Genomic DNA, 54,847 nt, shown 5'->3' on the forward strand with positions numbered 1-54,847 from the left:
ATATCGCTCTGGCTTTGGCCAAAGGCGCGCGTCAGCGCGGTGGTATCGTCAAGGAACGTGTGAAAGTCACCGACATCGTCAAGCAAGGCCGTCAGGTGACGGGCGTTGATTGGGTCGCAGATGATGGCAGCGCTTCGGGCCATATCGAGTGCGACATGGTGGTGAACTGCGCAGGGATGTGGGGCCACGAGGTTGGCAAGATGGCAGGTGTGAACGTACCGCTTCACGCTTGCGAGCATTTCTATATCGTCACCGAGGGGATCGACGGTCTGACCCAATTGCCCGTACTGCGCGTGCCGGACGAATGCGCCTACTACAAAGAGGATGCAGGGAAAATCCTGCTAGGTGCGTTTGAGCCGAATGCCAAGCCCTGGGCAATGAACGGCATCCCTGACAGCTTCGAATTTGACCAATTGCCTGAAGATTTCGACCATTTCGAACCCATCCTTGAAGCAGCCTGCAATCGGATGCCAATGCTGGCCGAGGCCGGGATTCACACGTTCTTCAATGGTCCTGAATCCTTTACCCCGGACGACGCCTATCATCTGGGCCTCGCACCCGAGATGGACAATGTCTGGGTCGCGGCCGGGTTCAACTCAATCGGTATTCAGTCGGCGGGCGGGGCTGGCATGGCACTGGCCGAATGGATGGATTCAGGTGAAAAGCCATTTGATCTGGGCGATGTGGACATCAGCCGCATGCAGCCCTTTCAGGGCAATAAACAATACCTCTTTGAGCGTTCGAAAGAAACGCTTGGCCTGCTTTACGCTGACCATTACCCCTACCGCCAAAAGGCTACCGCACGGGGCGTCCGTCGGACACCATTTCACCATCATCTGCTGGAACAGGGTGCGGTCATGGGCGAAATTGCCGGGTGGGAGCGCGCCAACTGGTTTGCCAATGACGGACAGGAACGTGAATACCAATATAGCTGGAAGCGCCAGAACTGGTTTGAAAACGCGGCCGCAGAACACCGCGCAGTGCGCGAAAATGTAGGCATGTACGACATGTCGTCCTTCGGCAAAATCCGTGTCGAAGGGCCGGATGCCGAGAAATACATGAACTATATTGGTGGCGGCGATTATTCGGTGCCCAATGGTAAGATCGTCTATACCCAGTTCCTAAACCGCGCTGGTGGTATCGAAGCCGACGTGACCGTCACGCGCCTGACCGAGACGGCTTATCTGGTCGTCACCCCAGCGGCGACCCGCCTGGCGGATCAGACCTGGATGATGCGTTATGCGGTCAATTTCAACGTCGTCGTCACGGATGTCACCTCAGGCGAAGGCGTTCTGGCTGTCATGGGGCCAAATGCCCGCGCACTTCTGGAAAAGGTTTCGCCAGCGGATTTCTCGAACGCGACCAACCCCTTTGGCACCGCGCAAGAGATTGAGATAGGTATGGGCTTCGCCCGTGCCCACCGCGTGACATATGTGGGCGAGCTTGGGTGGGAGATCTATGTTTCATCCGACATGGCGGTTCACGTGTTCGAAACGCTGCATGAGGCCGGTCAGGATATAGGCCTGAAGCTTTGTGGTATGCACATGATGGACAGCTGTCGTATCGAGAAGGGCTTCCGCCATTTTGGCCATGACATCACCTGTGAAGATCACGTGGTCGATGCAGGGTTGGGCTTTGCCGTCAAAGTGGACAAGGGCGGTGATTTCATTGGGCGTGAGGCGGTTATAGCCCGCAAAGAAAGCGGGCCTCAAAACCGTTTGGTCCAGTTCAAGCTGACCGACCCCGAGCCGCTGTTGTTCCACAATGAGCCGATCATACGCGATGGAGAATATGTGGGGTATCTCAGTTCTGGCAACTATGGGCATACACTCGGCGGCGCGATTGGTCTGGGCTATGTACCCTGCGAAAGCGAGAAAGCGGCAGATGTTCTGGCTTCGAGCTATGAAATAGACGTTTGCGGTGTGAAAGTGAAAGCTGAGGCATCGCTCAAACCGATGTACGACCCAAAGTCCGAACGCGTAAAAGTATAGCCAAACTGTCGGGGCGGTGTGGCGCCCCGAATTGTTTGTTTGGCCTGCCTGTTTCAGATGAAACATATCAGGATTCCTGATGACCGGCTTCACAGTTTTGATGGTTCCCAAGCCCGTCTGATTTGCCGTAGAGAAATACAGTATCAGTCGGAGACCCATCGTGGCAGAGACCCCTGTAACGCCAAACAACACGGATACGCCCAAAGGGCTTGTGCTGGCCGTATTGGCCTATGTCCTTTGGGGCTTCCTGCCGCTGTACATGAAGGCGATGGAACATATCGGCCCGATAGAGGTCGTTGCACATCGCGTCATCTGGTCGGTTCCGGTGGCTGGGTTGCTGTTGGTTGCGCTTGGGCGTACCGGTGATCTTAAAGCTGCACTTCGCAATCCGAAGATGTTGGGCATGGCAGCGCTGACTGCGGCTTTGATTTCGGTGAACTGGGCGATTTATGTTTGGGCGATTTCATCTGGCCACGCGCTGGATGCGGCACTTGGCTACTATATGAATCCTTTGTTCAGTATTGCGCTCGGGGCGATCCTGCTACGCGAACCCTTAACCCGTACACAATTAGTCGCAGTCGGGCTGGCCGCATCGGGCGTGTTGGTTCTAGTGTTTCAAGCCGGAAGCCTGCCTTGGGCTGCTTTGGGATTGATGGTCAGTTGGGGATTCTATGCATTCTTCAAACGCTCTCTTTCGATTGGACCCAATCAGGGATTTTTACTTGAAGTCCTGATCCTGCTTATCCCGGCTTTGGCCTATGTTACATGGTTGGGCGCAAGTGGAACGGGGCATTTTGGGGCGGCTGCGTCAGACACTTTGTTGCTGGCAGGCGCGGGTATCGTAACAGCCGTACCCTTGTTGATCTATGCAAACGGGGCAAAACTGGTGCGCCTGTCGACCATGGGCATATTGCAGTACATCGCGCCCACTATGATCTTTATTACTGCGATCACCCTGTTCGGAGAACATATTGACCAGGCAAGAATGATTGCCTTCCCTTTGATTTGGTCTGGGTTGGTCGTGTATTCGATTCCGATGATCCGGCAGATACGGTCTCAGGCCTGACGAATAAGTCGAGTGATTTCGGCAGCCCAGATCGCGTAGGTTTTAGGGCTTGGATGGTACCCATCCGGGGCGGCGAGGGACGGATCGTCGGGCAGATTCAATGACAGATGGGAAACCTGCGGGAAACCAGCAGCCACCTTTTGCAATCCTCGGTCCAGCCGCGCGGCCTGTCGCCCCAACACCCATGCCAAGGGCTGAGGCAAGGCTGGGAATCGCGCCATCTGGGGAACGGCCGTCACGATTACATTTCGGGCTCCGATTTGCCTGGTCAGCAAGGCCAGAAGGCGTGATTGCTGATCTTCAAAGCGTTGTGCGGTCACGGCACGGGTCACGTCATTCACGCCAAGGGCCGTCACCACCACATCAAATTGGTCTTTTAGTCTCTGCAATCGGTCGATTGTATCTTGCGTGGTATTTCCGGTCGTAGCTTCCAACCGCCATTCTACGGTGTGGTGTTTTGCCAGTAGGCTGACCAATTGCCCCGACAGCGCCTGTTTTTGCGTACCTGCGCCTACACCGGCAGCCGAGCTGTCCCCGGCGATCAACAAACGCAATCGCGGACCGCGCCCTTCACGCCCTTCGCGAGGACCTTCTGGTTCAGGCAGCAAGCGAGCATTACGTCGCACAGAGTGGCCCTGAACAGCCAGTACGGGCAATAACGGGACGCGGAGAATTTGGTCCGCAGCAACAGGGAAAGGCATCTTCAGTTCAGCGCATCCTTGAATTTCAGAAAACGCGCATCTTTCATGACCCGCGCCATCATGGCTTCACGCAGGGCGCCGACAGTCTTGTAGGGGCGCATGACAACTTCGAAATCTTGAATGAGGCCATCAGTGTTCAAAGTGATCAAATCAACTCCGACTGCGTCCAGATCTCCGACCTTGCATTGAAACTCTAAGGCCCAATCGTTGCCGTCACCCATGATCCGGCGATACCGAAAATCCGAGAATACCTGACCTACATGACCCAGAACCGCCGCAACCGGTTCACGCCCTGTCCAGGTGCTATAATAGGTTGGGGGCAAAAACCGCACGTCCTCTGCCAGCAATTCGCGGATCAGGCTTTCATCGCCCTTGGCGACAACGTCCTGCATTCGTTTGATCGTCGGGTGCATGCCATCTTCCTTCTTGTTGACCCGAGAGTTGCTGAACCGTTTCGTTCAAGCAAGGACGACGTTGCGGGAGGTGACGGGCTGGGATAGGCAGGCGCGCATGAGCGAGACCTATGATCCCCCGCAAACACCTCTGGACGTGCTGTATGAAGACACACAGTTGATCGTGGTGAACAAGCCATCGGGTTTGCTGTCTGTGCCCGGACGGGGGGAGCATCTGGCCGATTGCCTGCTGACCCGTGTCCAGGCCGCGTTTCCTCAGGCTCTGCTGGTGCACCGTTTGGATCGGGACACATCGGGTGTCATGGTTTTTGCCCAGACACCGCACGCGCAGCGGCATCTGGGGCTGCAGTTTGAAAACCGTCAGACCCGTAAGACCTATATCGCCCGTGTTTGGGGACAGGTCGAAGCGAAAACGGGGACTGTGGATTTGCCTTTGATCGTTGATTGGCCCAATCGCCCACGCCAGATGGTGTGCCACGAGACGGGAAAGCCAGCGATCACCGAATGGCGTGTTGTGAAATACGAAGGTCAGTCGACCCGTATCCGCCTGTTTCCCAAAACCGGGCGATCGCATCAATTGCGTGTACACATGCAGGCGCTGGGCCATCCGATCCTAGGTGATCCATTTTACACGGACGGCGCAGCGCGCGATTTTCCGAGGCTAATGCTGCATTCTGAAGAATTGCGACTGAAAAACCCCGAAGGCGGTGTCGCAATGAAATTCCGCGCCCCAGCTGAGTTCTAAATTTAGGCGGTGCTAGTCCACAGCATTTTCAGATTACCCAAAGAAAACCGCTTGGTACGCTTGATGGGTCGCGCGGCTTTGCATTCTCGGGCAGCAGCCAGTTCGCGCTCGATTTCGAAGCCGCGTAATACGTGATCCTGAGACCAGCGATCCAACTTCAGGGTCATCATGACGTGATTGTCGAGGTAAGGCATGGGCAATCTCCTGATTGGTGTTTGACCTATCTTCGCTCAACACTCCTGACAGCACCTTGTCAGTGGGGTGTGCTAAGTTGTCAGCAGATCGCAAGGAGCTTCTGATGCGTCGTTCAACCCGTCTGTTCGAAATCATTCAGATTTTGCGTGCTGCCGAGACACCTGTGACTGCCGATGCGCTGGCTGCAAAGCTCGAGGTATCGGTGCGTACTGTCTACCGTGATATTGCTGCGTTGCAGGCGCAGCGCACGCCCATCGAGGGTGAGGCGGGTGTCGGATATCTGATGCGGCGGGGATATGATTTGCCGCCACTGAATTTTGACGCAGAAGAGGTTGAGGCCCTTTGGGTCGGTCTTTCGATGTTGGCACGTACGGGCGACAGCACCTTGCAGCAAGCCGCAGACAGGGTGTGTCGCAAGATCGAAGCGTTACGGGTGCCTGCGGATTGGCTGCAGGTTGCTCCATGGGGGGCTCCTATGGATGATCCTGAAAAGGGGTGTGTGCCAGTCGTAAACTATCGAGAAGCGATCAGGGCTGAACAAAAGATCCGCATCACCTATGTGAATTCGGAAGGTGAACGCAGCGAACGAACGGTGCGACCCGTTGCCCTGATCTACCACATTGAATGCACAATGTTGGCCGCTTGGTGCGAGCTGAGAAATGGGTTCCGCCACTTCCGCACCGATCGGATTTGGGCCTGCGAATTGACGGAAGATCACTTTTGTGGGCAGGGAGAGCCATTGCGCGCGATCTGGCAGGAGCAAAATCACTGGAGCGACCCTGTCGGAGCGGACTAAATGGCGGGTATTCGCCGATCTCACCCAATTGTTGCTTGAGGCCCATTGTTCTCACCATGTTATACTCCGCGCAACGAAGCAAACCCGGTGAACGGGTACGTGAGCAGAAGGTGAATTTATGACGATTTCCAAATGTGTACTAACAGCCGGGCTGTGTTCGGCGTTTTTTTTGGCGGCGTGTACCGACCCCGCCACTCTAACCGTGCAAGAAGATCCCAATAAGAATGCGAAACAAGGCGCATTGCTTGGGGGTCTGATTGGTGCGGGTGTGGGCGCAATCGCTAATGATTCAGATCCGTTGCTGGGGGCGCTGGCCGGCGGTGCGATCGGTGCCGCAGGCGGTGGCGTGATCGGCAACCAGCTTGACCGGCAGGCGGCTGAGTTGCGGCAACAACTGGCCAATGACGGCATCACTATCGTCAACGCGGGTGACCGCCTGATCGTTACAGTACCGAATGATATCACCTTCGACACAGATAGCTCCACCGTGCGTCCGGCCCTCCGCGCTGATCTGGTGAAAGTGGGGCAGAACCTGGTCAACTACCCGAACTCGAACGTGCAGATTATCGGTCATACCGACAGTGACGGAGAGGCGTCATACAACCTGGGTCTGTCCGAGCGTCGCGCGAATGCTGTCGCCGATATTCTGCAGGCCAACGGTGTCAGCTATTCCCGCATCACGACCGTGGGGCAGGGTGAAAACAATCCGATTGCGTCGAACCTGACACCGGAAGGAAAAGTCCAGAACCGACGGGTTGAGATTGTGGTCGTTCCCAGCGGCAATACCTGACCGGATGTTTCGCGCACAGTGACTGCGCGTCACGTGGGCTTTGGTTCAGGATCATCCCGGGCTAACTAAGGGAAAACACCACAGCGGAGTTTCCCCATGTCCGAACCGATCCTTCTTGGCCTTTCCGGCTCACTGCGAAAAGAGGCGACCAATCGCAAGCTTCTTCGCGAGGCTGCCCGCTTATTTGATGCCGGCACGTTCATCGAGGCAGATTTGAATCTGCCTCTTTATGACGGCGATGTTGAGGTTGGTGAGGGTATCCCCGAAGCGGTACATGTGTTGGCTGATCAGATTGCGCAGGCTCATGCGGTGATCATTTCGACGCCGGAATACAACAAGGGGCCCTCGGGTGTTCTGAAAAACGCGCTGGATTGGGTTAGCCGGACCAGCGGCAAGCCTTGGATGGATAAGCCTGTGGCAGTCATGTCTGCTGCGGCCGGTCGTGCCGGCGGTGAGCGGGCTCAGATGATCCTACGGGCTTTCATGGTTCCTTTTCAGCCTCGCATTCTGCAGGGGCCTGAATTGCATTTGGCCGACAGTTCCAACGAATTCGATAGTGAAGGACGATTGTCTAATGAGCGCTACGAAAACACACTGAACGCGCTGATGAAGAAGCTGCGGGCCGAAGCCGGGTTTTGAACTTCAGCCCAACCTTTTTTGCATGGTAATTGAGGTCGGCCGATCAAAGCCCGGATGGGCCGTCTCACCGGTCTTTGAGAATCCAAGCCGGGCAAAAGTCGCGTGGTTTTCGACAAGCTCGACCCGGGACTGTAGTTCCAGTATATCAAACCCGTACCTGCGTGCTTGGACCTGAGCTTGTTCGACTAGTATACGGGCCAGACCGCGATTGCGCTGCCGAAGGTCTACAGCCAGTTTGCTAAGATATAATCGACCCGGTTTGGGTGTCAGAAAAACAACAGCATCGGGGCGGTCTCCGATCACCCAAATCTCGCCCTCATCGATCTGCCTGCGCAGACTGTCCAGAGTTAGGCGGTGCATTGAAGAAGGCGGATCAATACGACCTTCCATATACGCAAAGCTTTCACGGATCAGGCGTAATACCTCAGGCAGCACAAGGCTGTCGCGGTTCAGTCGTGTGGGTTCAGGGTATGCGGCGTTCACAGCGACGCCTCGGGGCGAAAACCATCAGGAATTGCATCGTGGTTGTCGAGAATCAGGTCGGCGATGACCTCAGCTACCTTCGGGGCCATGCCAAAGCCGATTTTGAAGCCACCATTGGCGATAAATTGTCCTTTGTGCAACGGATGTGCACCCAGCATTGGCGCGCGGCTCTTGCTGCGCGGGCGAACACCGGCCCAACGCTCAATCACCTCGGCCCCGTGCAACACCGGCACTGCCCGCATCGCGCGATCCAGCAGCTCTTCCAATGCCGCATCCGTGCTGGTTGGGTCATCATACTCACGCTCGGACGTTGAACCGATGGCGAGTGTACCATCCGTATGGGGCACAAAGTGAATAGCATCAGCAAACAGCTGCGGGACGGCACCCGCATCAAATCGCAATAGCGCCGCCTGTCCCTTGACGCCATTACCGACTGTTTTGCCAAATGCTGCGCTTAGCTCCAGCAGGCCTGCAAGCCCTGTCGCGTGGACGACTTGCCCTTTGTCGGGGGCATTTGTGGTGACCTCGACTCCCATTACCGCGAGCGCTGCAACCAATGCGGCGCAGGCGCGCCGAGGGTGCATGCGGGCACTCAACGTATCGTGTATGACAAATCCTGTTGGGCTGGGTGGGCACCACGCACCGATCTCTTCCAACGCTCTGACGTTCCAGTCGGCTTGTCCCTGCCAGAGTTCCTTGGCCGTCAGTTCGCGTGCGCGGGCCAAGTCCAATGTCCGAGCGTCTGCAATGGGTTGCAGCCTGCCAAGCCGCGCGTATCCTGGTGACACCCCGCCTGTGGCCTCGACATGCTTCCAGAACGGTTCGGCCATGATGAGGCTTTCGAACTGAAACGCTTTTTTAGCGTTCCAGTTTTCGGGGACGTGCGGTGCCAACGCGCCGACCAAGCCGCCGCTGGAGCCCGCCCCGGGGCCAAAGGGATCAACGATCTGGACTTTGGCGCCGCGTCTTGCGCAGGTCCAGGCGATGGATAGGCCAAATATCCCTGCGCCGCGCACCGTCACATCGACCATTGCCAATCCCCTTTTCCTTGTTCAGTGTCGCGCCGCTTAGCTACAGGATTCCCCGATGGCAGACCAGCGTGCCGAACTCACTTGGACAGAGGATCAGATTCCGGTCTCTGATCGGTTCGATGATCCATACTACTCGTTGCAAAACGGGTTGGAAGAAACGCGACATGTGTTTCTGGCGGGCAATGACCTGCCTGCGCGCTTTGCACCGGGATTTCAAATCGCCGAACTGGGCTTTGGCACCGGGCTGAACCTATTAACCGTCTGGTCGGCGTGGGAAGCAGCGGGGCAGACCTCTCCTCTGCGGTTTACGAGTTTCGAAGCCTATCCGATGGCGCCCGATGATATGGCGCGCGCTTTGGCGGCCTTTCCCGAGGTGGCGCCGTGGGCTGAGCGCTTTCTGAATGCCTGGAATGGGCAGAAATGTGTGCTGGACACATTGCATTTTGAAGTCATGGTCGGAGACGCGCGTGAGACATTGCCCAATTGGGATGACACTGCAGATGCGTGGTTTCTGGATGGCTTCTCACCGGCCAAGAACCCCGAACTGTGGGGCGCTGACCTGATGCAGCAGGTTGCTGATCACACGGCCCAAGATGGCACTGCGGCAACGTATACCGCCGCCGGTCTTGTGCGTCGCGGTTTGTCTGATGCCGGGTTCGAGGTGATACGCACGCCCGGTTTTGGTCGCAAGCGGCATATGACGCGGGCGGTGAAGACATGAGTCAGAAAAACAATGTTAATGCTGGTATTGCCTTGATGATCGCAGCAACGATTGTCTTTGCGCTACAGGACGGGATCTCACGGCATCTGGCGGGCACCTACAACACCTACATGGTTGTGATGATCCGGTACTGGTTCTTTGCCGCTTTCGTGATTGCCGTCGCTGCAAGGTCAACAGGGGGGCTGCGGACGGCGGCGAAAACCGAGCAGTTCGGGCTGCAGATTTTCCGTGGCCTTTTGCTGGCCGGTGAGATTTGCGTGGCAGTTTTCAGTTTCACCATTCTGGGGCTGATCGAAAGTCAGGCAGTTTTCATTTGTTATCCGCTGTTGATCGCCGCCCTCAGCGGCCCTGTTTTGGGCGAGAAAGTCGGCTGGCGCCGCTGGGCCGCCATCGGTGTCGGTTGCATCGGCGTCCTGATAATCCTCCAGCCCGGTGCGGGAGTGTTCAACCCCTGGGCCGTGGTGCCATTGATCTCGGCATTCATGTTCGCGGTCTACGGCCTTCTGACTCGATACGCTGCACGGCGCGACAGTACCGCGACCAGCTTTTTCTGGACCGGCGTGGCTGGCGCAGTCGCAATGACGGCTGTTGGCGTCTGGTTCTGGGAACCGATGGCCAGAACCGACTGGCTATGGATGGGTCTGCTCTGCATCACAGGAGCGCTGGGGCATTGGCTGTTGATCAAATGCTATGAGATGGCCGAGGCCAGCGCAGTGCAACCTTTCGCCTATTTCCATCTGATGTGGAGCGCCATTCTGGGCATCACGATCTTCCACGAAACGCTGCGCCCTGAGGTGGTTCTGGGCGCAGCAATCGTGATTGCCGCAGGTCTGTTCACCCTATGGCGCGAAAGACGAAAGAGTCGAGCCGGTTAGCTCCTGTGAGAATGGCACCGGGAGCGCTGGCTGACCTAGCCGCGCGCGATAGACCGGTAGGCTTTCAGCGACGCGCATCACATAGTTGCGCGTTTCCTTGAACGGGATGGTTTCGATCCAGTCGATCACGTCCACCTGACCCCGACGCGGATCTCCGTAGCGTTCCATCCACGAGATTGGACGCCTTGGCCCTGCGTTGTAACCAGCGGCCATCATTACAACATTGCCATTGAAGTCCTCGGCTAGTGTCGCAAGATAATTCGCCCCTAGTTTAGCGTTATACTGCCAGTCCGTGGTCAAACGCCCCGTCTTGTGCCCTCCCAGTATGCCCAGATCTTGCGCCACAAGTTTGGCAGTGGCTGGCATAACCTGCATCAAGCCACGCGCACCCGCACCGCTGATAACAACTGGATCGAACTCGCTTTCACGGCGGGCAATTGCAAGTGTCATCTCCTTCGCCATGGGCAGGCCCATATCAGCCACCGGATGCACCGGGTAATAGGCGGCAGGCAAAACCATGCCGGTGGTCGCAGCTCGTTTGGCGATCATAACGGCCAGATGCGGCTCATTCAGTTCGATTACGAGATCACCTAACTGAGCGGCTTGCGTTTGATCGAGGCTCTCCACCAGATGGGTCAGGAAACGCTCAGACAGGTTACCCTCGCCAGCGCGCAGCAACAGCAACCCAGCCTCAAGCACGCTGGATTCCGCAAACGCGGCCTGTTTCCAATGCGGTGCACGGCGTGGACTAGCCAATTCGCTGTCAAACGGACGGCCGATCTGCTCTGCAGCGAGCAATCCGTAGAACGAGGTCTGATAGTTTGCGCCTTCTGCATAGGCCTCGTGCGCCTTGTCCGCATCACCTTGCGCCGCGTGGGCACGACCCAGCCAATATCCACCGCGACCCTTCGAGATCGGCGATTGCACGGCACCCGAGAAATTCTGGAAATGCCGTACTGCTGTGGCCGGATCATTCAGTTTGCGCAGGGCCAGAAATCCGGAAAGCCATTCCAGATCTGCATAGCCATAGCCCATTTCAGGCGTCATGTGATGATTTGCGGCAATCGCATAGGCGCGCTCTGCATCACCGGTACGCATCTCGAGCCGCGCCAGCCGACGCCGGCCTTCCGCCCATTTGTCAGGCTCGCCCAGCGACTTTGGTCCGGTGGAACGCGCCAGCATCAGATCAATGGCACTGTCGTCCAGTTCCTTTCGATCCCGCCATACGAAGCGATCAAAGGCCAGACCAGGATCCTTGGCCAACGAACCGGGTACAGCGGCGACCTTGCCGTCCACACCATTCTCGCGTTTTTGCAAAGCAATGCGTGCCTCAGCCAGTTTGCGATAGTCGGCATCGACAAGGGGCAGCATCTGCCCCGCACTGACCAAATGCCCGTCCCACAGCATCCGGTCCAACCGCGCCTCGTGATGCGGTTTCAGAAGTTTGCTAAAGTTCTCCAGGTAGCTCGTTTGCAGACTCGACCCCATCGGCATTGTCCGCCACGCCGTTACGATGTCGGCTTCGGCCTCACCGTTGCGGCCTTGGCTTTTCAATGCAACGGCATAGTTCAACGCGCCTTCGGCGGTTTGCGGAGGCATCCCCTCGTAGAAATTCAGAACCCGATCCGGATCGGCTGCGGTGAACGATGGCTCGCTCTTACGGCGCAGCCAGGCCAGACCGGGCCAATCCGGACGCCGCTCCAGAAATACCAGCACGTCACCCGAGCTGCCAAAGCCCTCGCGCAACCAATGCCAGACAATGATGTCCCGCGCCACCGATCCACGGTGACCTGCCACGCGCAGCGCGGCATTCCAGTCGCCCTTGCGCATCTCATAGAGCCCCGCGCGCAAATCCTGCGTCGCATCCGCCCGAGTGGCCTGCGGCTGTAGCACCAACGCCAGAATCATCGCTATTCCAAGCGACAGAATACGTCTCATCCCTTGCATTCCCCAACAAACCAAGGATACAGCCATGCAGGATAAACCTTGCGCCGCCGGGATCAACTCACAAACCCTTAATCGTGACGGACCGGTGCGCAAAAACACCTAAGGAGCGTTCCATGTTTAAAGGCTCGATGCCAGCCCTGGTTACCCCGTTCAGCAACGGCGCGTTGGACCTGGATACGCTCAAACACCTGGTCGAATGGCAAATTCAGCAAGGTTCGACCGGACTGGTACCGGTTGGTACGACCGGCGAAAGCCCGACGCTCAGCCATGAAGAGCATGAAACGGTGATTGCCGAGGTGGTCAAAGCCGCCGCAGGTCGCGTACCTGTCATCGCTGGTGCCGGGTCCAACAACACGGTCGAGGCCATACGGTTCGTTCAATTCGCACAGAAAATTGGTGCGGATGCGGCGCTGGTTGTAACACCCTATTACAATAAGCCGACCCAGAAAGGGCTGCTGGCGCATTTCCAAACTCTGCATGACAGCGCCGATATCCCGATCATCATCTACAACATCCCGGGTCGTTCGGTCATCGACATGACCCCAGCAACGATGGGCGAACTGGCGAAACTGCCCCGCATAGTCGGGGTCAAGGACGCGACCGGCGATCTTGCACGCGTCAGCCAGCAGCGCGCGAGCTGCGGGGCCGATTTCTGTCAGCTGTCCGGGGAAGACGCGACAGCACTTGGCTTCAACGCTCATGGCGGAGTGGGCTGCATCTCGGTCACCGCAAACGTGGCCCCGAAGCTCTGTGCCGAATTCCAGCAGGCTACGTTGGTGGGCGATTATGCAAAAGCATTGGATTATCAGGACCTGCTGATGCCGCTGCACGAAGCGATCTTCATCGAGCCTGGCTTGGTCGGCGCAAAATACGCGCTCAACAAACTTGGCCTATGCAGCACCGAAGTGCGTTCGCCTTTGACCGATCTGGAAGACAGCACCAAAGCCACTATCGAAGCCGCAATGGCGCACGCTGGACTAATCTGAAGTCAACATACAGAATCGCAAGGGCGGCCTCGAAGATCGAGTGCCGCCCTTTTCAATTCGGGATCCAAACTTCATCTGGCTAAAAATATCTCGGGGGAGTCGCGGCTTGCCGCGACGGGGGCAGAGCCCCCATCAGCGCTTGCCGTAGTACAACCCAACCACATGCTCTGCTTGCGCAAAGAACAACCAGCGTGAAACCGCGACGCCGGTCAGATGTGACATGACAGCAAACAAAGCCAGGATGTGTTTCAGGACAACGCCATCTGCTGGAAGGATAAGCAGCAGGATCGGCAACACGAAGGCCAGCGCGAAAGAGATGGCCCGCAGCTTTTGCGCGTGTTTGCGCCCGACCACATGTACGAATTCCCGCAGCAGATAGTTTGTACCGGTATGTGGCGGCTCGAACGCACGCACCGTGCCACGATTGCCAAGGCCGGTTGCGGTGCCCAGATCGGTACCAGCGTTTTGAAACGCATTGTCGCCCATGACCCAGTAAATCAGTTGCACAATGGCGGCGACGACCAGCAGCGTGGGTGCAGTACTTTCCGCACCAGCCAGCAACGCGCCGCCGGCAAGGCTGAAAGTGATGAACATCGCTGGGGTCGCCCACATATTCCAGCGCGGGATGGTTTTGAGCTGGGTGTAAATCATCGAGGTCGTGAAGACCGTTGCGAGACTAAGGATGGAGCCGACAACCCCGAGAAGCGTCCATTGCTGCCCAAGGAATATCACGCCGATGGCATAAAGCCCCATCACCGACAAAGCTGCAACGGCGCAGACGCCTTCTCGGCTGAGCCAACTTGTTTTCCACTGGCTAAAGGCTTTCCATGCCCTTTCCGGGTGGCCGAGGTGGAAAGTGGAGGCCAGCAGCCCACCGACGGCCAGCGCAAAGCTGATAGCGAAAAACACGAAAGCGGTGATGCCCGAGACATCGGGTATGCCGAGCCCCAGGAAGAACAGCAATCCAAAGCCGAGGCCGGACAGGGTGGTAAAGATGATAACGGAAGGGGCCGGGTGCATCAGAGCTTCTCCAGGGTCTTGTCGAGCCAGCCGAGGAAGCCCTTGGGTTCTTCGGCGACCGGGGCCAGCAGAGGGGCCAGAATGTCGATCTGCTCCTCAATCTTGTCCTTGGGTCGGGGTGGCAGATATTTATTGACGGGTTTGGTGCCCATTTCGGGCATCAGGTCCATACCGTCGCGTTCGGCGACCAGCTTGCTAACATCGCTGTCGGGATCCCCGAGGTCTCCAAAATGACGCGCGCCCGCCGGGCAAGTGCGCACGCAAGAGGGTACACGATCCACTTCGGGCAGGTTCTCGTTGTAGATCCGATCGACGCAAAGGGTGCATTTCTTCATCACGCCTTCGGCTTGATCCAATTCGCGTGCACCATAGGGGCATGACCAGGCGCAAAGGCCACAGCCGATACAGTCGCTTTCGTTAACGAGAACGATACCGTCCTCAGCCCGCTTATAGCTGGCGCCAGTAGGGCAGACCGTGACGCAGGGCGCGTCTTCGCAATGCAGGCACGATTTGGGGAAGTGGATCAGTTGGGCGTGCCCTTCCGCTGGCTGCACCTCGTAGGAATGTACGCGGTTGAGGAAAGTACCCGAGGGGTTTGCGCCATACGCATCCTGATCGGAAAGAGGTGCGCCATAATTTTCGGTGTTCCAGCCTTTGCAAGAGATCACACAGGCATGGCATCCGACGCAGGTGTCCAAATCGATGACAAGACCCATTTTGCGGTCGGTAGATGTGGGGAGTCGGGTCATTTTCCTACCTTCCACGCCAGGTTTTTGGGGCCGGTGCCAACCGGGGATTTAATCGGATCGAACTCGGGTTGGCTCTCGGAGTCGCTTGGAGCGGCGGCTTTTTCGATCTTTACCTTCAGATCGAACCACGCAGCCTGACCGGTGATCGGATCAGAGTTTGCCCAGCGCAGACCGTCACCCTTCGGTGGCAGCAACTCGTGGATCAAGTGGTTGAGCAGAAAGCCCTTTGTGGCCTCAGGCGCATCTTCCTGAAGTGCCCAAGCGCCTTTGCGCTTCCCGATGGCGTTCCAAGTCCACACGGTATTGTCATTCAGTGCTGCCATTTCCATGACCGGCACGGTGATCTCACCATGCGGAGAGCTGACTTTAGCCCAGTCGCCGTCTTCCAGCCCATGTTCACGCATAAGCTTGGTCGGGACGTAAAGTGGGTTACGCCCGTGCAATTGCCGCAGCCATGCGTTTTGGGTGCCCCAGCTGTGGTACATCGCCATGGGGCGCTGCGTCAGGGCGTTGACGGTGAAGCCTTCATTGCCGGTCTGGTCGGTCTCGTACCAGATCGGTAGCGGGTCCATCGTGTCTTTAATGCGCTGGCGCAGGTGTTCGGGTGGTTGCCGTTCGCCATGACCTTCGGCTGCCAGCTGGAACTTTCGCATGGGTTCGGAATAGAGCTGGAACAGATAAGGCTGCGGGCTGTCATATATGCCCATGCCAACAGCCCAATCCTGATAGGCATTGTTCCACGGCTTATAGTAGTCGGCACCGTCGGGTATATGCGCGATATAGAAACCACCGTTTTCGATATAGCGGTCCAACTGGTCCGGGTTGACCTCACCACGGCCTTCCTTGTCGCCGTTTTCGCCCCGGAAACCGGCCAAAGGCCCGATGCCAGGTTTGCGCTCGTGATTCACAATGTAGTCGGCGTAATCCGTCCACTTGGCGCTGCCGTCCTCGTTGGTAAAGCCAGGCAGGCCCATGCGATTGGCGAGATCAATCAAAACCGACTGGAAGCCGCGCACATCGCGATCGGGTTCGATCACGGGCCAGCGGATCGCATCTGCGGCGGCCTCGGCTTCGCAGATCGGGCGGTCCAGCAGCGAGATACAGTCGTGGCGTTCCAGATAGGTGGTGTCGGGCAGGATCAGGTCAGCGTAAGCCACCATTTCCGAGCTGTAGGCGTCGGAATAGATGATATGCGGGATCACGTATTCGCCGTTCTCATCCTTGTCTGTCAGCATCTCCATGACACCTTTGGTGTTCATGGTCGAATTCCAGGACATGTTGGCCATATACATGAACAGCGTGTCGATCTTGTAGGGATCGCCCGCATGGGCGTTCGAGATCACCATATGCATCAGCCCGTGGCTGGACATCGGGTTTTCCCATGTAAACGCTTTGTCGATCCGCGCTGGGCTGCCGTCTTCTTTAAGCGCGAGATGCTCGGGGCCGCGGACAAATCCCAGATGCGGCCCGTCCAGGGGTGTATTCGGCGTCACCTTACAATGCGGGGTCGGATGCGCTTCGACCGGCTTGGGGTAGGGTGGCTTGAAGCGGAAACCGCCGGGGACTTCGACGGTCCCAAGCAGGATCTGCAACACATGCAGGGCGCGGCAGGTCTGGAAGCCGTTCGCGTGGGCCGAGACGCCGCGCATCGAGTGCATCGCGACGGGGCGACCGATCATCTTCGAGTGTTTCTCGCCCCGGAAATCGGTCCATTCATGGTCCAGTTCGAAGGCTTCATCAAAGGCCACGCGGGCCAGTTCGGCTGCGATCGCTCGAATACGGTTCGCTGGTACGCCGCATTTATCGGCGATTGCCTCGGGTGCGTATTCGTCTGCCAGATAGCGTTCGGCCATCTGGTGGAAAACCGGACGGTGCGTGACCCCATCTTTCTCGTAGGTTGCCGAGAGATCAGGCCGCACGCCCGGTTTGTCGAACGCTGTCAACTCGCCGGTTTTGCGATCAATGACCAGCGGTTTGCCGTCGTCGTCTTTCAGGAACAGACCTTTTTCCGGGCCTTCGGATGCGTTGATCAAGACCGGTGCGTTGGTGTAGCGACTGAGGTAATCCAAATCAATTTTACCAGCCTTCATCAGCACATGGATCAGCGACATGATGAACAGGCCGTCGGTTCCGGGTGTGATTCCAACCCAGTCATCTGCAACGGCGTTATAGCCACTGCGGATTGGGTTGACCCCGATCACACGCGCGCCGCGGGCCTTGATTTTGCCGATGCCCATCTTGATGGGGTTTGAGTCGTGGTCTTCTGCAACACCAAACAGCATGAACAGCTTGGTGTGATCCCAGTCGGGCTGACCAAACTCCCAAAATGCACCGCCCATCGTGTAGATGCCACCGGCTGCCATGTTCACCGAGCAGAACCCGCCGTGCGCCGCGTAGTTGCAGGTACCGAAGTTTTGCGCCCAGAAGCTGGTGAAGCTCTGGCTTTGGTCGCGGCCCGTGAAAAAGGCCAGTTTCTCGGGATTGTCTTCGCGGATCGGTTTTAGCCAACCGACAGCGATCTCCAGCGCCTCATCCCAGCTGATTTCCTCGAACTCACCCGAACCGCGCGGCCCTACCCGTTTCAGTGGTGCGCGCAGCCGCGACGGTGCGTTCACCTGCATGATCCCTGCGCTGCCTTTGGCGCAAAGCACCCCTTTGTTCACCGGATGATCCCGGTTGCCTTCAATATAGGCGACCTTTCCATCCTTCATGTGCACGTTGATACCGCAGCGGCAGGCGCACATGTAGCAGGTGGTGCGGCGAATCTCATCTGACACAGGCGGGGATAGGTTGAGGTTTGGTTGTTGGTTCACGTTATCTCTCTCCCTGTGGCGAATCGCCTTGGTGCCTGCGCGTGTTGGACGCTCTGGGGCGTAGGAACGCGGGGCTTAACCACTCAGAGGAAGAGAGCGCGAAAGCCTCTTCCTCTGCTTTTGTTTGACGGACCGGTTGAACCCGGTCCGGACTTTGATTTTACAGCGATCAAACCTGCTGTGGTCGCATGTCGGCCGCGTCGATTCCGGCAACTTCAACTGGCTTCTTCATCGCATCACGGCGGAAGGGTTCACCCAGTTCCTGGTTGATCATTGCTTCGATCAGTGTGGTGATGCCGTTCTTCTGGTCTTCGACCGCCTGGCTCAGCGCAGCGGTTAACTCGTCCTGAGTGCGTGCGATGACGCCTTTCAGGCCGCACGCATTGGCGATGCCAGCATAAGACACTTTGGTGTCCAGCTCTGTGCCGACGAAGTTGTCATCGAACCACAGGGTTGAGTTACGCTTTTCCGCACCCCACTGATAGTTGCGGAACACAACCTGCGTGATGGCGGGCCATTCTTCGCGGCCGATGGCGGTCAGTTCGGTAACTGCGATGCCGAAGGCACCATCACCCGAGAAACCGACAACAGGTACATCAGGGCAGCCGATCTTGGCGCCGATGACCGAAGGCAGACCATAGCCACAGGGGCCGAACAGGCCGGGGGCCAGATATTTGCGGCCTTCTTCGAATGAAGGGTAGGCGTTGCCGATGGCGCAGTTGTTGCCGATGTCGGACGAGATGATCGCCTCTTTTGGCAGAGCGGACTGGATTGCGCGCCATGCTTTACGGGGGCTCAGCCAATCCGGCTTGGCAGCACGGGCACGTTCGTTCCAGGTGGTGCCCGGATCGTCCTGCTCGTGATCCATCGAGGTCAGTTCTTGTGCCCAACGCGATTTGGTTTCTGCGATCTTCGCTTTGCGCGCATCACGACCTTCGTCACCGGCTGTATCAGACAGCTGATTCAGAATGTTGGTGGCAACAGTTGCCGCATCGCCCACGATACCAACCGAGACCTTCTTGGTCAGGCCGATACGGTCAGGGTTGATGTCGACCTGAATGATCTTCGCGTCTACCGGCCAGTACTCCATGCCGTAACCCGGCAGGGTCGAGAACGGGTTCAGGCGGGTGCCGAGGCACAGAACAACGTCTGCTTCCTTGATCAACTGCATACCGGCTTTCGAGCCGTTATAGCCCAGCGGGCCAGCGAAAAGCGGGTGCGAGCCGGGGAAGGCGTCGTTGTGCTGGTAACCAACGCAAACCGGAGCGTCCAGACGCTCGGCCAGTGCTTTCGACGCTTCGATGCCACCATTCGACAGAACCGTGCCTGCACCGTTCAGGATGACAGGGTTCTTTGCGTTCGACAGCAGCGCGGCAGCTTCGGACACAGCCGTTGCGCCACCCGAAGGCAGCTCGAATTCAACAACAGCAGGCAGATCGATGTCGATGACCTGAGTGAAGAAGTCGCGCGGGACGTTTATCTGCGCAGGGGCCGACGCGCGTTTGGCGTTCATGATGACGCGGCTCAGCACTTCGGCCATACGGCTTGGGTCGCGCACTTCTTCCTGATAGCAAACGCAGTCGGCGAACATGCGCATCTGCTCCATCTCCTGGAAACCGCCCTGACCCATGGTCTTGTTGGCGGCCTGCGGGGTGACCAGCAGCAGCGGGGTGTGGTTCCAGTAAGCAGTCTTAACAGCGGTGACAAAGTTGGTGATGCCGGGGCCGTTCTGGGCGATCATCATCGACATTTTGCCGGTCGCGCGGGTGTAGCCATCAGCCATCATTCCGCCCGAACCTTCGTGCGCGCAATCCCAAAAAGTGATACCAGCTTTCTCAAAAATGTCAGAAATTGGCATCATCGCAGAACCGATGATTCCGAACGCATGTTCGATGCCATGCATCTGCAGGGTTTTTACAAAGGCTTCTTCGGTGGTCATCTTCATCTGCGTAATCTCCGATCATAGATGGCGGGACCGGGGTTAGGGACCCGGTTTTCTGGTCGGTTTTGGCGTACGGGTGTCTGTGGCGTTAGGGCCAGAACTGGTGGTGACTTAGGTCCAGTACGCCTCAAGACTGACGAATAGTCTCAGCGATTTGCTGGATGCCGGGTCCGATGCGCGCTGACGAAATTGCGGAATACCCCAATCGATAGTAGTTCTGCGGTCGGTTCGGGCCGGAAAAGAATGGCTCGCCCGGTTCAATGTGGACGCTTTGACGCTGCAGATCGCTTGCCAGTTTCGTCGTGTCGATACGTTCTGGTGCCTGCATCCAGATCGAAGAGCCGCCAAGCATGCCGCGACCTGCCACTGTCAGGCCATACTGCTTGATCGCTTCTTCAATTGCTTCTCGTCGGCGTTGCAGTGTTTTGGACATACGCCTGATCTGCGCGTCGTAGTGACCGAGCGACAGAAAATAGGCTGCTGTGCGCTGCATGTGGCCAGGAGGGTGGCGCAACACGAGTGACCGGAGTGCCCGGGCTTCGCGGATAAAGGGCTCGGAACCGACCATGTAGCCCAGACGAAGCCCCGGAAACAGAGATTTTGAGAAGCTGCCTACATAGATCACCCGCCCGTCCCGATCCATCGATCGCAGCGCTGGCGACGGTGCACCCAGAAATGACATCTCGAACTCATAGTCATCCTCGACAATCATTGCGTCCAATTCCCGGGCGCGGCTCAACAGGGCATTGCGGCGATCAACCGGCATCGTTGCGGTGGTAGGGCACTGGTGGCTGGGAGTGGTGAAAATTACGTCAGTATCATCCGGTATCGTATCTGGGAGCAAACCCTCACGATCAACCTTCAGATAGGATAGCTGGCAGTCTGAGTGGATCAGAAGATCACGCAAGGCGTAATAGCAGGGATCCTCAATCGCGGCTCTTCGATTTCGGTTAAGCAAAATGCGCGAGGCCAGCCAAAGTGCGTTCTGAGCACCCAGAGTGATCAGGATTTCCTCGGGCCGAGCCACGATGCCTCTGCGTGGCAGAGTGTGTCTTGCAATGAATTCAAGTAGCAGAGGATCATCCTGGTCGACATAGTCCCCGGTCAATGAATGGAAATCTTTGTGTCCAAGCGCCCTTACTGCACAGAGGCGCCAGTTTGCGTGGTCGAACAGTTTTCTGTCGACCTGACCATAGATGAACGGATAGCGGTAGTCGCGCCAGTTGCTGGGCTTGGTTAATACATCGCCATCCGAAAAACGGCGGGCAAAGGCACGGTCCCAGTCTACATTCTCGTTGTCACGCCGAACCGGGGCGTAGGTTGGCGGCACCGGAGCGTTTTCCGACACATAGTATCCCGACCGGCCTTTAGCGGTCAGATAATCGTTTGCCAGAAGCTCAGTGTAAGCAAGTGTAACGGTAATCCGGCTGACACCCAGATGAGCCGCAAGTTTGCGGGACGAGGGCAGTTTCTCACCAACATGAAAGCGCCCTGAAAGAATGCCTTCGGCGATCAGCTGCTGAAGCTGCGCCTGCAACGTGCCTTGCCCGTTGCGCTCAAGAAAGAACGTGTCGACCGAAATGCCCATGGCGTCGTTATAGGCTGGACTTAAGGTGGAAGCAATCTGGACTTATGGCCGTTCGCATCTGTTTGGTTGATGTTGGTTGGTTATTGAACTATATAACTAGAAATCTAGTTATATGGAGAAAGCTTATGTGGGAAGAAGCCGCTGCCGGTTTCTCGGCCATGGGGTCCGAAGCCCGGCTGAAAGTTCTGAAAACGTTGGTGCGTGCCGGCGAGACCGGGCTGACTGTCGGAGAAATCCAGTCTCGCACGGGCATCGCGCCGTCGACATTGGCGCATCATCTGCGGTTTCTCGCTGCTGGTGGTGTTGTTGAACAAGAAAAGATCGGGCGCACTACAATCAATCGGGCGTGCTTTGATGAGTTGAGAAATCTCGCACAGTTCATCCTCAGCGAGTGCTGTGCAGATGAGGTGGAAAAGGCCGCGAACGATGGCTGAGTTGACCCAAAACCCCAAACCCTCGGCGAGAAATCTGGTCAGTCTGATCAAAACGCCGTGGGCGCTGATCGTGGTCATCCTGGTGCTGGTGGCCGTTCTTGACCCAAGCAACTGGGCCGAAATCGTGACATTTGCCGGTAAGGCACTTGCGCATACAGGGCAATACATCCTGTTTGCCGTTTTGCTGCTGTCCTACCTCAAGGCAACCGGAGCTGAAGTGATGGTAGCCCACGCGTTTGAAGGGCGTGAGACGCGGATGATTTTTCTTGCAGCTTTGTTTGGCGGACTGGCGCCCTTTTGTTCCTGCGAAGTCATCCCGTTCATCGCGGGATTGCTGGCCCTGGGTGCGCCCTTGTCGGCAGTCATGGCATTCTGGCTCAGTTCCCCGCTTATCGACCCGCCGACATTGCTTATCACAGTTGGTGCGTTGGGCTGGCCGTTTGCGATCGGCAAAGCCGTAGCCGCCGTTGCCTTGGGGCTGTTCGGTGGATTCGCCGTACGCGCCCTGATGAGAGGTGGTGCCTTCGCACAGCCGTTGCGCGAATACAATCCAACGGGATGCTGTGGATGCGGACCAAAGAAGGATGACAAGCCCGTATGGCAGTTCTGGAAGGAGCCTGAACGCCGCACGCGTTTTCGGGCTGAGTTTGTCCACAACGGTTTATTCCTGCTGAAATGGCTGGCCTTTGCTTACGTGCTCGAAGCACTGCTGGTCAGCTATGTTCCAGCGGACCTGATTGCCAGAGTCGTCGGCGGTGAAGGGGTTGTTCCAATCGTTGTCGCAGCATTGGTCGGAATGCCGGCCTATCTGAACTCTTACGTCGCGCCACCGCTGCTGGCAGGCCTTATGGAACAGGGTATGAGCGCAGGTGCAGCGATGTCATTCATGGTGGCTGGAGCCGTCAGCTCAATCCCCGCAATGGCGGCGGTGTGGTCGCTGGTCAAACCTCGCGTATTCGCAACCTATCTGGGGCTGGGCATCAGCGGGGCCATCATCGCAGGCATCGCATTCCAGATGATCTGAATGAAAAACCGCCCGGTGCAGACACCGGGCGGTTTTGCTTTACTAACCTGCTTCGCAATACCGCGGCAGCTTGAACCTGTATCGCGGCTCACCGCTCGCCACGTACACACGTTTTTCGATGCAGGCCTCAGTGCCCACTGAACGCGCAATAGGGCTTTCTGTAGACGTAATCGAAGTTGCCGAACCATCAGGCAGGCGCACCGATGCAATAACCCCGTTTTTGAGGTCTCCATTGATCGGCGTTGCTGACAAAACGGCAACGGTTAAAAACGCTTCGTGCTCGTGCTTGCCGTCGTCATTCAGCAACAATAAGCCTGCAACGATGGCAATCATTGCGATGGCGCCGGTGATCGCCAACCACCAGGATTTCAGGAACACATAAATCGATACGGCGCGGTGCGGTCCAAAAACTGCTGACAGAATGCTAAGCATCAGTTTCCCTTGGGAATGTGACCCCGATTATTGGGTATCGGGGCCGTTAGCGTCTCAGGGGCGCAGATCGTCTTCGTCTTCTTCGTCGCCGCCACCTTTGGGCAGGTTGAAGAAGCTATCGGCATCAACGATTGGCTCATCGTCTTCTTTGTCTTCAGGCTCGTCGGACAGCGAGAACGTCTCTAGGCCTTCAATCGCGGTCGGGATCTTTGGTGCAGAATCCATTTCCAGAGATTGCTCGGTCGACACCAGCTTGCGACGCTCATCATCGCTCATAACGCCGCCTTCAGCAGCTTTCTTGGCCGCAGCCTTCTGCACGATGGCATCCAGTTCGGACTGTTTGCACAGGCCCAGAGCAACCGGATCGATCGGCTGCATGTTCGAGATGTTCCAGTGCGTCCGCTCGCGGATCGACTGGATGGTCGGCTTGGTGGTGCCAACCAGCTTGGCGATCTGACCATCGCTGAGTTCCGGGTGGAACTTGACTAGCCACAGGATCGAGTTCGGACGGTCCTGCCGCTTGGAGAGCGGTGTGTAGCGCGGGCCGCGGCGTTTTTCTTCGCCTGAAGCCGCCGGGTTGAACTTGAGTTTCAGCTTGTGCAGCGGATTGTTCTGCGCGGTATCAATCTCTTCCTGAGTGAGCTGGTTGTTGGCAATCGGGTCAAATCCTTTGACACCTGCAGCCACATCACCATCCGCGATGCCCTGCACTTCCAACTCGTGCATCCCTACGAAATCCGCGATCTGCTTGAAGCTGATCGTGGTGTTGTCCACCAGCCATACGGCGGTTGCCTTGGCCATAAGCGGTTTTGCCATCAGCCCGTCTCCTATAAATACATCTGTCCCGTCGCCGGAATGCGGCGGCCCCGAGGCTTTGGGGCAGGTTTCCGTTGTCGGGGAACTTGGGGCCTATATAGTCGCGACAGCTAAAGAAGGGAAGAGGCGAATGCGCCAAGGTATTCTGGGGCTGGTATTGTGGTTCTTCAGCGCGATGGCAGCGCTGGCCGATGGCGAGCAAGCGGGAGAATTCGACTACTATGTCCTGTCGCTCAGCTGGTCACCCAACTGGTGCGCCCGCGAGGGGGATGCGCGAGGATCGGATCAGTGCGATGCCCGGCACGATCACGGATGGATCCTGCACGGGCTATGGCCGCAATATCACCAAGGCTGGCCCTCTTACTGCCGCACGGTCGAGATTCCGCCTTCACGCCGTATGACGCGGGAAATGGAGGACATTCAGGGCTCGTCCGGGCTGGTATGGCATCAATGGAAAAAGCACGGAACCTGCTCGGGTTTGAGTGCGCCAGACTATTTTGCGCTGTCACGAATGGCCTATGAAGGCGTCACGCGACCCGACGTGTTTCGTAAACTCGATGCGTCGGTCAAATTGCCTGCTTCGGTGGTGGAAGAAGCATTTCTCAAGGCCAACGCCAATCTGGAACCAGACATGATCACGATCACCTGCAAGCAGGGATATATCGAAGAGGTCCGCCTGTGCCTGTCCCGCGATCTCAAGCACGTTCCATGTGGCCGGGATGTTATCCGCGACTGCACTGCTAAAGACGCCGTGTTTGATCCGATTCGTTAAAGCTTTTTGTTCTGGCAATCGCGCGCATATTCCAGCGCTTTGGCCGTGCCTTTTAGATCAATTGCCATGACAGTCTGACCCTCTGGGTTGTAAACGGTCATGGTCTTGTTCTGCGCAATCGAGGTGACGAAGCTCCGGTCGGTAAAGAACACCGTCGCGCCGGGCACGCGATCCTGTTTGAACCCGATGGCGGTGGCATCAAAGCTCTTGCCGTCCAGATCAAACCGGATCGGATAGCTCTGCCCTGGTTTGATGTCGCCCCAAGCCTTGTTGTAAACGGTGAAATACCCACGATTGTCCAGCGCGTCATAGCCCAGCCGCACCACCGAGAGATCCTGATAGATCGTCTGGATCAGGCACCCGTTTCCGAGGTTGGGGTCCATCATGATGTTCCAGCCTTCGACAAAGCCCTTGTCGATGAGTTCCTGCGACAGGGCGGCGGTGGCGCTGAAGGCGGCCAGGGTCAAGGCAAAAAGTCGGGACATCAGATCATTCCAAATCGTAAGTGATACTGACCCTTAGTAACCGCAAACCATTCTCTTCCAAAGAGAATTCGAGAGATTCAAACTGCAGGGTGGTTCATCCTTTTATTTTACCAGTTGATTAATTAACTATGTGGTTTATTAATGGGATTATGACTGACGACAAAAAATTGGATTTTGCATTTGCCGCTCTTGCGCACCCTGCGCGCCGCGCCATGCTGGCGCGATTGGCACAAGGAGAAGCAACAGTAAAAGAACTGGCCGAGCCGTTCGATGTAAGCATGCCGGCAATCTCTAAACATCTTCGTGTTTTGGAAGAGGCCGGGCTGATTGAGCGTTCAAGAAACGCTCAATTCCGACCCTGCAGACTAAACCCGGAGCCTTTGGAATCGATTGCAAACTGGACTGACCAATATCGTCATATTTGGGAGGTTCGGTTTGAAGCGATGGAAAAACTACTTAGCGAAATAAAGGATTTGAATGATGAGTGACTCAGAAAACTGGGTGCGAATTGTGCAGGAATTCCAGGCTCCGGCGAACCGGGTCTGGCGTATGTGGACCGATCCGGCGCTTTTTCAGAAATGGTATGGGCCCAAAGGGTTCTCAGTTCCAACTGCAGAGATCGATTTGCGTGTCGGAGGTATACGAAAGGTCTGTATGGAAATGAAAACGCCGGATACCACCATGAGGATGTGGTTTACTGGCGTATATAAAGAAATCTCAGAACCGTCCCGGTTGGTCTATACCGAGAGCATGTGTGACGAGGATGGAAATATTATTTCGCCAAAAGATATGGGGATGCCCGAGGGAAGCCCAGACATAACCGAGGTGATTATTGATCTTCTCGAACAGGATGGTAGGACACGCATGACCATGGTCCATCGGGGTGTGCCTGCCGGAAGTGCAGGCGAAGGCGGATGGAAGCAAGCATTCGAGAAGCTGGATGCTGTTCTCAAGGAAAGGTGATGCTTCGCCTTGGTCTGACGGTCTAAAGTTCCTTCCTTGCCCTAAGCGCTGCTGTGATCGTCCCATCGTCCAAGTAATCCAACTCGCCTCCAATCGGGACGCCCTGCGCTAGGGACGTCAGGCGGACCTGTCCATCGAGTTGGTCGGCGATGTAATGTGCGGTCGTTTGGCCATCAACGGTGGCGTTTAGGGCGAGGATGATCTCGGTGATACCCTCAGCCAGAACCCGATCCTTTAGCCGTGGGATACGCAATTCATCCGGGCCAACGCCATCTAGTGCTGACAATGTGCCGCCCAAAACATGGTAGCGACCCTTGAAAACCCCGGCGCGCTCCATCGCCCAGAGGTCGGCGACGTCTTCTACGACGCACAGTTCCCCGGTTGCACGGTCTTCGCTATTGCAGATGTCGCAGATATCGGTTGTGCCCACATTGCCGCAGTTTAGGCATTCACGGGCAGTGACAGCCACCTGCTGCATGGCATCTGAAAGCGGCGTTAGAAGCAGGGCGCGTTTGCGGATGAGGTGCAGGACGGCGCGTCGGGCCGAGCGAGGGCCGAGGCCGGGCAGCTTGGCCATAAGGTCGATCAGATTGTCGATGTCGCTGTTCGAACTCACCGCGAAGCTCCTGCAAAGAGGCCGGGTAAGTAAGCCCCGGCCATTGATCCGTCAGGAGGGTGTATCAGAACGGCAGCTTGATGTCTGCGGGCAGACCCATGCTTTCGGTCAGCTTGGCCATTTCAGCCTGCGAGCGCTCCTGCGCCTTGGTCTGGGCGTCCTTGATCGCAGCGAGGATGAGATCCTCGACCACTTCCTTGTCATCGCCGTTGAAGATCGACGGGTCAATATCCAGACCTTTCAACTCACCCTTGGCGGTTGCGGTGGCTTTAACCAGGCCGGCGCCCGATTCACCGACAACCATCAGGTTGTTCAGCTCTTCCTGCATCTCGGTCATCTTGGTCTGCAAGTCCTGTGCAGATTTCATCATTTTGGCCATGTCACCCAGGCCGCCGAGTCCTTTAAGCATCGGTAATCTCCTGTCACTCGATTTGAGGCCTAGATACGAAGCGTAACCGCGCGACACAAGAGGTCAGGACACTCCCGCCCGTCGTCAAGACCTTTGACAAGACCTTTCCTCCCGTTTGGCCCGGGCAGGATCGTCGGCGTCAGCCGAGGAGCCGCGGCGGGAACGGGAGCACTTGGCTGGATTGAGGAGATCGCTTACAGGATCAGTCTTCCTCGAACGGATCCCATTCGTCATCTACTTCGGGCAGGGCTTCAGTTTCGACCTGAGCAGCGCGTTGCTCGGCTGTTTCGATGCTTTTGATCCGCGCTTTCGGGAAATGACTCAGAACCGCTTGCACCAGTGGATGCTTTTCCGCTTCGGCTTTGAGAGCCAGATCAGCAGCATCCCGAACTTCCGCAATTGTCGGAGCGTCGCCTTCTGAGACAATCGATACTGCCCAACGGTTACCCGTCCAGCGTTGCAGCGATGCACCCAACCGTTGAGACAGATCGGTCGGGGCATTGTCGGCCGGGGTAAATTCGATCCGTCCCGGTTGGTACGACACGAGGCGTACCCCGTTTTCGACCTCGACCAACAGTTTCACATCCCGGTTGGTACGGATTAATTCAACCACATGTTCAAAAGTGGGATACCGCGCTAGTGCTGCCTGTACGTCCTGAGCCAGAGCTGCACTCGATCCGCCTGCATTCCCACCGATGGCCGAAGAGGTATAGGCCGGTCGGGCAGAGGCCTGTGGCGCAGCGCTCGCCTGGCCTGGCACTCCGATACCCGAACCCGGCCCGGGATTGGGGGGGGGAGGTGCATCCTTTAAGCGCTTGATCAGTTCTTCCGGACTTGGCAAGTCGGCCACATGGGTCAGGCGGATCACAGCCATTTCTGCGGCCATCATGGCGTTGGGTGCAGCCGAGACCTCTTCCAGAGCTTTCAGCAGCATTTGCCACATGCGGGTCAGAACACGCATTGGCAGCGCTTCGGCCATGTGTTGGCCTCGGGCGCGCTCGTCAGGCGAAACGGTTGGATCTTCGGCGGCATCAGGGGTGATTTTGACCACCGAAACCCAATGGGTGATTTCAGCCAGATCGCGGAGCACTGCCAGAGGATCAGCACCTTCTGCATATTGTCCGCTAAGTTCGGTCAAAGCACTGGCCGCATCACCGCGCAGGATCATGTCCATCAGGTCCAGCACTCGACCCCGATCCGCCAGCCCAAGCATAGCGCGCACCTGATCTGCGCTGGTTTCACCTGCACCGTGCGAAATCGCCTGATCCAACAGCGAGGTTGAGTCACGGGCAGATCCTTCGGCGGCTCGGGTGATTAGCGCCAATGCGTCATCGGCGATCTGCGCTTTCTCGGATTCAGCGATCTTGCGCAACAGGCCGATCATATCTTCGGGTTCGATCCGCCTCAGATCGAAACGTTGGCACCGCGACAAAACCGTGACCGGGACCTTGCGGATCTCGGTCGTGGCGAAGATGAATTTCACATGCTCGGGTGGTTCCTCAAGCGTCTTGAGCAGCGCGTTGAAAGCGCTGGTCGAGAGCATGTGGACCTCGTCGATAATGTAAATCTTGTAGCGTGCGCTGGCGGCACGGTAGCGGACACTGTCGATGATTTCACGGATGTCGTTCACACCAGTCCGGCTGGCGGCGTCCATCTCCATCACATCAACGTGGCGGCCTTCCATGATGGCGACGCAATGCTCGCACTGACCGCAGGGTTCGGTGGTGGGTTTACCTTCGCCATCAGGCCCGATGCAATTCATCCCCTTCGCGATGATCCGGGCTGTGGTTGTTTTACCGGTGCCACGGATGCCGGTCATGATAAAGGCCTGGGCGATCCGGTCCGCCTCGAACGCGTTTTTCAGTGTGCGTACCATCGCGTCCTGACCGACCAGATCGGCAAAGGTTTCAGGACGGTATTTGCGGGCAAGAACCTGGTAGGCGGGGCTTGGCGTATCGGTCATGTCTGCTCTGTCGGATTCGAGTTACGCCGCAGCGTAGAGGCCCCCGCTGCCCGCGTCCACAGCAAGCCGCGAGGATTTTCATTTTGGATTGCCGTCCGACGCGGTTAATATCGTACAGTCTAAGACCAGCCAGAAAGATTTTCTGATCAGCGTTTCGGGGGGAGCGTAGAATGGCTCAGATTGTTATCCATGCACTTCAAGTGGGCGGGGGCTCGCTTGCGTTAACCTCAATGCCAGGGCGAGGAGGAGACTATTCCGGTGATCTTGATGCGGTTACCGGATGGAAGCCCGGCCTTATTCTGTCAATGACCACCGAGGTCGAGATGATCCTTGATGGCGCCAGGGATTTTGGGGCCGATGTTCGCAGCCGCGCTTGTCGCTGGGTTCATCTGCCAGTCGAGGATTACGGTATACCCTGCAACGACATTGATATGCGCTGGGCGGATGCCAGCGAGTCTGCTCGCCACGCATTGTCGGGTGGAGGCCGAGTACTAATCCACTGCAAAGGCGGATGTGGCCGCTCTGGTATGGCTGTATTGCGCTTGATGGTCGAGTGTGGAGAGCACCCGGACGAGGCATTGAAAAGGTTGCGAGCCTTACGCCCATGTGCAGTTGAAACCGACGCGCAGCTGCGCTGGGCGACTGCGCCTGCCAGTGTCCTGGTAGCCGAATAGCGATCAGGCCGACGGACGGTATTCAGCCTGCGCCCGAGTGTTTCCGCTCAGGGCTAACACTTCCAGCATTGCGCACGGCGGTCGGGACAAGGTGCCTGCAGGGATGGGGCGCGAGTCCGTGCCAAACATCAGGTCTGCATAGCTGTCCAGATGGTCGATCGCGACGTCTGAATCGGCATCACAGAACACTCGGGTTTCTTCCGGACCGGAGCGAAATCGGGCGGTGCATCCACTGGCGCAATGAGTCAGATCGCAGCTTCCTTCGATTCCGAATCCTGCGGTGGTCGTGGGGCCAGCTTTTCCAACCGAAGTGGCCAGTGCCCGTGCCATTCGTGCCAAAGCGGGGCAGTTTTTCCCGGTCCGTTGGCAAATTGTTGCCGAGAATTTATGCGTGTTGGTCTTCCAGATCATTCATGCGCCCTCCGCGCAGGGCAGGGGCATCAATCAGGAGGGACAGCATGCATGCGGTCTTGCCCTGCCCGGACACCCCGCCCGAGTTTCAGTTTCGTTTTGATGGCAGGTCTCCTGACTTGCGGGTCATTGCTTTGCCGACCTTCCCGGCCTTCAAGGCCAGTGGCATTTCGACATCGCTCTCCGCTTACAGTTGCGGGGGCAGTCTCGGACTGGGTTCGTTCCGGGTTTATCCGGGCAGAACCGCACCGTGTTCCCTTTTCATCCCGGCCCGGTTGGGCGCGAGAACCATCACGTCATCGCTAGCGGTACAATCGTTCGGGTGTCAAGAAGATTGATCATGGCATGTGACGCACGGTCCAGCCACGTCAACCTTGACTCGGCGCGCCTTGGGTGAACTGATCGGTTCAGTTGATTTCAGAGGGCACCATGTTGGACATACAGCAAGCGGTTGTCACCGAGGACATTCAGTTTCAGTCCGGCCCGGCAATACTGTCGGCACGGCTCTATCACCCAGTCGCAAAACCGGACAAAGTTGTTGTGATCAACGGCGCAACCGGTGTGCCCAGAGATTACTACCAACATTTCGCAAGTTGGCTTGCAGAAGCGCACGGCATGGCCTGCCTGACTTATGACTACAGGGATTTTGGTCACTCTCTGACAGGCTCACAAAAGCAATCGCGTGTCACCATGGCGGATTGGGCGCTGATCGACATTCCGGCTGCGCGGACCGAAATGCGGCGGAGGTTTCCACAGGCCAAGCTTTGGAGTATCGGGCATTCTTTGGGCGGGATGTTTGGTCCGGTCCAACCCGATTTCGATCAGATCGACAGGATGATATGTGTCTGTTCCGGCCTGGTAACGCTGAGGGATCATCCTTGGCCTTACCGCGCTTTGGCGACGTTGTTCTGGTACGGTCATGCGCCCCTGGCGGTACATGCGCTCGGGTATTTGCCTGGAAAGGCTTTGGGTTTTGGAACAAATCTGCCTTCCCAAGTTTACTGGCAATGGCGCAAATGGTGCACAGCGCCTCAAAGCTATGTACCCGAAATCGGAAACACCTTGCCGGCAAACCGCTGGGCCGACATGGGCAAGCAAGTTGACATATTCGCCTTTGAGGATGATCAGGTTGTGCCCCCCGAGGCGGTTTGGCGGCTTGCCGATCTCTATGGTTCTGGCGCGCGGCGCCATTCGCTTTCGGCAAATGAATTCGGGTTATCTGAAGTCGGCCATATCGGCGCGTTTGCCCGGCGAAACGCTGCCGTCTGGCCCCGGTTGATCGCCTGAACTGCTGGGCACCGGTAACCGGTGCCCAGAATGGTCAAAGTCCCTTGCGGGATTTTTTCTCGTGCATCACGCTGCGCACCATTTTTCCAAACGCTTTATCGCGTGCGCGTGCCTGTGCCACCGAAGCCGAATTGTGCTGATCTTCGCGACGCAGCTTGCGCCATCGGTCCAGCCGTGCGGGATCAAGTGCACCGGATTCGATTGAAGCCTGTATCGCACAGCCGGGCTCGGTGTCGTGCTGACAATCAGAGAATCGACAGTTCAGGCTCAGGTCCGAGATGTCCGAGAACACCTCGTCCACACCCTCTTGCGCGTCCAGCAGGCGCAACGCACGCATACCGGGTGTATCGATCAACCAACCTCCGTTGCTCATTCGATTTAACGCACGTGCTGTTGTTGTGTGCCTGCCACGCGCATCATCTTCGCGAATGCCTGCGGTGGCTTGATCCTGTCCAGTCATCCCGTTGGCGAGTGTCGTCTTGCCAACGCCAGACGATCCGACCAGGGCGCTGGTCTGTCCCTTCGGGCACCACGACAGGACCTGTTCGATATCGGACTGATCCAAGGCATTTACGGCCAAAACTGTCAGAAACGGGGCCAGTGACTGGGCCTGTTCGACATAAGCAATTGCGTTGTCGCAGGTGTCCGACTTGGTCAGAACGATCACCGGATAGCTGCCTGCCTGATGGGCCAGCGCAAGATAGCGCTCTTGTCGGGGCAGGTTGAAGTCGGCATTGCAGGAACTGACGATGAACAGCACATCCACATTGGCCGCGATCAACTGTGCTGCGGCGTCTGTGCCCGCGGCCCGGCGCTGCAGCAGGCTGCGCCGTTCCAGAACACTGCGAATGCGTTTGTTTTCATCGGTCAGCACCCAATCTCCGACCGCAAAAGCACCAGTCGATTGGTCTGGGGAGAGTAGGGGAGTCTCGCCTTCTGGACTCAACCCGATCAACCGATCCCGGTGAACGGCTGCGATGCGAAAGGGGAGAAGAGACGGCTCAGCCGCATGCTGAGCTGCAAAGTGAGAGGACCATCCGAGGTCCGATAAGGAAAGTGACATGTGTCTGCCTGTGATCAGAAACAACAATCCTGTCGAATGGCGAACGCGCATTCGCAGGTGAGGTATTCAGGCAGTCAGCTGGATAAAAGAATCAGAACCGGTCTGCCCGAAGGGTCATTGCTACAATCATAAACGCCCTCCTACGGCTAATGGGTTCAAAGTGAGAGGTTGGACATCGACCCAAGCGGGGCTCGTTGTGGCTGCTTCCTTCCGGACCTGACCAGGTTGGCGAGGCGCTCGCCCGCGCCAACCTCTCGAACATCGATATAGGCCTCCGGCTGTAAAATGGCAACCCGTCAGAAGGTCAGATGAATACGCATAAACCCATCGGTATCACGGGGCAGTATCTGGGGATCATAATCCGCCAATTCTTCCAGGTATTTGTCCGCGCCGGGACCGGTGGTCAGAATTGCTCCGCGGCTTTGGGTCGGCACAAAAGAAAACGGCTGAGGAGCTTGTTCCAATGGGTCTACGGGCGATCTTCCCGCGATGTAATCGCACAGGATTTCGTGAATGCGCAGCGACGGCAGGTTGATCTGATCTGCTTGAAAGTCGATAGGAAAATGACCGCCCCCGCTGGCGCGATAATTGTTGAGTGCAACAACAAACTTTTGATTGGCGGCGACAGGCAGCCCTTGAAATGTAAGATCGCGAACGCGGCTATGGCCGGGATCTGTGATCCGTCCCGTTGCATCGAAACGAGCGGGTTGAGACAGGTCGAACCGGCAGGTCACGCCATGCAGTACATCAAAATAATACCCCGCCCGCAGAGGATCGATGAGGTTGACTGGATCATTCAGCGAAAGCTGATTGAACAGCCCGGCGGACATCTCAAGCCAATCACGAACCTGTTCTCCGGTGATCAAAGTGGCACGCAACTCGTTTGGAAACACGCACAGATCAGCCACATTGCGTACCGAGATACTTCCCGCCGGGACATCGGTATAAAACCGAGTTCCTGCGCGGCCTCCGAATTTGGTCGGGGCGGCGGCTGACAGGACGGGATGGTCTGCCCATTCGGTATTCAATAGGTACGGCCGAAGCGCTGCAGCTTGAGCGGTTGCGATAAGCGCCAACCCACGATCAGGGGTGCAGAACGAAAAATAGCTGTGTAATGGGTGTGGGACATTGCCGACGGGCTTGGCCGCGCGGGCGCGTGTTGCTGTGTGGCCTTGGGCAAACAACTGCGCCAACTCGGGACAATCGGTCACCGGCGATTTTGCTTGATTGACTGCGCGTAATTCGGCTTCGCTCTTGATGATGTGCCAGCCGTCAAAATCTCGACCCAGAGTCAAATCAATGAGGCCGAGGTGTGAGCCTGCCCAACCCGGCATCACCACCGGTTTGCCATTTACAAGTCCGCGATTGCTGTCGACATGTTTCAAACCGACATGCGCCGCGCCCGGCAGAGTCAGGTGTGTATGGCCAGCAACGATTGCATCAATGCCTGTCAGGGCCGCAAGCGGAATAACGGCATTTTCCAGTTCTGGCTGTGCCTCTGCCGAACCGAGGCCTGAATGAGCCAGCGCGACGACCAAATCGCATCCATCTTTGCGCAGTTCTGCTGCTATACGTTGTGCTGCGGTTAGGATATCGGCAATTTGCACGTCATCCCGCAGCATATGCGCCTCCCACCGGGCGGTCTGAGGTGGCAGGACAGAAAGAACACCTATGCTAATAGGAACATCTTCTCCACCGATACTGATTGTGCGCTGCAGAATTGCTTGGGACACCCAGCCCTGTTTGGGAGTGTTGCTTTTCATGTTGCTGCAAACAACCGGACACTCGAACTGACCTGCGATGCGATTGATGAACTTTAGTCCAAATCCAAAATCGTGGTTGCCCAATCCGACTGCATCATACCCCAGGATATTGAACGCCTTGGGCAAAGGGTGTTGGGCTGGCATGGCTTCGGCCGCCCAGTCGCCAAACGGGGTACCTTGCAGGCTATCGCCATTGTCGAATAGCAAAACCAGCGCCCCGTTGCGTTCCGCCTGTTCTTGGGCGACCCGGATCATGCTTGCGGTGCGGGCGAGGCCGACATCAGGATCGGGGTGATCGGCATAATAGTCGTATGACGTCATGTGCATATGAAGATCAGAGGTCGCCAGGATCCGAAGGTGCGCGCGACCTTTGAAATCTCGATTTTGAGGCGGGAAAACTTCGGCTTTCAATATTTTTACTTCTGGATGATTGTGTAACGCAAACTTCACTATGAGTTGTATTTAGTGCAAATTCCGAGGCATTGCTGCGGTCTTTCGACGGCGTAAGAAATATTGATCTGTGAATACCCCGTTGCACCGGTGGTCAAGACATGGCAGCCCTTTGCGCAAATACAGGAATGACAGGCATGAAACGCGCAGAACAGGTAACTTTTGGCGGCTCTGGGCTGGACCGGGCAGGATTGCTGCGAGGCGATGCGGACAAATTGGCGCAGGCCCATGCTGACCCATCAGCGACATGTGTTCTGCTGTGGCGCGGCAAAATTTTGGCTAAGGGTGACGCTGTGGATCAGTTGGCGCTGCTTCCCATGTCCCACGATATTCTCAAAAATGGTCCAGGTGGTGTGATCGAGGTGCCCGTCCTGCTCGGGTGTATGGACGACGGATCGCCTCTGTTTGCCTTGGATATATCTGATTGGGCGGCCGAGGGGCTCGACCTCTCTGCTGTCGGGAAGTTTGTGGATGGTAGCGAACAACAACACCCCGACTTGCCCAAAGGGCATGTGTTTGTCGAGCTACGCCGGATCATGGCACGGCTGAATCCACGTGATGCAGAGTTGGCAGCAACCGCCAAGGCGGTGATCGGCTGGCATGAAACGCATCAGTTTTGCGCCCAGTGCGGTGCACATAGTGAGATGGTTCAAGCTGGATGGCAGCGCAGCTGCCCTTCCTGTGGCGGGCAGCATTTCCCGCGCACAGATCCGGTTGTTATCATGCTGATAACACATGGAAATTCGGTTCTGATGGGCCGTTCCCCCGGCTGGCCCGAGGGGATGTATTCACTTTTGGCGGGCTTCGTTGAACCCGGCGAAACGCTCGAAGCCGCGGTACGGCGCGAGGTGATGGAAGAAGCCGGAGTACCTGTGGGCGAGGTGCGCTATCTATCCAGCCAGCCTTGGCCCTTTCCTGCATCCCTGATGTTTGGCTGTGCAGGCGAAGCCCTTTCGCGCGATATTCAGATCGACCCGGTTGAAATCGAAGATGCGATGTGGGTCACCCGGACCGAGATGATGCGGGCCTTTGCCGGGGACCACCCCAAGCTCCTGCCAGCCCGAAAGGGCGCGATTGCACATTTTTTGTTGCAACACTGGCTTGCAGACACACTGGACTGACGAGAAACTGAACTCAATCAAGGGCAGAGAAATACAAACATGCAGTTTTCAGCGCAGGAAGATATCGAAGTTCCGATTGATACGGTCTTCACCATGATTTCTGATTTCGAGCGCTTTGAACGCATGGCCTTGCGGCGCGGGATTGAAGTGAGGAGAATCGCCGATTCTGCGGTGCCACAGACCGGAACCGCATGGGAGACCGAGTTCAAGATACGCGGTAAACCACGTCAGATTGCCATAGAGATGACGGAATATGACAGCCCGTCTCTGATGCGCTTTCAATCCAGTAGTAAGGGAATGAACGGTGATACGGTTGTCGAGCTTTTGGCACTGTCTCAACGTCGGACACGTTTGCGGATTGAGACATCGCTGGGCGCTAAAACCCTTCCCGCACGGCTATTGCTACAGTCTTTGAAGCTCGGGCAATCCAGGTTCCGCCGACAGTTTCATACGCGGCTCAGCGAATTTGCGCGGGACATGGAAGAACGGCACCTGCATGGTGCCTGAATATGAGGGAGTAGATGAGTAGATTGGATCAACCGATCATCCGCGAAGCTGTTGAGGCTGACGCTGATGGAATTGCCAAGGTGCTGACCGAGCTCGTGGCTGCCGGTAAGCGAAGCAAAGACAGCAACGCTGCTTTTGCTTTGGGGCATTACATCAGCGATCCCGAACGTATTCGGTGTAGTGTTGCTGTCACGCCAAACGGAGAAATTTTGGGATTCCAATCGCTGAAACTTGCCACCGAAAACAACCCCTATGAGGTTACGGTCGGCTGGGGCATCATCGGCACACATATTCGGCCGTCTGCTGTGCGACGCGGTGTGGGGCGGGCACTATTTGAAACGACGCTTGAGGCCGCTCGGCATAAGGGTTTACCTGCTATCGACGCGACGATTGGGGCTGCCAATCTCGAGGGGCTTGGGTACTATGAAGCCATGGGATTTCGAGAATATCGCCGGATGGAAGGTGCAGTATGCAAGATCTTTCATGTTCCCAAAGTCTGAGCCTGGAAACACCCAAACGATAAGCCCGCCCTAAAACATGTCGCAGATCATCTTTCTTCACGGTGCATCCAGCAGTGGGAAAACGACACTGGCACGGGCATTGCAAATGGCGGCAGAGGTTCCATTCTGGCACATCTCGATTGATCATCTTCGGGATTCTGGCGTGCTGCCCATACGGCGCTTTCAAAGCAGAGAATTCGATTGGTCGATCGAGCGTGGCAAGTTCTTTGACGGTTTCCATGCGTCTTTGGCGGCCTATGCAAATGCTGGAAACAACCTGATCATCGAACACATTCTGGATACGCCTGAATGGGCAGAAATGCTAAAGCGGCATTTGGCAGGTCATGATGTATTGTTTGTGGCTGTGCATTGCCCCACCGATATCCTAATCGAAAGAGAAATGGCGCGCGGTGACCGCGAACAAGGCAGCGCAGTGAATGACCAACAGGTCGTTCACATAGGCAGAGTCTATGATCTGGAAGTCAATTCGATGGATGACATCGATGGGAATGTCGATCTCATCCTCGATGCATGGCGCAATGGGATGCGGAGCTCTGAGTTTGCCCTGCAGGAGGAGTAGCGACAGCGAAATGTTACCCGCGGGGCTGCGCCGCCGGGTAGACGCCAAGCACCTCAACATTGGTGGTGAAATGCTCCAGTTCATCCATCGCCAATTTTACATTCCGATCATCCGGGTGGCCCACGATATCCGCATAGAACTGCGTCGCAGTGAAGGAGCCGTCGACCATGTAGCTTTCCAGCTTGGTCATGTTGATGCCATTGGTGGCAAATCCACCCATTGCCTTGTATAGCGCGGCCGGAATGTTACGGACCTGAAAGACGAAACTGGTGATCATCCCATGTTCGCCACGACGCGAATCGTCTACCTCTCGCGACATCACTAGAAATCGAGTCGTATTATCTCCCTGATCTTCAATATGTCGCGCCAATACGTTGAGGCCGTAGATTTCCCCTGCCAGTTCACTGGCCAAAGCTGCGGAATGCTTGTTACCGGCCTCAGCAACTTCTCGCGCGGCGCGGGCATTGTCAGGGCTGACCCGTCCGCGAATTCCGTGCTCTCGCAGAAATCCTGCGCATTGTGGCAGCAAAACAAGGTGGGAATGCGCTTCGGTGATGTCTTCCAGCTTGGCCCCGGGTACGGAAAGCAAATTGATATGCACCCTCACAAATGCCTCATCGATAATATGCAGCCCGCTATGGGGAAGCAGGCGGTGGATATCCGCGACGCGGCCATATGTGGTGTTTTCAACCGGCAACATTGCCAGATCAGCTTCGCCCGAACGCACCGATTCGATCACATCTTCGAATGTGCGGCAGGGCAGTGCGTCCATATCCGGGCGCGCGTTGCGGCAAGCCTCGTGGCTATAGGCGCCGGGTTCTCCCTGAAATGCGATGCGATTGGTCATTTGGTCGTTTCCGTGCAACAAGTTCTTGAATTGGGCGTTTAGTCGCGGTGTCTATACCTTGCCTCTTGTCAGGGGAAGCCTTAGACACCCGGAAGACAGCTAAAGTGGACTCGCGATCAATGTTCGACACGATGACAGTTACCAAGGCCGCAGCAGGCCTGTTTGGCACCTTCCTGGTGCTGCTTCTGGCAAAATGGGGGGCGGATGTCCTCTATAGCAGTGATAGCCATCATGCCGAGGCTGCCTACGTAATCGAATCCGAAAGCTCGGGCGAAAGTGCCGACGGTGAAGAGGTGGTCTTCGAAGAGATTCTGGCAGCAGCCGATCCTGAAAAAGGAGCAAGGGTTTTCCGTAAATGCACCGCTTGCCACAAATTGGAAGACGGCGCGAACGGCACTGGCCCCTACCTTTATGCCATCGTAGATCGCCCTGTAGCTTCGGCAAAAGGGTTTACCGGCTATTCCGCAGCTATGCAGGCGCATGGCGGCAACTGGACGCCTGAAGCGCTTGATGCCTTCCTGACCCGACCCAGCAGCTATATCTCGGGCACCTCGATGAGCTTTGCGGGCCTGAAAAAACCACAGGATCGCGCCGACTTGATTGCTTACCTGCAGACCATCGGCAACTGATCTTTTGATCATTACGCAAGAATTCAAAGCCGCTGCGCCAAGCAGCGGCTTTTATTTTTTACGTGAGAAAAACTTCACAAAGCGCTCACGCATTCTAAACTTGCAACTGACAGTGCTGGACCTTTAGCTGGCTGGCACGACAATGAAGATGACAGATATTCAGAGGACGAGCCCAATGAAACCCCTTCTGCCCGCGATGCGCTTTACTGGAATTCATTCTTGGACTGCGGCGCTAGGAATTTCGGCAGCGATTGTTTTCGGGGGTATTCAAGCCAGCGCCAGCGAGGATGGTATCACGCGAAGCCACGGCTATTCTTACTTTGGAAACCTGGATTACCCGGCGGATTATCCGCACCTGAATTATGTCAATCCCGATGCGCCAAAAGGTGGAGAGATGTCGCTGGCGGGATCAGGTACGTTCGATTCCCTGAACCCCTACTCGCGAAAAGGTCGCGCAGGCGCGTTGACGACGATTCAATATGACCCGCTGATCGAAAGCACATCAGACAGTGTTGGCCAATACTACGGCGTTGTCGCCGAAAGCATGGAGTATGACGAAGGCCGCAACTACGTGATATTTCATTTGCGCCCCGAGGCGATGTTCTGGGATGGAACCCCAGTGACGGCCGAGGATGTAGTCTATAGCCACCGCCTGTTTATCGAGCAGGGTTTGCCATCTTATGCACAGGCAGTCGGCCGGATGGTCACGGGTGCCGAAGCGCTGGATGATCACACCGTCAAATTTACCTTCAGCCCGGATGTCACCCGTCGTGGGCTTATCGAAACAGTTGGTTCTACTCCGGTCTTCTCGAAGGCTTGGTTTGAAGCTGATGAAAACCGCCGCCTTGATGAACCTCGTCTTGAGGTCGCCGTAGGGTCCGGCCCGTACAAGCTGGACAGCTACGACATCAATCGCCGCATCGTTTACAAGCGTCGTGATGACTATTGGGGCAAGGACTTGCCGATCAATGTGGGTCGCAACAATTACGACATCATTCGGATCGAATATTTCGCTGATCAAACTGCCGCATTTGAGGGTTTCAAAGCTGGTGAGTACACCATGCGTGTTGAAAGTGATCCGAAGCAGTGGGCCTCGAGTTACGATTTCCCGAAGCTCGACGAAGGGTATGTTGTGCAGGATGAGATCGTTGATGGAAGTCCTCCGACACCATCTGGGTTTGTGTTCAATCTGGGAAAACCGCAGTTTGCCGACAAGAATGTGCGCAAAGCACTAGCGCTGGCGTTTAATTTCGAATGGGCAAATGAGTCGCTGATGTTCGGACTGAACACGCCGCGCAATTCGTTTGTGCAAGGCACTCATCTTGAGGCAACAGGTGCGCCAGAAGGCGCGGAACTGGCGTTCCTGGAAACACTGGGCGATGTCGTCCCGGCCGAAGTCTTAAGCGAGCCCGCGCTTGTTGTTCATGAATCCAACCCGGCCCGCCTGAACGACCGTCGCAATCTGCGGAAAGCGTCGAAACTGCTGGATGAAGCCGGATGGCCGGTCGGTGAAGGCAATCTGCGCCGAAATTCCGAAGGGCAGACGCTGAAAGTGAATATTCCTTACGCGTCCAGTATTCCCACCTCGACTTCGACGATGATCGAGACCTACGTCCAGAACCTTCAGTCAATTGGTGTGGATGCTTCTGCAGAGAAAGTTGACCCGTCTCAGTTCACGCTGCGGCGTCGTGAGCGGGATTACGACATGGTGTATTCGAACCGATATGGCTCGTTCCTATCCACCGGTGGCGGCCTAAGCCAGATGTATGGATCGGAAGAGGCTGCATTCAGCCTGTTCAATCCGGCGGGTCTTGCCAGCACTCTTGTGGACGCGGTGATCGAAGCGTCCTTTGATACAACAAATCAGGCAGAGCAGGATGCCGCATTGATGGCGTTGGACCGTGTGCTGCGCTATGAGTTCTTTGTCATACCCGATGGGTATGTGGCGGACTATTGGACGGCTTACTACGACATGTATGAATACCCTGAAAATCTACCTCCATTCTCGCTGGGGTATCTCGATTTTTGGTGGATCAACCCTGAGAAAGAGGCTGACCTGAAAGCCAAAGGCGCACTGCGGTAAAATGGGCGCCTATATTCTAAGACGCCTATTGCTGGTCATACCGACCCTTCTGGGCATCATGATCGTCAATTTCACGCTGGTGCAATTTGTGCCGGGCGGACCGATCGAACAGATCATTGCGCAGATCGAAGGTCAGGGCGATGTCTTTGCAGGATTCGCCGGTGGTGGCGATGCCGGGGCAGGCGCCGAACCTGCTGGAGGTTCCTTTGATGACAAATACGTCGGTGCGCGTGGGTTGCCGCCTGAGTTCATCGCTGAACTGGAAAAAGAGTTTGGATTCGACAAACCGCCACTCGAACGTTTTCTAGGCATGATGGGCAATTACCTGACGTTGGATTTCGGTGAGAGCTACTTCCGCTCGATTAGCGTGATCGATCTGGTGCTGGAAAAAATGCCCGTGTCGATATCGCTGGGTCTTTGGTCGACATTGATTGCTTATCTGGTTTCGATCCCACTGGGTATCCGCAAGGCGATCAAAGACGGGTCAAGTTTCGACACTTGGACCAGTGGTGCGATCATTGTGGCGTATGCGATCCCCGGGTTCCTGTTTGCCATTCTGCTTCTGGTGCTCTTCGCCGGTGGGTCGTATTGGCAGATATTCCCGCTGCGCGGGCTGACCTCGGACAACTGGGAAAGCCTCAGCCTGTTTGGCAAGATCGCCGACTATTTCTGGCACATCGCGCTTCCGATCATCGCACTGACGATCTCGGCCTTTGCGACGCTGACACTGCTGACCAAGAACTCGTTCCTGGATGAGATCAAAAAGCAATACGTCATGACCGCCCGCGCCAAGGGTCTGAGCGAGCGCAAGGTGCTGTACGGCCATGTCTTCCGCAACGCGATGCTGATCGTGATTGCAGGGTTTCCGGCAGTGTTCATCGGCGTTTTCTTTGGTGGCTCGATCATCATCGAGACCATTTTCTCGCTCGATGGTCTTGGGCGACTGGGCTTTGAGGCCGCAGTGGCGCGCGACTATCCGGTGATTTTCGGCACGCTCTTCATCTTTGGCCTCATGGGCCTGGTTGTCGGCATCATCAGCGACCTGATGTACGTTCTGGTCGACCCGCGCATCGACTTTGAAAAGCGGGAGGGATAATTGGCACTTTCCCCTCTAAACCAGCGCCGCTGGCGTAATTTCCGGCGTAACGGCCGTGCCTTCTGGTCGCTGATCATCTTCTCGATCCTGTTTGGCCTCTCGCTGTTTGCCGAGTTCATCGCCAACGACAAGCCGATCCTGGTGAAGTACCGGGGCGAATTCTACACGCCGGTCTTCAACTTCTACGCCGAGACCGAATTCGGTGGCGATTTCCAGACCGAGGCGATCTATCGTGACCCCGAGGTCATGTGCCTGATCGACAGCGGAGGGCTAGATCAGTGTTTTGATGATCCTGAAGGGATTATCGAAGAGATTAAAGCCGGTACATTCGAGGCCGACGGCTTCGAGCGCGGCTGGGCTATCTGGCCACTGATCCCTTATTCCTTCAACACAAGCGTGGACCGACCGGGTGCTGCACCGCTGCCGCCCAATAGTCAAAACCTGCTGGGCACGGATGACACCAAGCGAGATGTGCTGGCCCGCGTGATATATGGCTTTCGCTTGTCAATCTTGTTCACGCTAATTGTGACCGGGGCTGCCAGTTTGATCGGCATCTTCGCAGGGGCCATTCAGGGCTTCTTTGGCGGCTGGCTCGATCTGATCTTTCAACGGATTATTGAAATCTGGTCGTCAACTCCCTCGCTCTATGTGATTATCATCATGTTTGCCATTCTCGGCCGAAGTTTTTGGTTGTTGGTGGCTCTGATGATTCTGTTCGGTTGGACCGGGTTGGTTGGCGTTGTACGGGCTGAATTCCTGAGGGCTCGAAATCTGGAATATGTTCGTGCCGCGCGCGCGCTAGGTGTGGGTAACATGACGATCATGTTCCGCCACATGCTGCCCAATGCGATGGTTGCCACGCTGACCTTCATGCCGTTCATCGTGACCGGCACGATTGGCGGACTGGCGTCGCTGGACTTCCTTGGTTTCGGCCTTCCGTCCTCGGCCCCATCGCTCGGAGAGCTCACATTGCAGGCAAAACAAAACCTGCAGGCCCCGTGGCTGGCCTTCACCGCCTTTTTCACCTTTGCCATCATGCTGTCGCTGCTGGTCTTCATTTTCGAAGGCGTGCGCGATGCGTTTGATCCCAGAAAGACCTTCTCATGAGCCTGCTGGATGTGAACAACCTCAAAGTCTCCTTCCGGCAGGACGGGCAGGTTTCTGCTGCGGTGAAAGGTGTGTCCTTTACTGTGGACCGGGGTGAAACAGTAGCGCTGGTAGGGGAATCGGGCTCAGGCAAGTCTGTGACCGCGCTCAGCACAGTGTCACTGCTGGGCGATAGTGCGATCGTCGAAGGCTCGGTCACCTATGACAGCCAAGAGATGATTGGCGCGTCCGAGAATAAGCTGATGGAAGTGCGCGGCAACGACATCAGCTTTATTTTCCAAGAGCCGATGACCTCGCTAAACCCGCTTCATACGATCCAGAAGCAGATGGCCGAGTCTCTAGCATTGCACCAGGGGCTGGCTGGTGATGCGGCGCGAAATCGGATTATTGAACTGCTGAACAAAGTTGGCATCCGCGACCCGGAAGAGCGTTTGGACAGTTATCCGCATCAGCTGTCGGGTGGGCAGCGTCAGCGCGTGATGATCGCCATGGCATTGGCCAACAAGCCGGATATTTTGATCGCAGATGAACCAACGACCGCGCTGGATGTGACCATTCAGGCGCAAATTCTGGAACTGCTGGCTGAACTGCAAAAGTCTGAAAACATGGGAATGCTGTTCATCACCCATGACCTTGGCATCGTCCGGCGTATCGCAGACCGGGTCTGCGTAATGAAGGATGGTGAGATCGTCGAAACCGGCGTGACCTCCGAGATTTTCGACAACCCGCGGCATCCTTATACGCGCAAGCTGCTGGCGGCTGAGCCGTCAGGACACCCCGATCCGGTGGCAGCTGATGCCGAAGAGGTCGCGCGCACCGATCACCTGAAAGTCTGGTTCCCGATCCAACGGGGGTTCCTGAAACGTACAGTCGGGCATGTAAAAGCCGTCAATGACGCGACGCTCAGCGTCCGTGCCGGGGAAACGCTTGGAATCGTAGGCGAGAGTGGATCGGGCAAGACGACACTGGCCCTGGCCATGATGCGTTTGATCGCCTCCGAGGGCGGGATCACTTTCCGCGATCAGGACGTTCGCCGCTGGTCAACGCGTGAACTCAGACGGCTGCGCAAAGATATGCAGATCGTGTTTCAGGACCCGTTTGGCAGTCTCAGCCCCCGTATGACCTGTATGCAGATCATCGCCGAAGGGTTGGCTATCCACAATGTCGACCCCCATCGTGCCCCGCGTGAATTGGTGGCCGAAGTGATGACCGAGGTCGGGCTGGACCCCGCCGCGATGGACCGCTACCCGCATGAGTTTTCAGGTGGGCAACGCCAGCGGATCGCCATCGCGCGCGCTATGGTGTTGCGGCCCAAGCTGCTGGTTCTGGATGAACCGACCAGCGCGCTAGATATGACCGTGCAGGTGCAGATTGTTGATCTGTTGCGGGACCTGCAAAGGAAGTACGGGCTGGCTTATCTGTTCATCAGCCACGACCTGAAGGTCGTGCGCGCGATGTCTCATAACGTCATCGTCATGCGCAACGGGGATGTGGTCGAGATGGGCGCAGCCGAGGATTTGTTCGAACACGCCCAAACCGACTACACGCGTGAATTGATCGCGGCAGCGGGCTGACGAGCAGCCCGCCCCCCTAGCCTCAGGCCATTTCCTTGTTCTTTGCAGAGGCAGGAACAGGGCCGCGCAGTTCTTCATAATGATCGAACTGCAGTTTGACCCAACCGGTGCCACGGGTGGCGCTGGCAAGGGTTCGGTGCAGTTCATCCTCGGCAACGGCTGGAAGCTGCGCGTTGAATATCTCCCAACCCGAAGCGTTCGGATTGCCCTCGAATCCTAGAACTTGACCCTGCAAAGAACTGATCGTGGGGACCAGGTCACCGACGAAGGTTGACGGCAGATGGATTTCGGCATTCAGGATTGGTTGCAGGACGACGGGTTTGGCCTCGGGCAGCGCTTCACGCACCGCGTTCTTGCCAGCGGTGCGGAAGGCATAGTCCGAACTGTCCACGTTATGGTGCTTGCCGTCGCTGAGCGTCACCTTGACGTCCACGACAGGGAAACCTTCAGGGCCTTCGACCAGTGCGTCCTTGGCCCCGTGTTCAACCGAAGGAATGTAGTTCCGGGGTACGGCCCCGCCTTTGACTACTTCTTCGAACTGGAACCCCGATCCGCGCGGTAGTGGCGCGATTGAGATCACCACATCAGCAAATTGACCTGCGCCACCGGATTGCTTGCGGTGGCGGTGACGATGATCGACTTTGGTGCGGATGGTTTCGCGATAGGCTGTTCCGGCGGCCTCGGCTTCAATCTCGATCCCAAAATCTTCGTCTAGTTTAGCTGTCACGCGGCGCATGTGTTGTGGGCCTTGCGAACTTAGAATGGAATGACCGCTTAATTCGTCCTGTTCCAGATGCAGTCCGGGATCGATTTCAACCAAACGGGTCAGCGCGTTCGACAGACGCACATCGTCGCGTTCATGCGCGGGTGAGACAACCTGACGATGCGCAGCGGGATGCGAGGAGGCCCATTCCGGCAGCGGCGTAGCAGCGGCGCTATCATATATGAAACCAGGGTTGAGATGATCGGATTTAACGGCCAGACCAATCTGTCCAGCCTCAAGCGCTCCGATCTGGGTTTTGGCGTCGAGTGTGGTCAGGTTCCCAACAGTTTCACCGCCCAGAGGCTCGTGCGCTTTGACGCCATCGCCCAGTCCGCGCAATACGGTGATCTTACCAATATGCTTCTTCACATCCGCAAAGCCTGCGATGGCGCGCGCTGAATCTTCGGCCTCGTCCCTGTCTGCCGCGATGTTGAATTCCGGCGCCTCATGGCGCAGTGCTTTCATCAAGCGCGTCAGGCCATTGCCATGGCTGGCAGCACCCAGGCAGGCTGGGATCAGCTGGTGGTTCTGCAAAACCTGCGCAGCCAACTCGTAGACTTCCTCGCTGGGTGGCTGCTTGTCTTCGATCAGTTGCTCCAGCAAATGGTCATCAAAATCTGACAGGGTCTCGAGCAACTCGGTGCGCGCTTCCTGTTCGCGATCCTCCACCGATTGCGGCAGCTCGATCAAGGCTGAGGGCTGGCCTTCTTGATACTTCCACGCACGTTCCGAGATCAGGTCGACGGCCCCGATGATGTCTTCTCCTTCGCGAATCGGAACTTGACGCAAAGCGATGTGGTGACTGCAATAGGTCTGAAGCGCTGCTACGATGTCGCGTATGCGGCCATTGGGGCTGTCCATGCGATTGATGAAGAGGAAACTGGGAATACCTGCTTCCTCAACCAGTCTTAGATAAGGGGCACAAAGGACTGCGGCGTCCGGATCGGGGGGGACCACAACCACTGCTGCGTCTGAAATAGCCATCGCCGGGCCGACATAGGCCAGCGCATCGCCGCCACCGTCCACGTCCACCGCGCACCACGGTTCGTCTAAATAAGAAAAACCGTGCAAATGCACGGTTCCGGAAACATCGAATGTTGTAGGCCGCCCGTCGAGGCGGCTGATCGCTTCGACCAAGGTGGATTTGCCCGATTGACTGGGGCCGAGGACGGTGAAAACGCGCATGAGTGCTGTCCCTGTTTCAGTTGCAACTTGGCTGCACGAAAAGGGCTGTCGAACGCATGCGCGTCGGCAAGAACTGTCTGCGTTTGCCTGCCTCAGGCTGTGAAGAGGCGGTCCTCTCCACCCCTTGAGTGTGGAGAAAACCGAAGGCATGCGTCAAGCCCCCGTGCTGGATTCGAAGGGCAGGTCGCGAAAAACGACCTGCCGAAGTGTGTTCAGATCGCGGAACTATGCCCAGCCTTACTCAGATCATATGCGTCGAAGCTACGTGCGATCATGCGGGTGAGAGCGCGCGCTTCGGGCGGGATGAACAAGCCGTTTTCATCAACGCGCAGCAGTCCGTCAAAGGCTGCATTCGCCTTGGCGTACATCTGCTGCAGCTCAGCGGCCGAGATGTCGTAGTCGCGTAGAATCTCGTTCGAATTGATTTGGAAATCACACATCAGCGCCTCGATCAGGCGCGACCGCAGGATATCTTGACCTTTGAACAAGTGCCCACGCGACGTCGAAAACCGCCCTTCGCGAATGGCCTTCGTGTGGGCTGATGTTGCCGGAGCATTCTGCGCGTAGCCTTGCGGGAAACGTGAAATTGAGCTTGCGCCTAGGCCAATCAGGATCGGGGCCTGATCGTCCGTGTAACCCTGAAAATTCCGTTTCAGTCGGCCAGCGCGCAGCGCATGGGTCAGACCATCATCCTGTGTCGCAAAGTGGTCGATCCCAATTTCAGCGTAATTGTCCCACAGAAACAGTCGCCGGGCCGTTTCGAACAATTCCAGTCGCTGCTCTGGCGTGGGGAGCGCATCTGATGGAATCAGTTGCTGGCGCTTGGCCATCCAAGGCACGTGCGCATAGCCATAAAGTGCGACTCGATCCGGGTTCAGGGAAAGTAGCTTTTGCACGCTTTCGGTCATGCGCGCTTTGGTCTGGTGGGGCAGACCATATAGGATATCCGCGTTCAGGCTGGCAATTCCACGTGCGCGGATCATCTCGGCCGCTTTGCGAGTGGTATCGTAGCTTTGAATGCGGCCGATGGTTTTCTGGATTTCATCATCGAAATCCTGCACGCCGATCGAGGCGCGGTTCATCCCGGCCTCGGCCAGCGCATCCAATCTGGCTTCGTCGATCTCATTCGGATCTATTTCAACCGAGAATTCCGCATCTGGACCCAGCGGGACGACCTCAAGAATCCGTCCTGCCAACTCGCGCATCAGGTCCGCATTCAACAGAGTCGGCGTGCCGCCACCCCAATGTAGCCGAGAAAGCGTAACACCCTCGGGCAAACGCGCGGCCAGCAGGTCCAGTTCGGCTTTTAGAACGTCCACATAGGCAATAACAGGGTTATCCGTCTGGGTGCCTTGGGTCCGGCAGGCGCAAAACCAGCACAGCCTGCGGCAGAAGGGTACGTGGATATAAAGCGAGATCGAACTGCCGGGGGCAATCCCGGAAATCCAGTCGGCAAACAAGTCAGCCCCCACGTCATTGCTAAAGTGGGGGGCGGTGGGATAGCTTGTGTAACGCGGTACTTTCGCGTCAAAAAGTCCAAGCCGTGCCAATTGAGGTTTCAGTGTCATGGCGATATGACTATAGCGGGAGGGCTCAGGGTACTTTGACCGAAATCAAATGGAAACGCGAATGACACTCAAGGCCCAATTCGACCACACAAATTGCGCAGAATGCCCGATACGGCATCGCGCGGTGTGCGCGCATTGTGAAAAGGATGAGCTGGAGGAACTTGAGAGCATCAAGTACTACCGCAGCTTCGAGGCCGGGCAGACAGTCATCTGGTCCGGAGATCCGATGAACTTTGTCGGTTCTGTCGTATCCGGAATTGCGTCTCTGACACAGACGATGGAAGACGGGCGCACACAGATGGTGGGCTTGCTCTTGCCTAGTGATTTCGTTGGGCGACCCGGGCGTGAAAACGCGCCGTATGACGTGGTTGCGACGACCGATTTGGTGATGTGCTGTTTTCGGAAAAAACCTTTTGAAGAACTGATGGTGACGACACCGCATATCGCGCAGCGCCTGTTGCAGATGACTCTGGACGAGTTGGATGCCGCGCGTGAATGGATGCTGGTGCTTGGGCGCAAAACTGCGCGGGAAAAGATTGCCAGCCTTCTCTCGATCATTGCGCGTAGGGACGCGTCACTTCATTCGTCCGGCACTGTCGGCCCGATTGTATTCGACCTTCCTCTGACACGAGAGGCGATGGCAGACTACCTAGGCCTGACACTTGAGACTGTTAGCAGACAAATCTCAGCCCTCAAGAAGGACAAGGTCATCTTGTTGGAAAGCAAACGCCATGTCACGATCCCAGATATGGGGCGTTTGATGGAAGAGGCGGGTGACGATTCGGATGGCGGATTTCTGGTCTGATATCCAATGATCTGACTAAGGTCCCAAAACAAACAGGAGCCAACAATGGAATTCAGCGGTGTATTGGCCATGTTGTTTATCGGCGCGATTGCCGGGTGGCTGTCCGGAAAGATCATGGAAGGCCGCGGGTTCGGCCTGATTGGCAACATCATCGTCGGAGTCGTCGGCGCATTTTTGGCCGGCACGATTTTTCCCGCTTTGGGCTTTGGCGTCGGTGGTGGGCTGCTCTCTTCGATTTTCTTTGCGACGGCCGGCGCAGTGATTCTTCTGTTCCTAATCGGCCTGATCCGCAAGGCTTGAGAAAAAACCGCCCCGATAGGGCGGTTTTTGCAATTTGATCAATGCGCCAGAAAGACCGGCACTTGGGATTGTTCAAGCATGTTCCGAGTCGCACCGCCCAGAATGGCCTCGCGAAAGCGCGAGTGCCCGTAGGCGCCCATTACGATCATGTCGGCCTCGGTATCGGCAGCATGACGATTAAGAATATCCGAAACGCGTGTCATGGTTTTGCTCAGCACATCAATCTCGCATTTCACGCCGTGCCGCGCCAACATTTGAGACAACAGCCCACCCGGGTCCGAGCGATCGGGCCCATGACGTGGCGGGTCAATGACGACAATCCGTGTAAGCTCGGCCTGCTTCAGGAAGGGAAGGGCGCAGCGGATGGCGCGCATCGCTTCGATGCTTTCATTCCAGCCTACCATTATGGTTTTGGGTGAGGAGATCGGCTCAATTTCGTCCGGTACCAGTAATACCGGGGCGTGGCCCTCGAACATGGCGGCCTCAACAATCGGTTCGGCCTCGGCGTCGCGATCCTTTCCGTATGGGCGCGGCAATATCACTAGATCTGAAAAACGCGCGCGACGGGCGACGTGTCGGCCAATATCGGCAATCTGTGCTACCCCATTTTCAGCCGACCAACGCACCCCCGATTTGCCAAGATAGTCCTGAGCAAATTTGAGGATTTCATCCGCCTCGGCGTTTGCGCGACTCAGGGTTTCCTGCAGGATCAGTGCATTGGCCCCGGCGTAGTAATACCCGGTCTGACTGCGGTCGACCCCAAGGCACAGCGCTTCGGCATGGGCGTCTTGCCCGTCGGCCAAGGCGATCATCTGTGCCAGAGCCGTTTGGGAAATCTTGGTTTCTGTCATGACCGTAAGCAGGGATTTGTATGCCATGTCGACCTCATTATTCCGACGCTCCTTAATGCGGAACGTGTGTTTGTCTCTGGAAAATACCTCTCACAGAAAACAGGGGGTTGTCTTGACACAGATCAAAGCAGCACAATTGGCATCACTGCATTACGACACGCAGTCAAAAGGGTTCCGTGTGGCATGAAGAATCGCGCGGGGCATGGCAAAGGGACGCAATATGTCAAATTACATCAAGCTGATCGTGCTTGGGCTGGTTGTGCTGTTCGCAGCCATTGGGTCCAATTATGCACGGGATTTGGCGTATCAGGTGCACGCAATTCTGGTGATGATCATCGCTGCCGGATTGTTCATTTGGACGCTTAGAAACACCGATGAGCCAGATATTCTTGTAGATCGCTCGGCGGAATATATGGATGGCGTGATCCGCTATGGCGTGATCGCAACCGCCTTTTGGGGTGTGGTCGGGTTCCTTGCGGGGACATTCATTGCGTTCCAGCTGGCCTTTCCGTCGCTGAACTTCGAATGGGCGCAAGGGTATATGAACTTTGGACGTTTGCGGCCATTACACACGTCGGCGGTTATCTTCGCCTTTGGTGGTAACGCGCTGATCGCAACCTCGTTCTATGTCGTACAGCGCACAAGTGCCGCACGTCTGTGGGGCGGAAACCTGGCCTGGTTCGTGTTCTGGGGCTATCAGCTGTTTATCGTTCTGGCGGCGACCGGTTACCTGCTGGGTGGAACTCAGTCGAAAGAATATGCGGAACCTGAATGGTATGTCGACCTATGGCTGACCGTTGTCTGGGTTGCTTATCTGGCTGTCTATCTGGGCACGATCATCAAACGGAAAGAACCCCACATCTACGTGGCTAACTGGTTCTATCTGGCATTCATCGTGACCGTCGCCATGCTGCATCTGGTCAATAACATGACCATTCCAGTCAGCATCTGGGGTTCGAAATCTGTCATCGTCTGGTCAGGTGTCCAAGACGCCATGATCCAATGGTGGTATGGCCACAACGCCGTGGGCTTCTTCCTGACCGCAGGCTTCCTGGGCATGATGTACTACTTCATCCCGAAACAAGCCGAGCGTCCGGTGTTCAGCTACAAACTGTCGATCATCCACTTCTGGGCGCTGATCTTCCTGTATATCTGGGCCGGTCCGCACCACCTGCACTATACCGCGCTGCCGGATTGGGCCTCGACGCTGGGCATGGTTTTCTCGGTGATCCTGTGGATGCCTTCTTGGGGTGGCATGATCAACGGTCTGATGACCCTGTCCGGCGCATGGGACAAGCTGCGCACAGACCCAGTGATCCGGATGATGGTCATCTCGGTCGGCTTCTACGGCATGTCCACTTTCGAAGGTCCGATGATGTCGATCCGTGCGGTGAACAGCCTGTCTCACTACACCGACTGGACTATTGGTCACGTACACTCGGGTGCGCTGGGCTGGAACGGAATGATCACCTTCGGTGCGCTGTACTATCTGGTGCCCGTCCTGTGGAAACGGGACCGCCTGTATTCGCTGCAGATGGTCAGCTGGCATTTCTGGCTCGCCACAATCGGTATCGTGCTCTACGCCGCGTCGATGTGGGTCACTGGTATCATGGAAGGTCTGATGTGGCGTGAAGTGGATGCCAACGGCTTCCTGGTGAATTCGTTTGCTGACACCGTGGCTGCCAAGTTCCCAATGTACGTTGTACGTGGTTTGGGTGGGGTGATGTTCCTCGCTGGCTCGCTGATCATGTGCTACAACCTGTGGATGACTGTGCGGAAGGCACCGGCCAAAGAGGCCAGCCTGACCGTCGCGGTCCCGGCTGAATAAGGAGGGCCGGAGCAATGGCAATTCTCGACAAACACAAGATCCTCGAGACCAACGCGACCCTCCTGCTGATCTTCAGCTTCTTGGTCGTAACCATCGGTGGTATCGTTCAAATCGCACCTCTGTTCTATCTTGAGAACACCATCGAGAAGGTGGAGGGCATGCGCCCTTACACTCCTCTGGAACTGGCGGGGCGTGACATCTACATCCGAGAAGGATGCTATGTCTGCCACAGCCAAATGATCCGCCCGATGCGGGACGAGGTCGAACGCTATGGCCACTATTCTCTGGCGGCCGAGTCGATGTATGACCATCCGTTCCAGTGGGGATCGAAGCGTACCGGACCTGATCTGGCACGCGTCGGCGGCCGATACTCGGATCAATGGCAAGTTGATCACCTGCGTGATCCGCAATCGGTGGTCCCGGAATCGGTGATGCCCAAGTATGGTTATCTCGAGCGTCGCAAGATCGACGGTAAGTACATCGGTGATGTCATGGCCGCGAATGCAATGGTCGGCACGCCTTACACCGATGAGATGCTGGAGAACGCGCTGGCAGACTTCCGTGCTCAGGCGGATCCGGACAGCGACTACGACGGTCTTTTGGAGCGCTATGGTGACAAGGTGAACGTGCGCAATTTTGATGGTCAGCCCGAACTAACGGAAACTGACGCGTTGGTCGCCTATCTGCAGATGCTGGGTACATTGGTCGACTTCTCGACGTTTACGCCAGATGCAAGCCGCTAAGGAGGGATAAGATGGAAGAATACACTCTCCTAAGACAGTTTGCGGATAGCTGGATGCTGTTGCTGCTGTTTACGTTCTTTCTGGGCATCGTGATCTGGGTTTTCCGCCCCGGTGCCAGCAAGGAATACAAGGACACGGCCAATATCCCGTTCCGACATGTGGATGCCCCCGCACCTCAGCAAGACAAACCCGCCACATCCAAGGAGGCGCGGCAATGAGCAAAACACCTGAAAAACAGCCGGGCGATCCGAATACCACAGGTCACAGCTGGGACGGTATCGAAGAGTTCGACAACCCGATGCCGCGTTGGTGGCTGTGGACGTTCTATGCGACCATTCTCTGGGGCGTGATCTATACGATCATGTATCCAGCGTGGCCTCTGGTTCAATCGGCAACCGCCGGTGTATTGGGCTGGTCTTCGCGCGAGCTGGTGCAGCAAGAAATGGTCGCTTTTGAAGAAGCGAACGCGCCGTGGAATGCCAAGCTGGTGGAGACACCGCTGGAACAGATTTCGGCGGATGCAGAGCTTCAGCAATACGCTGTGAACTCTGGCGGTGCCGTGTTCCGGACCTGGTGCGCGCAGTGCCATGGCTCGGGTGCGCAAGGCGCGCCGGGCTTCCCGAACCTGCTGGATGACGCCTGGCTGTGGGGTGGTACGCTTGAAGATATCGAGTACACCATCGCCCACGGTATCCGGAACGAGGAAAGCGACGATGCGCGCTATTCTGAGATGCCGGCCTTTGGTGAGATCCTCGAGCAAGACGACATCACTCAGGTAGTCCAATACGTCATGTCTCTGACAAATGCGCAGACCGACGATGCGGCGGCGCAGGCAGGTAAGGTTGTGTTCGAGGACAACTGTGCATCGTGCCACGGCGAGGATGGCAAAGGCGACGTCACGCAAGGTGCACCAAACCTGACGGATGCGATCTGGCTTTATGGTGGCAGTGAAGAGGCTCTGACTGAAACGGTCACCTACAGCCGCTTTGGTGTGATGCCCCCATGGGAAAATCGTTTGACTGACGCGCAAATCCGCGCCGTTACGTCCTATGTCCACCAGTTGGGTGGTGGTCAGTAGAGGCTAAAAGAACACCTCCGGGCGGTTTTCCGCCCGAAGGCTGAGGCACCGGCTGTTCAATCTGTTCGCGCGTTTCCAGAACAGCCGGTGCCGATTTTCCAAACAATAGGGCCGCGTCAGGCTGCGGTCTAGTGTGGGGATCTAAGACGCCATCAGAGGTTGTTCAGATCCACCCCGCGCGGGCTTTCTCTCCACCAATGACTCTCGGGCAGCCACCGGCGCTTACGGAAACCCGGCTTAGGAGCCTCTCGAATGTGCGGAGCGTCGATGCGGGTCGCGTTCATGAAAGATCGGGCAAATACAGTCAGCATGGCTTGCCTCCTATGTGGCGTTGTTTCTGCCGAATAGATTGACCTTTGACGCCGAAAATGCGACTCAATAACCTTTCCAACATGTAAGTATGGATTACATATGGATTGGCTCAAACTTCCTCCACTCGCCGCGCTGCGCGCTTTTGCTGCCTTTGCTGAGAAGCGTAATGTTGTCGAAGCCGGGGCCGCGCTGAACGTCAGTCATGCCGCCATTAGCCAGCAGTTGCGCGTGCTGGAAAAGTATCTTGGCGCAGCCCTGTTGGATCGCAGCGGCAAAGCCTTGACGCTGACAGCGGACGGAGAGCATCTGGCCCGCGC

Annotated in this window: 57 protein-coding genes, 1 other RNA gene and 1 riboswitch (2 of these 59 cut by a window edge); of the genes, 32 read left to right on the forward strand and 26 right to left on the reverse strand. The window is 56.7% G+C overall.

What is annotated here, in order from left to right; all coding sequences use genetic code 11:
• Together ACR0DU_RS12660 and rarD are read left to right on the forward strand one after the other, a co-directional pair.
• A protein-coding gene (locus ACR0DU_RS12660) for a GcvT family protein (protein WP_480875017.1) crosses the window boundary here: on the forward strand, positions 1 to 1,991 show its 3' portion. Its footprint begins 463 nt before the window's first position; only the last 1,991 of its 2,454 coding nucleotides appear in the window; the start codon falls outside the window, past its left edge; it ends in the stop codon at positions 1,989 to 1,991.
• 160 nt (positions 1,992 to 2,151) lie between these two features.
• The gene (gene rarD, locus ACR0DU_RS12665; protein ID WP_480875019.1) at positions 2,152 to 3,057 is read left to right on the forward strand and encodes an EamA family transporter RarD; all 906 of its coding nucleotides are present in this window, start codon (positions 2,152 to 2,154) and stop codon (positions 3,055 to 3,057) included.
• Here the strand turns inward: rarD and ACR0DU_RS12670 are convergent.
• Together ACR0DU_RS12670 and ACR0DU_RS12675 are read right to left on the reverse strand one after the other, a co-directional pair.
• The gene (locus ACR0DU_RS12670) at positions 3,048 to 3,683 is read right to left on the reverse strand and encodes an SGNH/GDSL hydrolase family protein (protein WP_480875021.1); all 636 of its coding nucleotides are present in this window, start codon (positions 3,681 to 3,683) and stop codon (positions 3,048 to 3,050) included. The genes rarD and ACR0DU_RS12670 overlap by 10 nt on opposite strands.
• Before the next feature lie 77 nt (positions 3,684 to 3,760).
• Positions 3,761 to 4,171 carry a nuclear transport factor 2 family protein gene (locus ACR0DU_RS12675; RefSeq protein WP_010440868.1) on the reverse strand — a complete coding sequence of 137 codons (411 nt, stop codon included), beginning with the start codon at positions 4,169 to 4,171 and terminating at the stop codon, positions 3,761 to 3,763.
• A gap of 97 nt (positions 4,172 to 4,268) precedes the next feature.
• Between ACR0DU_RS12675 and ACR0DU_RS12680 the strand changes: the two genes are divergently transcribed.
• A complete protein-coding gene (locus tag ACR0DU_RS12680) occupies positions 4,269 to 4,916 on the forward strand; it encodes an RluA family pseudouridine synthase (RefSeq protein WP_480875024.1) in 648 nt (215 codons plus the stop codon).
• A gap of 2 nt (positions 4,917 to 4,918) precedes the next feature.
• Here ACR0DU_RS12680 and ACR0DU_RS12685 read toward each other — a convergent pair whose 3' ends face one another.
• Complete coding sequence (locus ACR0DU_RS12685) at positions 4,919 to 5,110, reverse strand: hypothetical protein (RefSeq protein ID WP_170476216.1); 192 nt, start codon at positions 5,108 to 5,110, stop codon at positions 4,919 to 4,921.
• A 104-nt stretch (positions 5,111 to 5,214) separates the two neighbouring features.
• On the opposite strand from ACR0DU_RS12685, the gene ACR0DU_RS12690 reads away from it, so the two are divergent.
• From ACR0DU_RS12690 to ACR0DU_RS12700, 3 genes are all read left to right on the forward strand, one after another.
• Positions 5,215 to 5,907, forward strand: a complete 693-nt coding sequence (locus ACR0DU_RS12690; protein WP_319545402.1) for a helix-turn-helix transcriptional regulator — start codon at positions 5,215 to 5,217, stop codon at positions 5,905 to 5,907.
• 118 nt (positions 5,908 to 6,025) lie between these two features.
• Complete coding sequence (locus ACR0DU_RS12695) at positions 6,026 to 6,697, forward strand: YiaD family glycine zipper/OmpA-like lipoprotein (RefSeq protein WP_480875027.1); 672 nt, start codon at positions 6,026 to 6,028, stop codon at positions 6,695 to 6,697.
• Positions 6,698 to 6,793: 96 nt separating this feature from the next.
• Positions 6,794 to 7,336: an NADPH-dependent FMN reductase gene (locus tag ACR0DU_RS12700; protein ID WP_480875029.1), complete on the forward strand. Its 543-nt coding sequence runs from the start codon at positions 6,794 to 6,796 to the stop codon at positions 7,334 to 7,336.
• Between the two features lie 3 nt (positions 7,337 to 7,339).
• Here ACR0DU_RS12700 and ACR0DU_RS12705 read toward each other — a convergent pair whose 3' ends face one another.
• Together ACR0DU_RS12705 and ACR0DU_RS12710 are read right to left on the reverse strand one after the other, a co-directional pair.
• Positions 7,340 to 7,819 (reverse strand): GNAT family N-acetyltransferase, encoded by a 480-nt coding sequence (locus tag ACR0DU_RS12705; RefSeq protein ID WP_170780819.1) that lies wholly within the window; start codon positions 7,817 to 7,819, stop codon positions 7,340 to 7,342.
• Complete coding sequence (locus ACR0DU_RS12710) at positions 7,816 to 8,850, reverse strand: NAD(P)/FAD-dependent oxidoreductase (protein ID WP_480875031.1); 1,035 nt, start codon at positions 8,848 to 8,850, stop codon at positions 7,816 to 7,818. The genes ACR0DU_RS12705 and ACR0DU_RS12710 overlap by 4 nt, the downstream gene beginning before the upstream one ends.
• Positions 8,851 to 8,905: 55 nt before the next feature.
• Between ACR0DU_RS12710 and mnmC2 the strand changes: the two genes are divergently transcribed.
• Both mnmC2 and ACR0DU_RS12720 read left to right on the forward strand, forming a co-directional pair.
• The gene (gene mnmC2, locus ACR0DU_RS12715) at positions 8,906 to 9,571 is read left to right on the forward strand and encodes a tRNA (5-methylaminomethyl-2-thiouridine)(34)-methyltransferase MnmC2 (protein WP_480875034.1); all 666 of its coding nucleotides are present in this window, start codon (positions 8,906 to 8,908) and stop codon (positions 9,569 to 9,571) included.
• Positions 9,568 to 10,446 (forward strand): DMT family transporter, encoded by an 879-nt coding sequence (locus ACR0DU_RS12720; protein ID WP_480456633.1) that lies wholly within the window; start codon positions 9,568 to 9,570, stop codon positions 10,444 to 10,446. Before mnmC2 ends, ACR0DU_RS12720 begins: the two co-directional genes overlap by 4 nt.
• Here the strand turns inward: ACR0DU_RS12720 and ACR0DU_RS12725 are convergent.
• Positions 10,411 to 12,384, reverse strand: coding sequence for a lytic transglycosylase domain-containing protein (locus ACR0DU_RS12725; protein WP_480875035.1), 1,974 nt, complete (start codon positions 12,382 to 12,384; stop codon positions 10,411 to 10,413). The genes ACR0DU_RS12720 and ACR0DU_RS12725 overlap by 36 nt on opposite strands.
• A gap of 122 nt (positions 12,385 to 12,506) precedes the next feature.
• On the opposite strand from ACR0DU_RS12725, the gene dapA reads away from it, so the two are divergent.
• On the forward strand, positions 12,507 to 13,379 hold the full coding sequence (dapA, locus tag ACR0DU_RS12730; protein WP_480875037.1) for a 4-hydroxy-tetrahydrodipicolinate synthase: 873 nt from the start codon (positions 12,507 to 12,509) through the stop codon (positions 13,377 to 13,379).
• Positions 13,380 to 13,511: 132 nt separating this feature from the next.
• Here dapA and ACR0DU_RS12735 read toward each other — a convergent pair whose 3' ends face one another.
• The 5 genes from ACR0DU_RS12735 to pdxR form a co-directional block, all read right to left on the reverse strand.
• Positions 13,512 to 14,399 (reverse strand): dimethyl sulfoxide reductase anchor subunit family protein, encoded by an 888-nt coding sequence (locus tag ACR0DU_RS12735; RefSeq protein WP_480875039.1) that lies wholly within the window; start codon positions 14,397 to 14,399, stop codon positions 13,512 to 13,514.
• On the reverse strand, positions 14,399 to 15,148 hold the full coding sequence (locus ACR0DU_RS12740; protein WP_010440887.1) for a 4Fe-4S dicluster domain-containing protein: 750 nt from the start codon (positions 15,146 to 15,148) through the stop codon (positions 14,399 to 14,401). The genes ACR0DU_RS12735 and ACR0DU_RS12740 overlap by 1 nt, the downstream gene beginning before the upstream one ends.
• Complete coding sequence (locus ACR0DU_RS12745) at positions 15,145 to 17,961, reverse strand: molybdopterin oxidoreductase family protein (protein WP_480875042.1); 2,817 nt, start codon at positions 17,959 to 17,961, stop codon at positions 15,145 to 15,147. The genes ACR0DU_RS12740 and ACR0DU_RS12745 overlap by 4 nt, the downstream gene beginning before the upstream one ends.
• A gap of 169 nt (positions 17,962 to 18,130) precedes the next feature.
• Positions 18,131 to 19,906: a sulfoacetaldehyde acetyltransferase gene (gene xsc, locus ACR0DU_RS12750; RefSeq protein WP_480875045.1), complete on the reverse strand. Its 1,776-nt coding sequence runs from the start codon at positions 19,904 to 19,906 to the stop codon at positions 18,131 to 18,133.
• 124 nt (positions 19,907 to 20,030) lie between these two features.
• On the reverse strand, positions 20,031 to 21,491 hold the full coding sequence (gene pdxR, locus ACR0DU_RS12755; protein WP_170476169.1) for a MocR-like pyridoxine biosynthesis transcription factor PdxR: 1,461 nt from the start codon (positions 21,489 to 21,491) through the stop codon (positions 20,031 to 20,033).
• Positions 21,492 to 21,616: 125 nt separating this feature from the next.
• Between pdxR and ACR0DU_RS12760 the strand changes: the two genes are divergently transcribed.
• Both ACR0DU_RS12760 and ACR0DU_RS12765 read left to right on the forward strand, forming a co-directional pair.
• On the forward strand, positions 21,617 to 21,925 hold the full coding sequence (locus ACR0DU_RS12760; protein WP_170476167.1) for an ArsR/SmtB family transcription factor: 309 nt from the start codon (positions 21,617 to 21,619) through the stop codon (positions 21,923 to 21,925).
• On the forward strand, positions 21,918 to 22,949 hold the full coding sequence (locus ACR0DU_RS12765; protein WP_480875048.1) for a permease: 1,032 nt from the start codon (positions 21,918 to 21,920) through the stop codon (positions 22,947 to 22,949). Before ACR0DU_RS12760 ends, ACR0DU_RS12765 begins: the two co-directional genes overlap by 8 nt.
• 42 nt (positions 22,950 to 22,991) lie before the next feature.
• Here ACR0DU_RS12765 and ACR0DU_RS12770 read toward each other — a convergent pair whose 3' ends face one another.
• Both ACR0DU_RS12770 and ACR0DU_RS12775 read right to left on the reverse strand, forming a co-directional pair.
• Positions 22,992 to 23,381 (reverse strand): hypothetical protein, encoded by a 390-nt coding sequence (locus ACR0DU_RS12770; protein ID WP_319545389.1) that lies wholly within the window; start codon positions 23,379 to 23,381, stop codon positions 22,992 to 22,994.
• A gap of 54 nt (positions 23,382 to 23,435) precedes the next feature.
• Positions 23,436 to 24,197: a DUF1013 domain-containing protein gene (locus ACR0DU_RS12775; RefSeq protein WP_170476161.1), complete on the reverse strand. Its 762-nt coding sequence runs from the start codon at positions 24,195 to 24,197 to the stop codon at positions 23,436 to 23,438.
• Between the two features lie 130 nt (positions 24,198 to 24,327).
• Here ACR0DU_RS12775 and ACR0DU_RS12780 point away from each other — a divergent pair, with 130 nt between their 5' ends.
• Positions 24,328 to 24,969: a ribonuclease T2 family protein gene (locus ACR0DU_RS12780; protein ID WP_480875052.1), complete on the forward strand. Its 642-nt coding sequence runs from the start codon at positions 24,328 to 24,330 to the stop codon at positions 24,967 to 24,969.
• Here the strand turns inward: ACR0DU_RS12780 and ACR0DU_RS12785 are convergent.
• The gene (locus ACR0DU_RS12785) at positions 24,966 to 25,454 is read right to left on the reverse strand and encodes a hypothetical protein (protein ID WP_170545130.1); all 489 of its coding nucleotides are present in this window, start codon (positions 25,452 to 25,454) and stop codon (positions 24,966 to 24,968) included. The genes ACR0DU_RS12780 and ACR0DU_RS12785 overlap by 4 nt on opposite strands.
• A gap of 149 nt (positions 25,455 to 25,603) precedes the next feature.
• Between ACR0DU_RS12785 and ACR0DU_RS12790 the strand changes: the two genes are divergently transcribed.
• Together ACR0DU_RS12790 and ACR0DU_RS12795 are read left to right on the forward strand one after the other, a co-directional pair.
• Complete coding sequence (locus ACR0DU_RS12790) at positions 25,604 to 25,942, forward strand: ArsR/SmtB family transcription factor (RefSeq protein WP_260023239.1); 339 nt, start codon at positions 25,604 to 25,606, stop codon at positions 25,940 to 25,942.
• The gene (locus ACR0DU_RS12795; RefSeq protein WP_319545386.1) at positions 25,935 to 26,417 is read left to right on the forward strand and encodes an SRPBCC family protein; all 483 of its coding nucleotides are present in this window, start codon (positions 25,935 to 25,937) and stop codon (positions 26,415 to 26,417) included. Before ACR0DU_RS12790 ends, ACR0DU_RS12795 begins: the two co-directional genes overlap by 8 nt.
• 22 nt (positions 26,418 to 26,439) lie before the next feature.
• Here the strand turns inward: ACR0DU_RS12795 and recR are convergent, their stop codons facing one another.
• The 3 genes from recR to ACR0DU_RS12810 all read right to left on the reverse strand — a co-directional run bounded on the left by recR (position 26,440) and on the right by ACR0DU_RS12810 (position 29,405).
• Positions 26,440 to 27,033 (reverse strand): recombination mediator RecR, encoded by a 594-nt coding sequence (gene recR, locus ACR0DU_RS12800; RefSeq protein WP_480875056.1) that lies wholly within the window; start codon positions 27,031 to 27,033, stop codon positions 26,440 to 26,442.
• 64 nt (positions 27,034 to 27,097) lie between these two features.
• Positions 27,098 to 27,442 carry a YbaB/EbfC family nucleoid-associated protein gene (locus ACR0DU_RS12805; protein WP_039539825.1) on the reverse strand — a complete coding sequence of 115 codons (345 nt, stop codon included), beginning with the start codon at positions 27,440 to 27,442 and terminating at the stop codon, positions 27,098 to 27,100.
• 202 nt (positions 27,443 to 27,644) lie between these two features.
• Positions 27,645 to 29,405 (reverse strand): DNA polymerase III subunit gamma/tau, encoded by a 1,761-nt coding sequence (locus tag ACR0DU_RS12810; RefSeq protein WP_480875059.1) that lies wholly within the window; start codon positions 29,403 to 29,405, stop codon positions 27,645 to 27,647.
• Positions 29,406 to 29,575: 170 nt separating this feature from the next.
• Between ACR0DU_RS12810 and ACR0DU_RS12815 the strand changes: the two genes are divergently transcribed.
• Positions 29,576 to 30,079, forward strand: a complete 504-nt coding sequence (locus ACR0DU_RS12815) for a protein-tyrosine phosphatase family protein (protein WP_010440915.1) — start codon at positions 29,576 to 29,578, stop codon at positions 30,077 to 30,079.
• A gap of 3 nt (positions 30,080 to 30,082) precedes the next feature.
• On the opposite strand, the gene ACR0DU_RS12820 is transcribed toward ACR0DU_RS12815, so the two are convergent.
• Positions 30,083 to 30,490 (reverse strand): hypothetical protein, encoded by a 408-nt coding sequence (locus ACR0DU_RS12820; RefSeq protein ID WP_480875062.1) that lies wholly within the window; start codon positions 30,488 to 30,490, stop codon positions 30,083 to 30,085.
• Positions 30,491 to 30,577: 87 nt separating this feature from the next.
• A riboswitch (cobalamin riboswitch) is annotated at positions 30,578 to 30,798 on the reverse strand.
• Positions 30,799 to 30,919: 121 nt separating this feature from the next.
• On the opposite strand from ACR0DU_RS12820, the gene ACR0DU_RS12825 reads away from it, so the two are divergent.
• Positions 30,920 to 31,777, forward strand: a complete 858-nt coding sequence (locus ACR0DU_RS12825) for an alpha/beta hydrolase family protein (RefSeq protein ID WP_480875065.1) — start codon at positions 30,920 to 30,922, stop codon at positions 31,775 to 31,777.
• A 34-nt stretch (positions 31,778 to 31,811) separates the two neighbouring features.
• Here ACR0DU_RS12825 and rsgA read toward each other — a convergent pair whose 3' ends face one another.
• The 3 genes from rsgA to ACR0DU_RS12840 all read right to left on the reverse strand — a co-directional run bounded on the left by rsgA (position 31,812) and on the right by ACR0DU_RS12840 (position 35,053).
• The gene (gene rsgA / locus ACR0DU_RS12830) at positions 31,812 to 32,840 is read right to left on the reverse strand and encodes a ribosome small subunit-dependent GTPase A (RefSeq protein ID WP_480875067.1); all 1,029 of its coding nucleotides are present in this window, start codon (positions 32,838 to 32,840) and stop codon (positions 31,812 to 31,814) included.
• Positions 32,841 to 32,998: 158 nt separating this feature from the next.
• Positions 32,999 to 33,097: signal recognition particle sRNA small type (gene ffs, locus ACR0DU_RS12835), an RNA gene on the reverse strand.
• Between the two features lie 39 nt (positions 33,098 to 33,136).
• A complete protein-coding gene (locus ACR0DU_RS12840; protein ID WP_480875069.1) occupies positions 33,137 to 35,053 on the reverse strand; it encodes a bifunctional 2',3'-cyclic-nucleotide 2'-phosphodiesterase/3'-nucleotidase in 1,917 nt (638 codons plus the stop codon).
• 137 nt (positions 35,054 to 35,190) lie between these two features.
• Between ACR0DU_RS12840 and nudC the strand changes: the two genes are divergently transcribed.
• From nudC to ACR0DU_RS12860, 4 genes are read left to right on the forward strand one after another with little or no spacing between them, the layout of a single operon-like run.
• Positions 35,191 to 36,174, forward strand: coding sequence for an NAD(+) diphosphatase (nudC, locus tag ACR0DU_RS12845; RefSeq protein ID WP_480875071.1), 984 nt, complete (start codon positions 35,191 to 35,193; stop codon positions 36,172 to 36,174).
• A 39-nt stretch (positions 36,175 to 36,213) separates the two neighbouring features.
• On the forward strand, positions 36,214 to 36,681 hold the full coding sequence (locus tag ACR0DU_RS12850) for an SRPBCC family protein (protein ID WP_010440928.1): 468 nt from the start codon (positions 36,214 to 36,216) through the stop codon (positions 36,679 to 36,681).
• 14 nt (positions 36,682 to 36,695) lie between these two features.
• Positions 36,696 to 37,181, forward strand: coding sequence for an N-acetyltransferase family protein (locus ACR0DU_RS12855; RefSeq protein WP_480875072.1), 486 nt, complete (start codon positions 36,696 to 36,698; stop codon positions 37,179 to 37,181).
• A 37-nt stretch (positions 37,182 to 37,218) separates the two neighbouring features.
• A complete protein-coding gene (locus ACR0DU_RS12860; protein WP_480875073.1) occupies positions 37,219 to 37,761 on the forward strand; it encodes a chloramphenicol phosphotransferase CPT family protein in 543 nt (180 codons plus the stop codon).
• Positions 37,762 to 37,774: 13 nt separating this feature from the next.
• On the opposite strand, the gene ACR0DU_RS12865 is transcribed toward ACR0DU_RS12860, so the two are convergent.
• A complete protein-coding gene (locus tag ACR0DU_RS12865) occupies positions 37,775 to 38,608 on the reverse strand; it encodes a prephenate dehydratase (protein WP_170476131.1) in 834 nt (277 codons plus the stop codon).
• A gap of 119 nt (positions 38,609 to 38,727) precedes the next feature.
• On the opposite strand from ACR0DU_RS12865, the gene ACR0DU_RS12870 reads away from it, so the two are divergent.
• The 5 genes from ACR0DU_RS12870 (at position 38,728) to ACR0DU_RS12890 (ending at position 45,097) form a co-directional block, all read left to right on the forward strand.
• Positions 38,728 to 39,237, forward strand: a complete 510-nt coding sequence (locus ACR0DU_RS12870) for a c-type cytochrome (RefSeq protein WP_029621890.1) — start codon at positions 38,728 to 38,730, stop codon at positions 39,235 to 39,237.
• 175 nt (positions 39,238 to 39,412) lie between these two features.
• The gene (locus tag ACR0DU_RS12875; protein ID WP_480875076.1) at positions 39,413 to 41,320 is read left to right on the forward strand and encodes an extracellular solute-binding protein; all 1,908 of its coding nucleotides are present in this window, start codon (positions 39,413 to 39,415) and stop codon (positions 41,318 to 41,320) included.
• Between the two features lies 1 nt (position 41,321).
• Positions 41,322 to 42,416 carry a microcin C ABC transporter permease YejB gene (locus ACR0DU_RS12880; protein ID WP_170780793.1) on the forward strand — a complete coding sequence of 365 codons (1,095 nt, stop codon included), beginning with the start codon at positions 41,322 to 41,324 and terminating at the stop codon, positions 42,414 to 42,416.
• The gene (locus tag ACR0DU_RS12885) at positions 42,417 to 43,523 is read left to right on the forward strand and encodes an ABC transporter permease (protein WP_010440942.1); all 1,107 of its coding nucleotides are present in this window, start codon (positions 42,417 to 42,419) and stop codon (positions 43,521 to 43,523) included.
• Positions 43,520 to 45,097 carry an ABC transporter ATP-binding protein gene (locus ACR0DU_RS12890; RefSeq protein ID WP_480875078.1) on the forward strand — a complete coding sequence of 526 codons (1,578 nt, stop codon included), beginning with the start codon at positions 43,520 to 43,522 and terminating at the stop codon, positions 45,095 to 45,097. The genes ACR0DU_RS12885 and ACR0DU_RS12890 overlap by 4 nt, the downstream gene beginning before the upstream one ends.
• A gap of 22 nt (positions 45,098 to 45,119) precedes the next feature.
• Here ACR0DU_RS12890 and ACR0DU_RS12895 read toward each other — a convergent pair whose 3' ends face one another.
• Positions 45,120 to 47,045, reverse strand: a complete 1,926-nt coding sequence (locus ACR0DU_RS12895) for an elongation factor G (protein WP_010440946.1) — start codon at positions 47,043 to 47,045, stop codon at positions 45,120 to 45,122.
• Positions 47,046 to 47,257: 212 nt separating this feature from the next.
• A complete protein-coding gene (gene hemN, locus ACR0DU_RS12900) occupies positions 47,258 to 48,613 on the reverse strand; it encodes an oxygen-independent coproporphyrinogen III oxidase (RefSeq protein WP_480875081.1) in 1,356 nt (451 codons plus the stop codon).
• Between the two features lie 61 nt (positions 48,614 to 48,674).
• Here hemN and fnrL point away from each other — a divergent pair, with 61 nt between their 5' ends.
• A complete protein-coding gene (fnrL, locus tag ACR0DU_RS12905) occupies positions 48,675 to 49,418 on the forward strand; it encodes a transcriptional regulator FnrL (RefSeq protein WP_010440951.1) in 744 nt (247 codons plus the stop codon).
• Positions 49,419 to 49,463: 45 nt separating this feature from the next.
• Positions 49,464 to 49,718, forward strand: a complete 255-nt coding sequence (locus ACR0DU_RS12910) for a GlsB/YeaQ/YmgE family stress response membrane protein (RefSeq protein ID WP_010440953.1) — start codon at positions 49,464 to 49,466, stop codon at positions 49,716 to 49,718.
• A 38-nt stretch (positions 49,719 to 49,756) separates the two neighbouring features.
• Here the strand turns inward: ACR0DU_RS12910 and ACR0DU_RS12915 are convergent, their stop codons facing one another.
• A complete protein-coding gene (locus ACR0DU_RS12915; protein ID WP_480875084.1) occupies positions 49,757 to 50,596 on the reverse strand; it encodes a universal stress protein in 840 nt (279 codons plus the stop codon).
• 193 nt (positions 50,597 to 50,789) lie between these two features.
• Here ACR0DU_RS12915 and ccoN point away from each other — a divergent pair, with 193 nt between their 5' ends.
• Genes ccoN through ccoP form a run of 4 tightly spaced genes read left to right on the forward strand, consistent with a single transcriptional unit; the run spans position 50,790 to position 54,218 of the window.
• Positions 50,790 to 52,397, forward strand: coding sequence for a cytochrome-c oxidase, cbb3-type subunit I (gene ccoN, locus ACR0DU_RS12920; protein WP_010440957.1), 1,608 nt, complete (start codon positions 50,790 to 50,792; stop codon positions 52,395 to 52,397).
• 14 nt (positions 52,398 to 52,411) lie between these two features.
• The gene (gene ccoO / locus ACR0DU_RS12925; protein ID WP_170476112.1) at positions 52,412 to 53,140 is read left to right on the forward strand and encodes a cytochrome-c oxidase, cbb3-type subunit II; all 729 of its coding nucleotides are present in this window, start codon (positions 52,412 to 52,414) and stop codon (positions 53,138 to 53,140) included.
• An 11-nt stretch (positions 53,141 to 53,151) separates the two neighbouring features.
• The gene (locus ACR0DU_RS12930) at positions 53,152 to 53,358 is read left to right on the forward strand and encodes a CcoQ/FixQ family Cbb3-type cytochrome c oxidase assembly chaperone (RefSeq protein WP_010440962.1); all 207 of its coding nucleotides are present in this window, start codon (positions 53,152 to 53,154) and stop codon (positions 53,356 to 53,358) included.
• A complete protein-coding gene (gene ccoP / locus ACR0DU_RS12935) occupies positions 53,355 to 54,218 on the forward strand; it encodes a cytochrome-c oxidase, cbb3-type subunit III (RefSeq protein ID WP_170780788.1) in 864 nt (287 codons plus the stop codon). The genes ACR0DU_RS12930 and ccoP overlap by 4 nt, the downstream gene beginning before the upstream one ends.
• Before the next feature lie 152 nt (positions 54,219 to 54,370).
• Here the strand turns inward: ccoP and ACR0DU_RS12940 are convergent, their stop codons facing one another.
• Positions 54,371 to 54,529 carry a hypothetical protein gene (locus ACR0DU_RS12940; protein ID WP_170780787.1) on the reverse strand — a complete coding sequence of 53 codons (159 nt, stop codon included), beginning with the start codon at positions 54,527 to 54,529 and terminating at the stop codon, positions 54,371 to 54,373.
• A gap of 100 nt (positions 54,530 to 54,629) precedes the next feature.
• Between ACR0DU_RS12940 and ACR0DU_RS12945 the strand changes: the two genes are divergently transcribed.
• On the forward strand, positions 54,630 to 54,847 hold the 5' end (the start) of the coding sequence (locus tag ACR0DU_RS12945; protein WP_480875088.1) for a LysR family transcriptional regulator. It continues 658 nt past the right edge of the window; the window shows 218 of its 876 coding nt (coding positions 1-218); the start codon lies at positions 54,630 to 54,632; its stop codon lies off the right edge, out of view.

Source organism: Ruegeria sp. G2 (assembly GCF_056533505.1).

Excerpts from the sequence above, each read along its gene's own strand:
- ACR0DU_RS12675 (WP_010440868.1), bottom strand. The coding sequence starts at position 4,171 with ATGCACCCGACGATCAAACGAATGCAGGACGTTGTCGCCAAGGGCGAT.
- ACR0DU_RS12680 (WP_480875024.1), top strand. The coding sequence starts at position 4,269 with ATGAGCGAGACCTATGATCCCCCGCAAACACCTCTGGACGTGCTGTAT.
- ACR0DU_RS12685 (WP_170476216.1), bottom strand. The coding sequence starts at position 5,110 with ATGCCTTACCTCGACAATCACGTCATGATGACCCTGAAGTTGGATCGC.
- ACR0DU_RS12690 (WP_319545402.1), top strand. The coding sequence starts at position 5,215 with ATGCGTCGTTCAACCCGTCTGTTCGAAATCATTCAGATTTTGCGTGCT.
- ACR0DU_RS12695 (WP_480875027.1), top strand. The coding sequence starts at position 6,026 with ATGACGATTTCCAAATGTGTACTAACAGCCGGGCTGTGTTCGGCGTTT.
- ACR0DU_RS12700 (WP_480875029.1), top strand. The coding sequence starts at position 6,794 with ATGTCCGAACCGATCCTTCTTGGCCTTTCCGGCTCACTGCGAAAAGAG.
- ACR0DU_RS12710 (WP_480875031.1), bottom strand. The coding sequence starts at position 8,850 with ATGGTCGATGTGACGGTGCGCGGCGCAGGGATATTTGGCCTATCCATC.
- mnmC2 (WP_480875034.1), top strand. The coding sequence starts at position 8,906 with ATGGCAGACCAGCGTGCCGAACTCACTTGGACAGAGGATCAGATTCCG.
- ACR0DU_RS12720 (WP_480456633.1), top strand. The coding sequence starts at position 9,568 with ATGAGTCAGAAAAACAATGTTAATGCTGGTATTGCCTTGATGATCGCA.
- ACR0DU_RS12725 (WP_480875035.1), bottom strand. The coding sequence starts at position 12,384 with ATGAGACGTATTCTGTCGCTTGGAATAGCGATGATTCTGGCGTTGGTG.
- dapA (WP_480875037.1), top strand. The coding sequence starts at position 12,507 with ATGTTTAAAGGCTCGATGCCAGCCCTGGTTACCCCGTTCAGCAACGGC.
- ACR0DU_RS12735 (WP_480875039.1), bottom strand. The coding sequence starts at position 14,399 with ATGCACCCGGCCCCTTCCGTTATCATCTTTACCACCCTGTCCGGCCTC.
- ACR0DU_RS12740 (WP_010440887.1), bottom strand. The coding sequence starts at position 15,148 with ATGACCCGACTCCCCACATCTACCGACCGCAAAATGGGTCTTGTCATC.
- xsc (WP_480875045.1), bottom strand. The coding sequence starts at position 19,906 with ATGAAGATGACCACCGAAGAAGCCTTTGTAAAAACCCTGCAGATGCAT.
- pdxR (WP_170476169.1), bottom strand. The coding sequence starts at position 21,491 with ATGGGCATTTCGGTCGACACGTTCTTTCTTGAGCGCAACGGGCAAGGC.
- ACR0DU_RS12760 (WP_170476167.1), top strand. The coding sequence starts at position 21,617 with ATGTGGGAAGAAGCCGCTGCCGGTTTCTCGGCCATGGGGTCCGAAGCC.
- ACR0DU_RS12765 (WP_480875048.1), top strand. The coding sequence starts at position 21,918 with ATGGCTGAGTTGACCCAAAACCCCAAACCCTCGGCGAGAAATCTGGTC.
- ACR0DU_RS12770 (WP_319545389.1), bottom strand. The coding sequence starts at position 23,381 with ATGCTTAGCATTCTGTCAGCAGTTTTTGGACCGCACCGCGCCGTATCG.
- ACR0DU_RS12775 (WP_170476161.1), bottom strand. The coding sequence starts at position 24,197 with ATGGCAAAACCGCTTATGGCCAAGGCAACCGCCGTATGGCTGGTGGAC.
- ACR0DU_RS12780 (WP_480875052.1), top strand. The coding sequence starts at position 24,328 with ATGCGCCAAGGTATTCTGGGGCTGGTATTGTGGTTCTTCAGCGCGATG.
- ACR0DU_RS12785 (WP_170545130.1), bottom strand. The coding sequence starts at position 25,454 with ATGTCCCGACTTTTTGCCTTGACCCTGGCCGCCTTCAGCGCCACCGCC.
- ACR0DU_RS12790 (WP_260023239.1), top strand. The coding sequence starts at position 25,604 with ATGACTGACGACAAAAAATTGGATTTTGCATTTGCCGCTCTTGCGCAC.
- ACR0DU_RS12795 (WP_319545386.1), top strand. The coding sequence starts at position 25,935 with ATGAGTGACTCAGAAAACTGGGTGCGAATTGTGCAGGAATTCCAGGCT.
- ACR0DU_RS12805 (WP_039539825.1), bottom strand. The coding sequence starts at position 27,442 with ATGCTTAAAGGACTCGGCGGCCTGGGTGACATGGCCAAAATGATGAAA.
- ACR0DU_RS12810 (WP_480875059.1), bottom strand. The coding sequence starts at position 29,405 with ATGACCGATACGCCAAGCCCCGCCTACCAGGTTCTTGCCCGCAAATAC.
- ACR0DU_RS12815 (WP_010440915.1), top strand. The coding sequence starts at position 29,576 with ATGGCTCAGATTGTTATCCATGCACTTCAAGTGGGCGGGGGCTCGCTT.
- ACR0DU_RS12820 (WP_480875062.1), bottom strand. The coding sequence starts at position 30,490 with ATGATCTGGAAGACCAACACGCATAAATTCTCGGCAACAATTTGCCAA.
- ACR0DU_RS12825 (WP_480875065.1), top strand. The coding sequence starts at position 30,920 with ATGTTGGACATACAGCAAGCGGTTGTCACCGAGGACATTCAGTTTCAG.
- rsgA (WP_480875067.1), bottom strand. The coding sequence starts at position 32,840 with ATGTCACTTTCCTTATCGGACCTCGGATGGTCCTCTCACTTTGCAGCT.
- nudC (WP_480875071.1), top strand. The coding sequence starts at position 35,191 with ATGAAACGCGCAGAACAGGTAACTTTTGGCGGCTCTGGGCTGGACCGG.
- ACR0DU_RS12850 (WP_010440928.1), top strand. The coding sequence starts at position 36,214 with ATGCAGTTTTCAGCGCAGGAAGATATCGAAGTTCCGATTGATACGGTC.
- ACR0DU_RS12855 (WP_480875072.1), top strand. The coding sequence starts at position 36,696 with ATGAGTAGATTGGATCAACCGATCATCCGCGAAGCTGTTGAGGCTGAC.
- ACR0DU_RS12860 (WP_480875073.1), top strand. The coding sequence starts at position 37,219 with ATGTCGCAGATCATCTTTCTTCACGGTGCATCCAGCAGTGGGAAAACG.
- ACR0DU_RS12865 (WP_170476131.1), bottom strand. The coding sequence starts at position 38,608 with ATGACCAATCGCATCGCATTTCAGGGAGAACCCGGCGCCTATAGCCAC.
- ACR0DU_RS12870 (WP_029621890.1), top strand. The coding sequence starts at position 38,728 with ATGTTCGACACGATGACAGTTACCAAGGCCGCAGCAGGCCTGTTTGGC.
- ACR0DU_RS12875 (WP_480875076.1), top strand. The coding sequence starts at position 39,413 with ATGAAACCCCTTCTGCCCGCGATGCGCTTTACTGGAATTCATTCTTGG.
- ACR0DU_RS12880 (WP_170780793.1), top strand. The coding sequence starts at position 41,322 with ATGGGCGCCTATATTCTAAGACGCCTATTGCTGGTCATACCGACCCTT.
- ACR0DU_RS12890 (WP_480875078.1), top strand. The coding sequence starts at position 43,520 with ATGAGCCTGCTGGATGTGAACAACCTCAAAGTCTCCTTCCGGCAGGAC.
- ACR0DU_RS12895 (WP_010440946.1), bottom strand. The coding sequence starts at position 47,045 with ATGCGCGTTTTCACCGTCCTCGGCCCCAGTCAATCGGGCAAATCCACC.
- hemN (WP_480875081.1), bottom strand. The coding sequence starts at position 48,613 with ATGACACTGAAACCTCAATTGGCACGGCTTGGACTTTTTGACGCGAAA.
- fnrL (WP_010440951.1), top strand. The coding sequence starts at position 48,675 with ATGACACTCAAGGCCCAATTCGACCACACAAATTGCGCAGAATGCCCG.
- ACR0DU_RS12910 (WP_010440953.1), top strand. The coding sequence starts at position 49,464 with ATGGAATTCAGCGGTGTATTGGCCATGTTGTTTATCGGCGCGATTGCC.
- ACR0DU_RS12915 (WP_480875084.1), bottom strand. The coding sequence starts at position 50,596 with ATGGCATACAAATCCCTGCTTACGGTCATGACAGAAACCAAGATTTCC.
- ccoN (WP_010440957.1), top strand. The coding sequence starts at position 50,790 with ATGTCAAATTACATCAAGCTGATCGTGCTTGGGCTGGTTGTGCTGTTC.
- ccoO (WP_170476112.1), top strand. The coding sequence starts at position 52,412 with ATGGCAATTCTCGACAAACACAAGATCCTCGAGACCAACGCGACCCTC.
- ACR0DU_RS12930 (WP_010440962.1), top strand. The coding sequence starts at position 53,152 with ATGGAAGAATACACTCTCCTAAGACAGTTTGCGGATAGCTGGATGCTG.
- ccoP (WP_170780788.1), top strand. The coding sequence starts at position 53,355 with ATGAGCAAAACACCTGAAAAACAGCCGGGCGATCCGAATACCACAGGT.
- ACR0DU_RS12940 (WP_170780787.1), bottom strand. The coding sequence starts at position 54,529 with ATGCTGACTGTATTTGCCCGATCTTTCATGAACGCGACCCGCATCGAC.